This is a genomic window from Halomonas cupida (assembly GCF_900142755.1).
Lineage (GTDB): Bacteria > Pseudomonadota > Gammaproteobacteria > Pseudomonadales > Halomonadaceae > Halomonas > Halomonas cupida.
In genome coordinates, this window is sequence record NZ_FRCA01000001.1 from 693281 (window position 1) to 750951 (window position 57671).

General features: G+C 60.8%; 53 protein-coding genes (1 of these 53 cut by a window edge). 26 read left to right on the plus strand and 27 right to left on the minus strand.

What is annotated here, in order from left to right:
- The 7 genes from BUE38_RS23070 to nanR form a co-directional block, all read left to right on the plus strand.
- On the plus strand, positions 1-243 hold a 243-nt coding region (locus BUE38_RS23070), incomplete at its 5' end, for a hypothetical protein (protein WP_200802123.1).
- Positions 244-411: 168 nt separating this feature from the next.
- On the plus strand, positions 412-1410 hold the full coding sequence (locus BUE38_RS02995) for a sialic acid TRAP transporter substrate-binding protein SiaP (RefSeq protein ID WP_073433511.1): 999 nt from the start codon (positions 412-414) through the stop codon (positions 1408-1410).
- 108 nt (positions 1411-1518) lie between these two features.
- The gene (locus BUE38_RS03000) at positions 1519-2067 is read left to right on the plus strand and encodes a TRAP transporter small permease (protein ID WP_073433512.1); all 549 of its coding nucleotides are present in this window, start codon (positions 1519-1521) and stop codon (positions 2065-2067) included.
- A 16-nt stretch (positions 2068-2083) separates the two neighbouring features.
- A complete protein-coding gene (locus BUE38_RS03005; protein WP_084541675.1) occupies positions 2084-3463 on the plus strand; it encodes a TRAP transporter large permease in 1380 nt (459 codons plus the stop codon).
- 269 nt (positions 3464-3732) lie between these two features.
- A complete protein-coding gene (locus BUE38_RS22830; RefSeq protein WP_159438839.1) occupies positions 3733-3891 on the plus strand; it encodes a hypothetical protein in 159 nt (52 codons plus the stop codon).
- 2 nt (positions 3892-3893) lie between these two features.
- Complete coding sequence (locus BUE38_RS03010) at positions 3894-4970, plus strand: Ldh family oxidoreductase (protein WP_073433513.1); 1077 nt, start codon at positions 3894-3896, stop codon at positions 4968-4970.
- Positions 4971-5123: 153 nt separating this feature from the next.
- Positions 5124-5843, plus strand: coding sequence for a transcriptional regulator NanR (gene nanR / locus BUE38_RS03015; RefSeq protein WP_073433514.1), 720 nt, complete (start codon positions 5124-5126; stop codon positions 5841-5843).
- Between the two features lie 72 nt (positions 5844-5915).
- Here the strand turns inward: nanR and BUE38_RS03020 are convergent, their stop codons facing one another.
- From BUE38_RS03020 to BUE38_RS03060, 9 genes are all read right to left on the minus strand, one after another.
- Complete coding sequence (locus tag BUE38_RS03020; protein WP_234986743.1) at positions 5916-7562, minus strand: UxaA family hydrolase; 1647 nt, start codon at positions 7560-7562, stop codon at positions 5916-5918.
- Between the two features lie 133 nt (positions 7563-7695).
- Entirely contained in the window at positions 7696-8547 is an 852-nt protein-coding gene (locus BUE38_RS03025; RefSeq protein WP_073433515.1) for a fumarylacetoacetate hydrolase family protein, read from the minus strand.
- 52 nt (positions 8548-8599) lie between these two features.
- Positions 8600-9349 carry an SDR family oxidoreductase gene (locus BUE38_RS03030; RefSeq protein ID WP_073433516.1) on the minus strand — a complete coding sequence of 250 codons (750 nt, stop codon included), beginning with the start codon at positions 9347-9349 and terminating at the stop codon, positions 8600-8602.
- A 161-nt stretch (positions 9350-9510) separates the two neighbouring features.
- Positions 9511-10716: a fumarylacetoacetate hydrolase family protein gene (locus tag BUE38_RS03035; protein WP_073433517.1), complete on the minus strand. Its 1206-nt coding sequence runs from the start codon at positions 10714-10716 to the stop codon at positions 9511-9513.
- Between the two features lie 91 nt (positions 10717-10807).
- The gene (locus BUE38_RS03040) at positions 10808-12232 is read right to left on the minus strand and encodes an FAD-binding oxidoreductase (protein WP_073433518.1); all 1425 of its coding nucleotides are present in this window, start codon (positions 12230-12232) and stop codon (positions 10808-10810) included.
- A 63-nt stretch (positions 12233-12295) separates the two neighbouring features.
- Positions 12296-13552: a TRAP transporter large permease gene (locus BUE38_RS03045; protein ID WP_143166169.1), complete on the minus strand. Its 1257-nt coding sequence runs from the start codon at positions 13550-13552 to the stop codon at positions 12296-12298.
- A complete protein-coding gene (locus BUE38_RS03050; RefSeq protein WP_073433519.1) occupies positions 13549-14082 on the minus strand; it encodes a TRAP transporter small permease in 534 nt (177 codons plus the stop codon). The genes BUE38_RS03045 and BUE38_RS03050 overlap by 4 nt, the downstream gene beginning before the upstream one ends.
- Before the next feature lie 92 nt (positions 14083-14174).
- Positions 14175-15257, minus strand: a complete 1083-nt coding sequence (locus BUE38_RS03055) for a TRAP transporter substrate-binding protein (RefSeq protein ID WP_084541676.1) — start codon at positions 15255-15257, stop codon at positions 14175-14177.
- A 97-nt stretch (positions 15258-15354) separates the two neighbouring features.
- Positions 15355-16659 (minus strand): L-fuconate dehydratase, encoded by a 1305-nt coding sequence (locus BUE38_RS03060; protein ID WP_073433520.1) that lies wholly within the window; start codon positions 16657-16659, stop codon positions 15355-15357.
- A 381-nt stretch (positions 16660-17040) separates the two neighbouring features.
- On the opposite strand from BUE38_RS03060, the gene BUE38_RS03065 reads away from it, so the two are divergent.
- The 5 genes from BUE38_RS03065 to BUE38_RS22840 all read left to right on the plus strand — a co-directional run bounded on the left by BUE38_RS03065 (position 17041) and on the right by BUE38_RS22840 (position 21586).
- A complete protein-coding gene (locus tag BUE38_RS03065) occupies positions 17041-17970 on the plus strand; it encodes a LysR family transcriptional regulator (protein WP_073433521.1) in 930 nt (309 codons plus the stop codon).
- Between the two features lie 73 nt (positions 17971-18043).
- Complete coding sequence (locus BUE38_RS22835; protein WP_159438840.1) at positions 18044-18634, plus strand: anti-virulence regulator CigR family protein; 591 nt, start codon at positions 18044-18046, stop codon at positions 18632-18634.
- Positions 18635-18791: 157 nt separating this feature from the next.
- Entirely contained in the window at positions 18792-19286 is a 495-nt protein-coding gene (locus BUE38_RS03075) for a hypothetical protein (RefSeq protein WP_073433522.1), read from the plus strand.
- Positions 19287-19531: 245 nt separating this feature from the next.
- On the plus strand, positions 19532-21373 hold the full coding sequence (locus tag BUE38_RS03080) for a gamma-glutamyltransferase family protein (RefSeq protein ID WP_073433523.1): 1842 nt from the start codon (positions 19532-19534) through the stop codon (positions 21371-21373).
- 39 nt (positions 21374-21412) lie between these two features.
- A complete protein-coding gene (locus BUE38_RS22840) occupies positions 21413-21586 on the plus strand; it encodes a hypothetical protein (RefSeq protein WP_159438841.1) in 174 nt (57 codons plus the stop codon).
- A 64-nt stretch (positions 21587-21650) separates the two neighbouring features.
- Here BUE38_RS22840 and BUE38_RS03085 read toward each other — a convergent pair whose 3' ends face one another.
- From BUE38_RS03085 to BUE38_RS03100, 4 genes are all read right to left on the minus strand, one after another.
- Positions 21651-23528 carry a glycerophosphodiester phosphodiesterase family protein gene (locus BUE38_RS03085; protein WP_084541679.1) on the minus strand — a complete coding sequence of 626 codons (1878 nt, stop codon included), beginning with the start codon at positions 23526-23528 and terminating at the stop codon, positions 21651-21653.
- 110 nt (positions 23529-23638) lie between these two features.
- Positions 23639-24121 (minus strand): ribonuclease E activity regulator RraA, encoded by a 483-nt coding sequence (rraA, locus tag BUE38_RS03090; protein ID WP_143166170.1) that lies wholly within the window; start codon positions 24119-24121, stop codon positions 23639-23641.
- 156 nt (positions 24122-24277) lie between these two features.
- Positions 24278-25180 carry a GTP cyclohydrolase FolE2 gene (gene folE2, locus BUE38_RS03095; RefSeq protein ID WP_073433776.1) on the minus strand — a complete coding sequence of 301 codons (903 nt, stop codon included), beginning with the start codon at positions 25178-25180 and terminating at the stop codon, positions 24278-24280.
- Between the two features lie 233 nt (positions 25181-25413).
- Positions 25414-26487, minus strand: a complete 1074-nt coding sequence (locus BUE38_RS03100; protein ID WP_073433526.1) for an NAD(P)-dependent alcohol dehydrogenase — start codon at positions 26485-26487, stop codon at positions 25414-25416.
- 198 nt (positions 26488-26685) lie between these two features.
- Between BUE38_RS03100 and BUE38_RS03105 the strand changes: the two genes are divergently transcribed.
- Entirely contained in the window at positions 26686-27648 is a 963-nt protein-coding gene (locus BUE38_RS03105) for an AraC family transcriptional regulator (protein WP_234986745.1), read from the plus strand.
- Here BUE38_RS03105 and BUE38_RS22310 read toward each other — a convergent pair.
- Positions 27596-27847, minus strand: coding sequence for a hypothetical protein (locus BUE38_RS22310; protein WP_143166171.1), 252 nt, complete (start codon positions 27845-27847; stop codon positions 27596-27598). The two genes, BUE38_RS03105 and BUE38_RS22310, sit on opposite strands and share 53 nt — an antisense overlap.
- Positions 27848-27916: 69 nt before the next feature.
- Here BUE38_RS22310 and BUE38_RS03110 point away from each other — a divergent pair, with 69 nt between their 5' ends.
- Positions 27917-28504 (plus strand): YdeI/OmpD-associated family protein, encoded by a 588-nt coding sequence (locus tag BUE38_RS03110; RefSeq protein ID WP_073433527.1) that lies wholly within the window; start codon positions 27917-27919, stop codon positions 28502-28504.
- Positions 28505-28719: 215 nt separating this feature from the next.
- Here BUE38_RS03110 and acnB read toward each other — a convergent pair whose 3' ends face one another.
- Positions 28720-31323 (minus strand): bifunctional aconitate hydratase 2/2-methylisocitrate dehydratase, encoded by a 2604-nt coding sequence (gene acnB / locus BUE38_RS03115; protein ID WP_073433528.1) that lies wholly within the window; start codon positions 31321-31323, stop codon positions 28720-28722.
- A 265-nt stretch (positions 31324-31588) separates the two neighbouring features.
- Here acnB and BUE38_RS03120 point away from each other — a divergent pair, with 265 nt between their 5' ends.
- From BUE38_RS03120 to BUE38_RS03130, 3 genes are read left to right on the plus strand one after another with little or no spacing between them, the layout of a single operon-like run.
- Entirely contained in the window at positions 31589-32059 is a 471-nt protein-coding gene (locus BUE38_RS03120) for a DUF1289 domain-containing protein (RefSeq protein ID WP_073433529.1), read from the plus strand.
- A 15-nt stretch (positions 32060-32074) separates the two neighbouring features.
- Complete coding sequence (miaE, locus tag BUE38_RS03125; protein WP_073433530.1) at positions 32075-32707, plus strand: MiaE family protein; 633 nt, start codon at positions 32075-32077, stop codon at positions 32705-32707.
- A gap of 32 nt (positions 32708-32739) precedes the next feature.
- A complete protein-coding gene (locus tag BUE38_RS03130; RefSeq protein WP_073433531.1) occupies positions 32740-36654 on the plus strand; it encodes an ATP-binding protein in 3915 nt (1304 codons plus the stop codon).
- A 78-nt stretch (positions 36655-36732) separates the two neighbouring features.
- On the opposite strand, the gene BUE38_RS03135 is transcribed toward BUE38_RS03130, so the two are convergent.
- The 4 genes from BUE38_RS03135 to queC are packed head-to-tail and all read right to left on the minus strand — an operon-like array spanning position 36733 to position 39209.
- Positions 36733-36999 carry a YkgJ family cysteine cluster protein gene (locus BUE38_RS03135; RefSeq protein ID WP_073433532.1) on the minus strand — a complete coding sequence of 89 codons (267 nt, stop codon included), beginning with the start codon at positions 36997-36999 and terminating at the stop codon, positions 36733-36735.
- Positions 36996-37856, minus strand: coding sequence for a 6-carboxytetrahydropterin synthase (locus BUE38_RS03140; RefSeq protein ID WP_073433533.1), 861 nt, complete (start codon positions 37854-37856; stop codon positions 36996-36998). The genes BUE38_RS03135 and BUE38_RS03140 overlap by 4 nt, the downstream gene beginning before the upstream one ends.
- Positions 37856-38521, minus strand: coding sequence for a 7-carboxy-7-deazaguanine synthase (gene queE / locus BUE38_RS03145; RefSeq protein WP_073433534.1), 666 nt, complete (start codon positions 38519-38521; stop codon positions 37856-37858). The genes BUE38_RS03140 and queE overlap by 1 nt, the downstream gene beginning before the upstream one ends.
- Complete coding sequence (gene queC, locus BUE38_RS03150) at positions 38514-39209, minus strand: 7-cyano-7-deazaguanine synthase QueC (RefSeq protein ID WP_073433535.1); 696 nt, start codon at positions 39207-39209, stop codon at positions 38514-38516. The genes queE and queC overlap by 8 nt, the downstream gene beginning before the upstream one ends.
- A 33-nt stretch (positions 39210-39242) precedes the next feature.
- On the opposite strand from queC, the gene BUE38_RS22845 reads away from it, so the two are divergent.
- The 3 genes from BUE38_RS22845 to BUE38_RS03160 all read left to right on the plus strand — a co-directional run bounded on the left by BUE38_RS22845 (position 39243) and on the right by BUE38_RS03160 (position 41391).
- Positions 39243-39419, plus strand: coding sequence for a hypothetical protein (locus tag BUE38_RS22845; RefSeq protein ID WP_159438842.1), 177 nt, complete (start codon positions 39243-39245; stop codon positions 39417-39419).
- 21 nt (positions 39420-39440) lie between these two features.
- Positions 39441-40820 carry a prephenate-dependent tRNA uridine(34) hydroxylase TrhP gene (gene trhP / locus BUE38_RS03155; RefSeq protein WP_073433536.1) on the plus strand — a complete coding sequence of 460 codons (1380 nt, stop codon included), beginning with the start codon at positions 39441-39443 and terminating at the stop codon, positions 40818-40820.
- Positions 40821-40968: 148 nt separating this feature from the next.
- The gene (locus BUE38_RS03160) at positions 40969-41391 is read left to right on the plus strand and encodes an SRPBCC family protein (RefSeq protein WP_073433537.1); all 423 of its coding nucleotides are present in this window, start codon (positions 40969-40971) and stop codon (positions 41389-41391) included.
- A gap of 140 nt (positions 41392-41531) precedes the next feature.
- Here BUE38_RS03160 and BUE38_RS03165 read toward each other — a convergent pair whose 3' ends face one another.
- The 8 genes from BUE38_RS03165 to BUE38_RS03200 form a co-directional block, all read right to left on the minus strand.
- Positions 41532-41768 (minus strand): DUF2789 domain-containing protein, encoded by a 237-nt coding sequence (locus BUE38_RS03165; RefSeq protein WP_073433538.1) that lies wholly within the window; start codon positions 41766-41768, stop codon positions 41532-41534.
- A 77-nt stretch (positions 41769-41845) separates the two neighbouring features.
- On the minus strand, positions 41846-42892 hold the full coding sequence (locus tag BUE38_RS03170; RefSeq protein ID WP_307725388.1) for an asparaginase: 1047 nt from the start codon (positions 42890-42892) through the stop codon (positions 41846-41848).
- A 63-nt stretch (positions 42893-42955) separates the two neighbouring features.
- A complete protein-coding gene (locus BUE38_RS03175) occupies positions 42956-44191 on the minus strand; it encodes a CynX/NimT family MFS transporter (RefSeq protein WP_073433779.1) in 1236 nt (411 codons plus the stop codon).
- 67 nt (positions 44192-44258) lie between these two features.
- Positions 44259-44759 (minus strand): hypothetical protein, encoded by a 501-nt coding sequence (locus tag BUE38_RS03180; RefSeq protein ID WP_073433539.1) that lies wholly within the window; start codon positions 44757-44759, stop codon positions 44259-44261.
- A gap of 111 nt (positions 44760-44870) precedes the next feature.
- Positions 44871-46277 carry a DEAD/DEAH box helicase gene (locus BUE38_RS03185; RefSeq protein ID WP_073433540.1) on the minus strand — a complete coding sequence of 469 codons (1407 nt, stop codon included), beginning with the start codon at positions 46275-46277 and terminating at the stop codon, positions 44871-44873.
- Positions 46278-46628: 351 nt separating this feature from the next.
- The gene (locus BUE38_RS03190) at positions 46629-47249 is read right to left on the minus strand and encodes a PqiC family protein (RefSeq protein ID WP_073433541.1); all 621 of its coding nucleotides are present in this window, start codon (positions 47247-47249) and stop codon (positions 46629-46631) included.
- Positions 47246-48937 carry an intermembrane transport protein PqiB gene (pqiB, locus tag BUE38_RS03195; RefSeq protein WP_073433542.1) on the minus strand — a complete coding sequence of 564 codons (1692 nt, stop codon included), beginning with the start codon at positions 48935-48937 and terminating at the stop codon, positions 47246-47248. Before pqiB ends, BUE38_RS03190 begins: the two co-directional genes overlap by 4 nt.
- A complete protein-coding gene (locus BUE38_RS03200) occupies positions 48934-50262 on the minus strand; it encodes a PqiA/YebS family transporter subunit (RefSeq protein ID WP_073433780.1) in 1329 nt (442 codons plus the stop codon). Before BUE38_RS03200 ends, pqiB begins: the two co-directional genes overlap by 4 nt.
- 156 nt (positions 50263-50418) lie before the next feature.
- On the opposite strand from BUE38_RS03200, the gene BUE38_RS03205 reads away from it, so the two are divergent.
- The 6 genes from BUE38_RS03205 to BUE38_RS03230 all read left to right on the plus strand — a co-directional run.
- The gene (locus BUE38_RS03205) at positions 50419-51420 is read left to right on the plus strand and encodes a calcium/sodium antiporter (protein ID WP_073433543.1); all 1002 of its coding nucleotides are present in this window, start codon (positions 50419-50421) and stop codon (positions 51418-51420) included.
- 244 nt (positions 51421-51664) lie between these two features.
- The gene (locus tag BUE38_RS03210; protein WP_073433544.1) at positions 51665-53071 is read left to right on the plus strand and encodes a cytochrome ubiquinol oxidase subunit I; all 1407 of its coding nucleotides are present in this window, start codon (positions 51665-51667) and stop codon (positions 53069-53071) included.
- A gap of 4 nt (positions 53072-53075) precedes the next feature.
- Positions 53076-54074, plus strand: coding sequence for a cytochrome d ubiquinol oxidase subunit II (cydB, locus tag BUE38_RS03215; protein ID WP_073433545.1), 999 nt, complete (start codon positions 53076-53078; stop codon positions 54072-54074).
- Positions 54055-55749, plus strand: a complete 1695-nt coding sequence (gene cydD, locus BUE38_RS03220) for a thiol reductant ABC exporter subunit CydD (protein WP_234986746.1) — start codon at positions 54055-54057, stop codon at positions 55747-55749. Before cydB ends, cydD begins: the two co-directional genes overlap by 20 nt.
- Positions 55734-57482 (plus strand): thiol reductant ABC exporter subunit CydC, encoded by a 1749-nt coding sequence (gene cydC, locus BUE38_RS03225; protein ID WP_073433546.1) that lies wholly within the window; start codon positions 55734-55736, stop codon positions 57480-57482. Before cydD ends, cydC begins: the two co-directional genes overlap by 16 nt.
- Positions 57483-57527: 45 nt before the next feature.
- On the plus strand, positions 57528-57671 hold the start of the coding sequence (locus BUE38_RS03230) for an adenosine deaminase (protein WP_073433547.1). It continues 876 nt past the right edge of the window; only the first 144 of its 1020 coding nucleotides appear in the window; it begins with the start codon at positions 57528-57530; its stop codon lies beyond the right edge, outside the window.

Consider the following 57671-nt stretch of genomic DNA (forward strand, 5'->3'; position numbering starts at 1 on the left):
CGCCACACCAGCAGATCCGCGCATCTGTGCCAGTGTGGTGCGGACGACAATCAAATCGATCAGGATGAGCTATTTGATTGCCATGTTAATAGCTCGGTATCACCGGCATTTCGTTCTCTCGGGCCTGGGTGCTGGCCCAGTTTTCATGACCGGGTTTTCATGACCCCGCTCGCCTCCTCGAATACCTTGCCTCGACGAAAGTCTCGCGGTTTGTGCCTTGTCAGTATCCAGACCGCCAACTAGATTCCCTTGTGATGGTATGACACGTATACAGTCATCATGGTCGTTTCGGTAATCACCCCGGCGGTAATACGGGAGCAGGGTGCTTGTGTCAGGAGTGCTTGTGCCAGGAGTGTTTGTGTCAGGAGAACCCAGACCCGCGCCGCATATGACCTTCAGGAGAACAACAACATGAGTACGTCCCCTCGACTCCTTTCCTCAGCCTTCACCCAGCGCTGCTTGATCGCTGCGCTGGCCAGTCTTGGACTCGCTGCTCCGGCCGCCGCCGAGACACTCACTTTTGCTCACGTCTATGAGACTTCCGAGCCCTACCATCAATGGGCACTATGGGCGGCGGATGAGATCGAGACGCGTACCGATGGCCGCTATAGCATTGAGGTACATCCGGCGTCGTCACTGGGCAAGGAAGCGGACATCAACGAAGGACTCAGCCTCGGTACCGTGGACCTGATCTACACCGGCAATCAGTTCGCCGGGCGTTCCTACGGCCCGATAGGCATTGCTGGTGCTCCCTATATGTTCCGTGATTTCGATCACTGGAAGGCTTATGCCGAAAGTGACCTGTTCGAGGAAATTGCCCAGGGCTACGAGGACGCTACCGGTAATGTGCCGCTGGCCATGAACTACTACGGACAGCGCCATGTCACCTCGAACGAGGCGGTCAATACACCGGCCGATATGCAGGATCTGAAGATTCGTGTACCCAACGCGCCGATGTACATGATGTTCCCGGAAGCGGTCGACGCCAATCCTACGCCGATTGCCTTCGCCGAGACCTACCTGGCCCTGCAGCAGGGCGTCGTCGATGCCCAGGAGAATCCATTGCCGACGATCAAGGCCAAGGCGTTCTACGAGGTCCAGGACTATATCAACCTCACCGGCCATATCACTGACTCGCTGATTACCATTGCCAGTGGTTCGTTGTGGAGCCGCCTGTCCGACGAGGACAAGCAGGTGTTCCGCGACGTCTATACCGAGGCCGGGGCCAACATCACCAGCGACATTCAACAGCAGGAGCAGGAGTTGGTGGCGTGGTTTGAGGAGCAGGGCGTTACCGTCAATGAAGTGGATCCCGCTCCGTTCCGGGAAGCCGTGGTGCCATTCCACAATGGCGACGCCGCGACCTGGGATCAGGAAACCTACGATCGTGTGCAGGCGCTCGGCCAGTAAGTCGTCGCCCATCACCCCGGTTGCCGGCTCACAACGCGGTCGGCAGCCACTCCCTGAGGCTCCCGTGGATGTCATGTCAGCGGGTTGTTGATCTGCGAGGAGGTGGCAATGGACGACAGAGAGGTCGCCCGAGAGTCCACGGGTATCGTGTTGCCGGAGGATGATGATCGAATCCAACCCGGCGACTATGTGATCGAGGACTACGTCACACTGGTTGTGTTCTGGTTGCTTGCACTGGATGTCTTTCTGCAGTTCTTCAGCCGCTATGTGCTGGGTAACTCCATTGCCTGGACCGAGGAAATGGCCCGATACCTATTGATCGCGGTTGGCTTTCTCGGCGGAGCCATGGCAGCGCGCAAGGGCTCCCACATTGCCGTGGAATTCTTCTACCGCTATCTGTCTGACCCGGTTGCCCGTGTGATGGCGGCAGTGGTCGATGTGATTCGCATTGGCTTTCTGGCGGTCATGGTGTGGATCACCTGGCAGTTGGCCCAGCGCACCAACTCGATGATGGTGTCGGTCGATCTACCCAAGAGCCTGATCTATTACGTGGTGATGGTGGGGTTTGTACTGATGTTGCTGCGTTCGCTGCAACTCGCCTGGCGTCATTATCGAGAAGGGCGCAGTGAACTGATGTTCCAGCAGGATGATGACTGAGCCGGGGAACCCCGATATGAAGGAAATGATGATCACCAACAGCCACGGGTCGCGCGTTGCACCCGTGATTGCCTTGCTGGCTCTGGTCGGCTGTGTGGCGCTGGCTGTCGCTGGCTACTATCTGTCACTGCTGTTCGTACTGTTGTTTACCCTGTTGCTGGTCGGTGTGCCGATTGCCATCAGCCTGGCCGGCTCCTGTCTGGTGTATGTCACCTTGACCGGCAGGGTGCCTGATGTGGTGGTGGTGCATCGCATGATCAACGGCATCGACAGTTTCCCACTGCTGGCCATTCCGTTCTTCATCCTCGCCGGTAACCTGATGAACAACGGCGGCATCACCACACGAATTTTTGATTTCGCCAAGGCGCTGATGGGCTGGATGCGTGGCGGCCTGGGACATGTCAATGTGGGCGCGAGCATTGTGTTCTCCGGCATGTCGGGCGCAGCGGTGGCCGACGCGGGAGGACTGGGAACCATCGAGATCAAGGCAATGCGCGATGCCGGCTATGATCAGGAGTTCTCGGTCGGCATCACGGCGGCTTCCTCGACCATCGGCCCGATCATCCCGCCGAGTCTGCCGATGGTGATCTATGGCGTCATGGCATCGGTATCCGTGGGACAACTGTTCGTGGCTGGCCTCGTTCCCGGACTGCTGATGGGGTTGACGCTGATGGTGATGATCTTTCTGCTTGCACGCCGTCGCGGCTACCAGCGTGATGCCAGGTTCTCGATCAAGGCCATTGGAACGACCTTTTCGCGCGCTTTCCTATCGTTGCTGACCCCGGTGCTGATTGTCGGGGGCATTATCAGTGGCGCCTTTACCCCAACAGAGGCGGCGATTGCTGCGGTGGTCTATGCCCTGGTATTGGGTGGCCTCGTCTATCGGACCCTGACCTGGCGTCGGCTGCTCAAGGTCAGTATGGAGACCATCGAAACTACCGCCATCATCCTGTTCATCGTGGCGGGAGCCTCGATCTTTGCCTGGATCCTGACCAGCAACCAGGTGGCCCAGCATGTCATGGCACTGCTCGGGCCCTTCCAGGATAACCCGGTGGCGGTGCTGTTGATCATCAACCTGGTGTTGATCATCGTCGGCTGCTTCATGGAGACCATCGCTGCGATCACCATTCTGGTGCCGGTGCTATTGCCGGTGGCCGTGGCATCCGGTGTCGACCCGGTACATTTCGGGGTGATCATGGTGCTGAACCTGATGATCGGGCTGCTGACACCGCCAGTGGGCATGGTGCTCTATGTGCTGTCGCGAGTCTCCGGAATCTCCTTCGAGCACTGCATGCGCGGGACCTTCCCGTTCCTCATACCCCTGTTGATTGCCTTGATGCTGGTGACCTTTGTCCCTGCCATCTCGATGTGGCTGCCGACTCTGATATATCGATGATGGGCTACGAGCCACGAGCCACGAGCCACGAGCCACGAGCCACGAGCCACGAGCCACGAGCCACGAGCTGGCCCCTATTCGTTCCTGGCGAACGGGGGCACTTCCCACGTCCATGTGGGTTGGCTATTCGTGTTCCCGACACGAACACGCACTTCCCACGTCCATGTGGGTTGCGTGCAGCGAGGGGATGATAGGAAAAGCGATGGACAACACCGCCTGTTCGAGGCCGGTCATTCGATATTAACCCGGCATGCTTTCATGTCGGGTTAATGGCGGCACAGGGACGTGCCGCCGTCGGCCATCAGGCCGACGCGAGACCGCACCACACCAGCAGATCCGCGCATCTGCGCCAGTGTGGTGCGGACGACAATCAAATCGATCAGGAGGAGCTATTTGATTGTCATGTCAATAAGAGAGGAAGGGATTGACCATGCACAGGGACGACATCTGTTGTCGGGTTGACGAGGCGGATCTGAGGCGCTTTATCGGCCAGAGCCTGGCCCGCTGTGGCGCCGATACGCCGACCAGCGACGCGGTGGTCAGGGCGCTGGTGACGGCATCATTGATGGGGGTCGATAGCCACGGACTGCGCCTTCTGCCGCACTACATCAAGGAACTGCAGGGAGGGCGCGTGTGTGGCGCTCCCCAGTTGCGGATGGAGCAACGCCTGCCTGCGGTGGCGGTGCTTGATGCCGGGCATGGTCTGGGACATCTGGCTGGCTATCGTGCCGTCGAGAAGGCCGTGGAAATGGCACGTCAGGTGGGTGTCGGGGCGGTCTCGGTAGGTAACTCCTCGCATTTCGGGGCTGCGGGCTGTTACGCGATGACTGCAGCGGAGCAGGGCATGCTGGGCTTGGCCCTGTGCAACTCCGACCCCTTCGTGTTGCTGCATGGTAGTCGTCAGGCCTTCCATGGCACCAACCCGATAGCCTTCGCCGCTCCGGTCGACGGGGAGGATCCCTGGTTGCTCGATATGGCTACCAGCGCCGTTCCCTGGAATCGTGTGCAGCAGTATTCTGCCATCGGTCGTGAACTGCCTGCTGATATTGCCGCCACTGAGGATGGTATCACCACCACCCATGCGGCTGACGTCAGGGCACTGCTGCCGCTCGGAGGTGCCGGTTTTGGCTTCAAGGGCGCGGGGTTGGCCGGCATGGTCGAGATCCTCTGCTCGACTCTGGCCAACATGATGCATGGTTTCCATCTGTTGCCCATGACCGGCCCCGATATGTCGACCCCGCGTGGGGTGGGGCATTTCTTTCTGGTGATGAATCCAGAAGCCTTCATCGAGCGAGATACCTTCCAACAGCGCATCAAAGCCTATCGAGACGATCTACGTGCCATGCGCGGCGTCGATGATCGGCCAGTAATGGCGCCGGGGGACCGTGAGTGGCAGTGCCGTGAACAGCGCCGGCGCAAGGGCATACCGCTGGATCATGCTCAGCGTGATGCCTACCGTGAACTGTCCCTCCAACTCGATATCCCGTCACTCGCTGAGCATGCCTGAGCCCTGGTCTCGATCCTGTGCCGCTTCGTGGCTCAAGGCTGTGAGACAGGCAGTACAGCGGTCTCCGTGTGCAGTACCATATGGCATTCGACCCGAAGGTAAGGGGAGTTGGATGAGAGGTGAGGGGAACGGGATGAAAGGAGAATCGCGTCGATGAGCAGATATCGGGTAGAGCGCAAGACACTCTCCGAACAGGTGGCCGAGCAACTGGAAGCGGAAATTCTGGAAGGACGGCTCAGTGAAGACGACCAACTGCCGTCAGAGCGGGAATTGATGGAGCAATTCGGTGTGGGTCGCCCGGCGGTGCGGGAAGCGCTGTTCTACCTGCAGAAGCTCGGTCTGATCGCCATCAACAGTGGTACTCGTGCGCGGGTGATTCGTCCTACGGCGGACGCCGTGATGGCCAGACTGTCGGGGGTTACCCGTCAACTGCTCTCGCAGCCGCGGGGACAGCAGTATTTCCAGGAAGCCCGTGCGCTGTTCGAGGTATCTCTGGCGCGTCATGCTGCTTCCCATGCCACGGATGAAGATATTGCCCGATTGCGTGCCGCGCTGGAGCATCAGCGCTCGGTGATCGGTGATGAGGCGGCCTTCAAGCGCGCCGACAACGACTTCCATGGTGTGCTCGCCGCCATTGGCTGCAACCCCATCTATGATGCTATCCACCAGGCGCTGTCGGAATGGCTCGACGATCGCCGGGCGCAGGCATTGCAGCAGGAAGGGGAAGACCAGGCGGCACTTGAGGCCCACACCGAGATAGTCGAGGCCATTGCCTCACGCCATCCGGACGATGCCGAAGCGGCCATGCGCCGCCACCTGGATCGGCACTACGGCACCTACATGCAGTTGAAGCAGCGACTCGGCAAGCATTGATGGTTGGCAAGCGCTGATGGGAGTGTGCAGTTCGGCACTGGGTCCCTCGATACCGAACTGCATGATGGCGGGCTAGAGCGATACGCCGCGCTTCCAGGGGATAAAGTCGTGCTGGGCCAGCGACACGGCTCTGGTGGTGTAGCGACCGGAGGCTGCGTCCAGACACTGCTGCAGCAGCTTGTCGGCGAGTTCGTCGATGCTCGCCTCCCCACGGATCACCTCACCGGTATCGAAATCGATGATATCAGCCATGCGGCGGGCCAGGTCCGAGTTGCTCGAGACCTTGAGTACGGGCACCACAGGGTTGCCAGTCGGGGTACCGAGCCCTGTGGTGAAAATCACCAGGTTGGCCCCGGACCCCGCTAGCGCCGTGGTCGACTCGACGTCACTGCCGGGCGTGCACAACAGGCTCAGCCCCGGACGTGTGGCGGGCTCGGTGTAGTCGAGCACTTCGACCACCGGGCTTCCCCCTCCCTTGCGGGCCGCACCGGCGGACTTCATGGCATCGGTGATCAGTCCATCACGGACATTGCCTGGAGAAGGGTTCATGGAGAAGTCGGCACCGACTGCTGCTGCGTGCCGCTGGTAGGCTTCCATCAGGTCGGCGAAGCGCTGCGCGGTGGCGTCGTCCACACAGCGTGCTCGCAGTTCATGCTCGACGCCACAGAGCTCCGGAAACTCGCTGAGTATGCCGCTGCCGCCCAGTGCCACCAGTCGGTCGATGGTGGCGCCGACCACCGGATTGGCCGAGAGTCCCGAAAAGCCATCCGACCCGCCGCATTCCACACCGATCCGCAGCTTTGACAGCGGAGCCGGGCGTCGCTCGACCTTATTGGCTTCGTGTAGGCCATCGAAAATGGTCGTCAGCGCTTCGCGAATAAGGGCGTCCTCGCTGGCACTGGCCTGTTGCTCGAGATAGTGCACCGGGCGCAGTCCCTCAGGATCACGTTCCTTCATTGCCTGCTTGAGCATGGCGATCTGTGCCTTCTGGCACCCGAGGCTCAGAACCGTGGCACCGGCCACATTGGGATGAGTGATGTAACCGGCCAGCAGGCGGCATAGTGCCAGTGCATCATCATCGGTGGTGCCGCACCCCTGGTGATGGGTCAGGAAGCGCACGCCATCGACATTGGCAAAGGGTGAACTCAGCGGAGGGGAACCCTCATCGCCACTCTCACCGCGCAGCATGGCCCTGGCCATGCGCTTGTAGTCGCGATAGGGGTCATCGCCCAGGGCCTCGGCCACGCTCTGCCGCAATACTTCGATATTACGGTTCTCGCAGAACACCAGCGGCACCACCAGCCAGATATTGGCGGTACCCACCTGGCCGTCCGGCCGATGAAACCCGTCGAAAGTAGCGTCGGCAAAGCTACTGATATCGGGTGCCAGCCAGTGTTCTCGACGAACCACGTCTCCGCTGGAATCGGTGGAATGGGCCAGATTGTCGGTACGGATGGCACCGCCCGCGGAAATCGCCCGGGTGGCGCGTCCCACGGTAACGCCATACATGGTGACGGTATCGCCGACTTGCAGGTCGCACAGCGCAAACTTGTGCTTCTGGCGAATCGGTTCCACCAGACGAACGCTGGTATCGCCATCCTCGATCAGCGTGCCGGCGGCGAGGTCACGTAGCGCTACGCGAACATTGTCGCTGGCGTGCACCAGCAGACTGGGCCGCCCAACGGTATCGGTGGCCAGTGGTGGGGTAGTGGTTGCCACGGTCATGGCCTCCTCAATCAATCTGTTGTTCTTGAGCGGTCGATGTTCTCGACCGCGGGTAATTTGAATGATGGTCGCTGGGCCATGGTCGGCTGTTGTGCCCATGTTGAAGCACATGGCTCAAGCGTGTGGTTCAGGCGTCGGATTCGGCAAAGACCTGTTGGGTCTGAGTGCCGAGCCCCTCGATGCTCAACTGCATGGTCTGGCCAGCGCGCAGATAGACTGGCGGCTTCTGTCCCAGGCCGACCCCCGGAGGCGTACCGGTGGAGATGATGTCGCCGGGTTGCAGGCTCATGAAGCGGCTGAGATAGCTGATCAGGAAAGGCACCTGATAGACCATGGTGCGGGTGGAACCATCCTGATAGCGCTTGCCGTCCACATCCAGCCACATACCGAGGTTCTGCGGGTCGCCAATCTCGTCGGGGGTCACCAGCCAGGGGCCGATGGGGCCAAAGGTATCGCAGCCCTTGCCCTTATCCCAGGTGCCGCTGCGTTCCAGTTGGAACTCCCGCTCGGAGATGTCATTGACCACGCAGTAGCCGGCCACGTGCTCGAGGGCGTCGGCTTCATCGATATAGCGGCCTGCCTTGCCGATGACCACGCCGAGTTCGACTTCCCAGTCGGTCTTGCTGGAGCCGCGGGGAATCACGACATTGTCGTTGGGGCCACAGATGGCGCTGGTCCACTTGTTGAAGACGACCGGCTCAGGAGGGACCTCAGAACCGCTTTCCGCTGCATGGTCGGCGTAGTTCAGACCGATGCAGATGAACTTGCCGACCCGTCCAACACAGGGGCCGATGCGAGTTGAATCGCTGATCTTCGGGAGGCGCGATAGATCCAGACCGGTGAGATGCTTGCGGCTCGCCGCGGACAGGTGATCGCCGGCAATGTCATCGATGACTCCGGAAAGGTCGCGAATGACGCCATCGGCATCGAGAATGGCCGGGGTTTCCTCGCCGGGGAGGCCAACACGCAATAGTTTCATGGTGAATCCTTGTCCTTGTGCTTGTGTTTATGAAAGCCGGGAGAGGGAGGCATCAGGCCAGCCAACCGCCATCGATGATCTGAGCGGTTCCCGTGGTATAAGCCGATTCGTCACTAGCAAGGTAGGTGGCGAGTGCCGCAATCTCCGCCACCGTACCCAGCCGTCCCATGGGTTGGCGATCCAGAAATGCCTGACGAACCTCATCCTCGTTGCTGCCCTGCGCCCTTGCCTGGTCATGGATACGCTGGCGCAGCGATGGCGAGTCCACCGTTCCGGGGCAGATGGCATTGCAGCGCACGCCACGGGTCACATAGTCGGCGGCGATGGAGCGGGTAAGCCCCAGTACCGCCGCCTTGCTGGTACCGTAGGCGAAACGGTTGGGCACGCCCTTGAGGCTGGATGCCACCGAGGCCATGTTGATGATGCTACCCTGGCCGGCGTCGAGCATGCCGGGCAGGAAGGCCGAGATGGTATGAAACATCGAGCCGACATTGATGGCCATGGAACGCTCGAAGGCATCCGCATCACACTCCAGCAGAGTGCCGCTGTGGACATATCCGGCACAATTGAACAGCACATCGAGGTTGGGCAGACGAGCAGCCAGCTCCCGGATGGCAGCGGGGTCGGTGACATCGAGACGTTGACACTCGATGCCATCCACCGTGCTCAGGGTTTGCAGCTTGTCGGCATCGATGTCCGTCGCAATGACCCGCGCTCCTTCCGCCGCAAACCGAGTGGCTGTGGCCTGTCCAATGCCCTGGCCGGCAGCGGTGACCAGGGCGATCTTGTGGTTGAGGCGCATGGACAATCCTCGCGATAGTCGAAGCGTTGGCCAGACCGGTTGTCAGGTCGCCGCCTGGATCAACTGGTATGACAGCATGAAAGCATGATGCTTCAGCGAGTATGGCTCAGCTCCTCGTGGCTCGCCAATCCGGTATCCAGTCTGCTTCCAGCGGTGCTCCCTCAGCCTTGCGTACCTCTCTGATGGGCCAACCAGGCACGGATACCGTATTGCCAGGGTGGCAGTTGATCACTGCGGCCCACCGGGTTCGACAAGCTGCCCAGCGTCGGTGTCGAGATGGTCACCATGTCATCGAGATGATGGGTGAAGCCCTGACCAGGGCCGTTGCGATCCTGGATCGGCGAGAACATGGTGCCGAGGAACAACATGAAGCCATCCGGGTACTGGTGGTGACGACCGATGGTCTGGCTGACCAGGTCCAGGGGGTCTCGGCTGATCTCACGCATGTCACTGCTGTCATCAAGCAGGAAGCCGTCCTGCTGGCCTTCGATACGCAGGCTGACCAGCGCCTGGCGAATATCATCCATGGAGAAGTGCGCATCGAACAAACGGATGAAGGGGCCGATGGAACAGGAAGCATTGTTGTCCTTGGCCTTGCCGAGCAGCAGAGCGCTGCGCCCTTCGACATCGCGCAGATTGACATCATTGCCGAGGGTTGCTCCCTTGACCTGACCCCGGGAATCCACGGCCAGCACCACTTCCGGCTCGGGGTTGTTCCACTGCGAGGCCGGATGAAGGCCGACGCTGGCACCGAAACCTACCGCCGAGAACGGCTGTGCCTTGGTGAATACCTCGGCATCCTGTCCGATACCGACTTCCATGTACTGGGACCAGGCACCGCGTGCCTGAAGCTCCGCCTTCAGCGCCATGGCCGCGTCGGAGCCGGGCTTGATACGAGACAGGTCGCTGCCGATGATGGCATTCAGCTCATCACGCAGACTGGCAGCTCGAGAGGGATCTCCGCCGGCCTGTTCCTCGATGACCCGCTCCAGCAGGCTGACGGCAAAGGTCACCCCACAGGCCTTGATGGCCTGTACGTCACAGGGAGCCAGCAGGTAGGGGCTGACCTGAGGGCGGGCCAGGGAGTTGGCGACGAGTTCATCAACGGAACACAGGGCCTCACCCTGAGCGTCGCGCACCAGTTGCGCGGCATCGTCACGCTCGAGCAGGTCGGCCATTACGCTGACATGGGCACTGAGGTCGATGACCTTGTCCGCGCGCAGGGCAACAATGGCCGGGCCGCGCTGGTCATCGCGCCATACACGTCCTACCAGCAGGGCGTGTTCGGCATCCTGGGGAAGAATATTGGGGATCAAGGCAAGTCTCCTGGGGGTAAGATTGTTGTCATCACAGACGGGTGTGGTCATGACAGGCGGTTGTTGTCGTGATGAAAACTGTCTTCATCAAGAACTATCTTCATCAAGAACTATCTTCATCAAGAACAAGGGCCACATCGGATCAACGGCCATCCGAACGTGGCAGAATGCGTCCGGCACTGAGGTTTCCTCGTGGGTCCAGCAGGCGTTTCAGGCCGCGCATGATGTCATATTCCGGCGCCGACAGGCTGGCAAGAAAGGCGCTCTGCTTGATGCGGCCAATGCCGTGCTCGGCGCTGATGCTGCCGTCGAACTCTGTGACAAGCTCGAACAGTTGCTCCTCGATATCGTGGAGCAGGGCAAGCTTGTCGTCGTCATCCAGCCCAGTGGGCGGAAGAACATTGAAATGCAGGTTACCGTCACCGACATGACCATAGGCGATCACTTCGGCATCCGGCGACAGCTCGGCCACCAGCCGCTCGGCCTGGTGATGAAAGGTGTCCAGTGCCGAGATGGGAAGGGCGATATCGGTGCGCAGGTGCACTCCGCGTCGCTGCTGGCCCTCGAGCATGGCCTCCCGGAACTGCCACAACTGGGCCGCCTGAGCCTCGCTACTGGCCAGTACACCGTCGCCGAGTAGTTGTCGTTCCATCCCCTGACTGAACAGCGTCTCGATCATGGCATCCAGATCCAGCTCGCCGCTGGCCGCAACCTCGAGCAGCACGTAGACCGGATGGGGCTCATCCAGCGGATCCCTGAGCGTGGGGGCCGCTTCCAGCGCCAGTTCGATGCAGCGACGCGGAATCAGCTCGAACGCGGTCAGCAGGTCACAGCAACTGCGTCGCGCCAGACCATAGAGTTGCATCACCGCCCGCACATCGGGGCAACCGATCAGTGCCACCCTTGAGTTGGCAGGTTGCGGGCAGAGCTTGAGGACGGCTCCGGTGACGATACCGAGGGTTCCCTCGGCACCGATGAACAACTGTTTGAGGTCGTAGCCGGTGTTGTTCTTGTGCAGCGGACGCATGTCACTGAGGATTCGGCCATCCGGCAGTACCACCTCGAGGCCGAGCACCAGCTGGCGTGTCATGCCGTAGCGCAGCACATTCAGGCCACCGGCATTGGTCGAGATATTGCCTCCGATCTGACAACTGCCCTGAGCGCCAAGCGCGAGGGGAAAGAAGCAGTCCTCGGCCAGAGCGGCATCCTTGACCTCCTGCAATACGCAACCGGCGTCGACGCTGATGGTGAAGTTGATCGCATCCAGCGCACGAATCCGGTTGAGGCGCTCCAGACTCAACACCAGTTCCGGTGTATGGCGGTCCGGCAATGCCCCCTCCACCAGGCCGCTACCGCCGCCCTGGGGTACCACCGGAATATCATGCTGATGGCAGTAGCGCATGACATCGGCGACGTCGTCGACGCTGGCCGGGCGGGCAACGGCGAGAGGTTCGGCGCCACGAGCACCGGCCCAGTCCAGGCAGTAGCGCTCGGTATCGTTGGCGTTGCTCAACACGCCGTTGGGGCCAAGGGACTGTTGAAGAAAGGTAATCAGCTCATCGCGCATGGGGCCTCCATCATGTTCGGTGACTGGTGAAATGACGGCGTTGGTAGAAATGGAAACACCGTGCTAGCGGAACCACAGCACCAGGCCGGGGAACACCAGAAACAACGCCAGCAGTGCCAGCAGTGTGAAATAGAACGGCAACAGACTCTTCACCAGGCTCTCCATGCCCACCTTGCCGACACCGCAGCCGACGTAGAGCACGGTGCCGACGGGCGGTGTGATCAAGCCGATGCCGAGCACGAAGGACATCAGCACGCCGAAGTACACCGGGTCGATGCCGAGCTTGACCACCACCGGGGTCATCAAGGGGGCAAGAATGACCATCGCTGGAGTCAGGTCCATGAAGAAACCGACGATCAGCAGAAAGGCCGAGAGCAGCAGTAACAGCAGCAGTTTGTTCTCGGTGATCGCCGACAGGCTGACTACCAGTTGTTGAGGGATCATGTTGGCCGTCAGTAGCCACGCCAACACGCTGGCGAAAGCCAGCAGTAGCATCACCACACCTGTCAGGCGGCCGGTGGCGATGCACAGCTCGAACAGGCGCTTGAGGGTCAGGCTGCGATATACCAGCAGTGAGACGATGATGGCATAGAGCAGAGCGATGGCGGCGCTTTCGGTGGGAGTGAACACGCCGGTCAGGATGCCACCGACAATGATCACTGGCAGCAGCAGGGCAAGCAGCGCGTCCTTGAGTGCGGCACCCAACTCAGGCAGTGAGAACGGTTGGCCGCGCCCGGTCTTGCGGGACTGGACATAGGTGGTGATGGCAAGACCCAGGGTGATCAACACTCCCGGCACGATGCCGGCGAGGAACAGCTGCGAGATCGAGGTGTTGGTGACGACGCCGAACAGGATCATGGGAATCGATGGCGGAATGATGATACCCACCACTGATGCGGCCACGACGATCGCAGTGGCCATCGATGCCGTGTAGCGGTGTTGTTTCATGGGCTCGATCATCATACTGCCCACGGCTGAGGCATCTGCCACGGCGGAGCCACTGATGCCGCCAAAGAACATCGAGGTCATCACCGCGACCTGGCCGAGACCACCGGCGACAAAGCCCACCAGGGCACTGGCCAGGCGTACCAGCCGGGTGGCGATTCCGCCTTCGCTCATGACCTCACCCACCAGGATGAACAGTGGAATCGCCAACAGCGGAAACGAGTCGAGTCCATTCACTGCCTGATCAACGATCGGCGACAGCGAATAGCCGGAATGAAAGAAAATGAACAGACTGATGGCGCCAAGTCCGAAGGAAATCGGCATGCCGATGGCGATACAGATCGCCAGGCCGATGAGGATGCTCCACAGAATCATGGCTCTTCCTCTCTGGATGGCGTTTCGGGCGTGTTGTTCTTGACCCGGTCCTTTTTGAACAAGGCGATCAGCGCCAGGCTGTTGGCAATCAGTGTCAGTACCGCCATGACCGGCATGGCGCTGTACAGCCAGGTTCTGGGAATGCCGAGCATTGGTGTGGCGCTGGTGTAGCCGGAAATCAGCTCCTTGAAGCCGAGTAGAATGCACACGCACACGCCATAGATGATGGCGATGGCGAGCAGGTTGAGTAGGCGGCGCAGTCCGGTAGGGGCCAGGTCCTTGAAGTAGGTGACGGCAACGTGCTGGCGTTCGAGGCTACCGAGGCCGGCTCCCAACAGCACCAGCCAGATGAACAGTACCCGTGACATTTCCTCGGCCCAGGAATAGGACGTGTTGAGTACGAAGCGGCCGAAGACATTGGCACATACACAGAACACCACTCCCACTACCAGCAGGCCGACGGCTATGCGTAGCGTGGTGATCAGCCCCGCCAGCCACCCGGGTGTCTGACTTGACGTTTGAGTCGTCATCGAGCATCTCCACAGGGTTAACGACACAAGGTCTGGATGAGCACCACACCGGGTCTGGCCCGATGTGGTGAACAACGTGGTGAGTCAACAGATCACTGAGCGGAGGTGGCGCGAATCGAATCGATCAATTCGCCGCCCACCTGGTCGCGCCAATTGTCATAGACCGGCGCCAGCGATTCCTGGAAGGTGGTGACCTGCTCCGGGGTGAGTTCGGTGATCTGCATGCCCTCGTCGATCAGCTCCTGCTTGATCTGATCGTTCAGGCTGCGGCTGACTTCGCGTTCGTAGTCCCCCATCTGCTGGGCGGCTTCAACCAGCATCTGCTGGTAGCTTTCCGGGAGCTTGTTCCAGAAGCGCTCGGACACCAGGGTGATGAACGGCGTGTAGACATGGTTGGTCTCGCTGGCATAGCCCTGGACTTCATTGAAGCGAGACGATTGGATAGTGATCCATGGGTTCTCCTGACCATCGACGACACCCTGCTCCAGTGCAGTGAACAACTCGGCGAATGACATCGGGGTAGGGTTGGCGCCCAGCGTCCGCCAGATATCCAGATGGATCGGGTTCTGCATGGTGCGAACCTTGAGGCCATCCAGGTCGTCCGGGGAGTCCACCGCGGCCTGGCTGTTGGTCAATTGGCGATAACCATTCTCGGCCCAGCCGATGGCCACCAGACCGTTGCTGCTGGCGATGCCCAGCATGCTGTCACCGATCTCACCGTCGAGCACCTCATCGGCAACCTCGGGGGTCGGGAACAGGAACGGTAGGTCAAAGACCGCGAACTGCGGGAACATATTCACCAACGGAGAGGTCGAGGGCGCAGTCATCTCCAGAGTGCCGGACTGCAGTGCACTGACGGCCTGCAGGTCATCGCCAAGCTGTGCGCTGTGGAACAGCTCGACCTGGATGTGTCCGTCGCTGCGTGCCTCGACGATATCCTCGAAGTATTCCAGTCCACGATATTGGGCACCCGATTGCGTGGTGCCAATGCTGAACTTGATGGTGTAATCATTGCCATCTCCTTCAACAACGTCGCCTGTCACTTCGGGAATCGGCGGCATCTCGGCTGCGGCCTGGGCCGTGGAGAGGGTGGCCAGCGTCAGCGCCAGAGCGCCGATCGAGGCGGTAATGATGCGCAGGGGGAAGCTCGGAGTGGCGTACCTTGTGATTGTCATTGTCGGTCTCCTTTTTGACAGGCTCTGAAGGCAGGCCTGCGGGATAGACGAGGCGCCGCGTCCGGCGCCTCGCGTGTTGCTTTATGGCTTGATTGCCTTATTGCCATTCCTTACCGGTGGGGTAGGTGTGGTCATCCAGTGAAGCGGCCTTCATGGTGATGCTGTAGCCGGGCGCCTCGGGTACCAGGTAGTGTCCCTGGCGAATGCGCACCGGGTCGACGAAATGGTTGTGGAGATGGTCGACGTACTCGAGCAGGCGTCCTTCGAGGGAGCCGGATACCGCGATGTAGTCGAACATCGAGATATGCTGGGTGTATTCGCACAGACCGACACCGCCACCGTGGGGACAGACCGGAATATCGAACTTGGCTGCCAGCAGCAGCACCATGATGACTTCGTTGAGTCCTCCGAGACGCGCCGAGTCGAGCTGGCAGTAGTCGATCGCGCCGGCCTGCATGAACTGCTTGAACATCACTCGGTTGTGGCAATGCTCACCGGTGGCGACGCCGATACCGGAATCAAACAGCCGGTTGCGAATCTCGGCGTGGCCGAGAATATCATCGGGGCTGGTGGGCTCCTCGATCCAGTGTGGATTGAATTCGGCCAGACTGCGCATATTGGCGACGGTCTCATCGACTTCCCACACCTGGTTGGCATCCATCATCAGGGTGCGCTGCTCACCGATTTCCTCGCGGATAATGGCGGCACGACGCCGGTCTTCCTCGAGGTTGCCTCCGACTTTCTGCTTGAAGTGCTCCCAGCCCTCAGCGAGTGCCTCGCGGCACAGGCGACGCACCTTGTCTTCGTCATAACCCAGCCAGCCGGCGGAGGTGGTGTAGGCAGGGTAGCCGTTGGTACGCATCTCGGTTTCGCGAGCTTCCTTGCCGGGTGCCATGCGCTTGAGCATGGCAATGGCTTCCTCGGGCGTCAGGGCGTCGGTGACGAAACGGAAGTCCAGGCAATTGACCAGTTGTTCGGGGGACATGTCGACCAGCAGTTTCCACACCGGCTTGCCTTCCTGCTTGGCCCACAGATCCCAGACAGCGTTGATCATGGCCGAGGCGGCGAGATGGATCACACCCTTCTCCGGACCAAGCCAGCGCAGTTGGCTGTCACCGCTGGTCATTTCGCGCCAGAACTGGCCCATGTTGGCGGTGATATCCTCGAGACGGCGTCCCTCCAGGCGCGAGGCCATGGCGTTGATCGCCGACACGCAGATATCGTTGCCACGGCCGATGGTGAAGGTCAGGCCGTGGCCTTCGATATCGTCATTTCGGTCAGTGTGGAGAATCACGTAAGCTGCTGAGTAGTCAGGCGCCTCGTTCATCGCATCCGACCCGTCCAGGTGACGAGAGGTGGGGAATCGGATGTCGCGTGCTTCAACTCGAGTGATAGTGGTCATCTCTGTACCTGGAGCCTCGTTGTCATTGATGTCGTTTGTTGTTGATGTCACTTCCGGCTGGTCGCCGCCACCGCACTGATGATGAACGAGCCGGAGCCTGCGGTTCAGGCAGTCGAAGAGAGAGGTCGACAGCCCGGGAATGTCGTGTTCTGCGTATGGCCCGAGTCTATGTAGAGGAGCGAAAGCCGCGCCAATGGTATTTCTTGTTGGGCCGATAACCTCTGGTTATCATCATCCCCTGCGGATGGCAGCCGTGCGGTATCGAGTGGCTTCGGACCACAAACAGCGCTCCGTATTGCAAGGTGCTCTGTAGCAACAGGCGCGTTATCGACAGAGCGCTTCCATCGAGAACGGCGTTCAATCGGGTGAAGAGAGACAGGCATGCGTCAGGAATTCGGACTGCATATCAAGAGCTGGTTGCGGGTGCGACATATGCTGTTGCTGGTCGCCCTGGAACAGAGTGGCAACATGCACAACGCGGCGCGTCAGCTGAATATCAGCCAACCCGCCGCGAGCAAGATGCTCAAGGATATTGAGGGTTTTCTCGGTACCACACTGTTCAGCCGTGATCCCGGCCACATGGAGCCCAGTGATGCCGGGCAGCGGGTATTGCAGTACTGCCGCCGGGTACTCAATGACACGGACCGCTTGATCGAGGATCTGGCGTCGATGCGTGAAGGTGGTTTCGGCAAGCTTTCGCTGGGCACGGTGCCCGGTGCGGCGCCAGTGATGCTGCCGAGAGCCATCCAGGCACTCAAGCAGCGCCGCCCCCGGCTGGCCGTCAGTCTGTTCGAGAATTCCAGTGATCGCCTGCTGGTGGACCTCGAATACCATCTACTCGATGTGGTGATCGGTCGCTTTACCGACCCCGCGCAGCGACACCTGTTCGATTTCCAGCCGCTCAACGAGGAGCCGGTATCGGTGGTGGCCCGGCTGAATCATCCCTTGAGCCGGACGCCACCTGAGCTTGCGGAACTGGTTCGCTGGCCCTGGGTGTTGCACCCCATGAGCAGCCCCATGCGTGGGTTGTTCGAAACGGCGTTGGCCGAAGCCGGTGTGCCCTCGCCACGCAATGTGGTGGAGACCACCTCGACTCAGGCCACGCTGCAATTGGTCGCTTCTTCCGATACCCTCTCGATCCTGCCCAGCTCGATTCTCAGAACCACCTTTTCGGATGGCCGTTTCTCCATACTGCCACTGGATATCGGTGCTCCCCTTGGCCATTACGGGGCGATGACCCGCAAGGGGGAAGCCCTTTCCGAGGTGGTGGAGGAGTTCATTGATCTGCTGCGTGCTTCCGAACCGCGGTGATATATGCGACCTGGATCAGCGGTGACCTTTTTTGGGGTATGCTGACGGTGAGTACGTTCAGCAAGGAGGTCCCATGTCCGTACATGACAAACGGAAACATTTCGATGGGCGCCCCATGGCGTGGAAGCCTGCGGTACTGGTGCTTGCACTGGCCATGTTCAGTGGCTCGGCGGTGGCCGGCAATGGCAATGGGCAGGGCCACGGTAATGGCCAGGGTCAGGGCCAGGGCCAGGGCCAGGGCCAGGGCCAGGGCCAGGGCCAGGGCAATGGACCCGAGCGCGTTCAATCCCAGGGGCATGGCGGTGGTAATCCGCACCATAACGATGATCGTCGTGACCATGATCGCGACAGTCATGACCATGGCTCACAGAGGCATGACGGGGACATCGACATCAACCTGGTACATGGCGATATTCGCGATGTCTTCCACGATCACCGCGACTGGATCGATGGGCCCGGGGAGTCGTTGCCGCCGGGAATTCGCCAGAACCTTGCCCGTGGCAAGCCATTGCCGCCGGGAATTGCCAAGCGTGTCGATAGCCGCTTCCGGGATGTTCTGCCTCATTACGATGGCTATGAATGGTGGGTTGCGGGGACGACCGCCATTCTGGTGAACGCCACCAACAACATCATCGAGGATGTGGTTGAGGACATCTTCTACTGAGATGCGGTCTCGGCGATTGGTTGCGGGTGTCGATGGTGATACCTGACGCCGGGGCCATGATATTTCTCATGCAGGGCGCACAGTTGGCACATTCAGGGCTCCCCAATGGCCGCTGGAATTGGCACTATGTAGCCAATACCACTGTTGGGGAGTATTGATGGCCTGGATGTTGGTCATGGGCAGCGTCATGCTGTCCGTCGTTGTTTGCCTTGGATGGGCCGGCTGGGCACTGGGACGCTGGTGCCTGGGACGCTTGAGTTCGTCTTCTGCGCCACCGAAGAAGCCCACGTCTCATCGGACCCCGACACCCAGCAAGCGTCAACCGACGGCTCGTCGCAAGACGAGTTCAACGCGCAGCAGCACGTCGCGCTCGACAGCTGGCAAGGCTGACGCCGAGCCTTCTCCACCCTGGGGGCTGACCCGCCTGTTGGCGTCCTGTCGTGCTGCGCTGCCATTGGGATTGCTCGTGCTGTTCCTGTTCGGTGGTGCTCGCCTGGCCGAGGTGGGTATGCAGTCGAGCAGCCAGAGTGTGCCGGATGGCTATCACAAGGTGGTTGCGGTGCTGGGCTGGACGGCGTCCTTGACCCTGTTGCTGGCGGTATTGTCGTTGCTGGCCAGTTGGCGCATCGCCTGGTACGAAGCGCGCCAGTAGCTACTGTGCTTGCTGGTGGGTCTTTTCCCTCCTTGCTTCTCTCTCCCTTGCAGGGTGATCTATGCTGATGTGATCGCAGGCGCTTCAGTGGAAGCGAGGTGCCTGAGGCCTGATATGACCAACAACACAAGCGGCACAACAACAGTTGGCACAACAGGAATTGGCAGAACAAAGTGGTACAACAACAGCAACCGCTCATCACGCTGGGTATCTGCCTGACGATGCCTGGCGCACAAGGAGACGTGATGAAGTCCGTAACGCCTATTCGATATCTGTTCTCGGCCCGCGCCATCCAGCAGGGAGCTTTACTGTTGGGTTGCCTTGCTCTGGGTGCCTCCAGTGCTCTGGCCGCCGACTTCCAATACACCAGACCGGCGATTTCTCCAGAGGGAGGCTCCGGTTTCGAAGAGAAGCCGGGCTGGTCAACGACCAGTTTTGCTGTGGCGGCAGCCAATCCTCTGGCCACGGACGCCGGCTACCAGGTGTTGAAGGCCGGCGGCTCGGCCATTGATGCCGCCATTGCCGTCCAGATGGTACTGACACTGGTGGAACCCCAGTCCAGTGGCATTGGAGGAGGCGCCTTCCTGATGCTGTATGACGGCGACCAGGTGCATGCCTATGACGGGCGAGAAATGGCTCCTGGTGCGGTTGATGAGACGCTGCTCCTCGATGCCGATGGTCAGCCGCTGGATTTCATGACTGCCGTGGAGAGTGGGCGATCGGTGGGCGTGCCCGGTACTGTCCGCATGCTCGAGATGGCCCATGAAGCGCATGGCAAGCTACCCTGGAAGGACCTGTTCGAGCCAGCCATTCGACTGGCGACCGAAGGGTTCGCGGTGAGTCCCAGGCTGCATCAGAGCATTGCCTCGACCCCGTCGCTGGCTGAGGATTCGATTGCTGCGGAGTTCTATTTCGATGCTGATGGGCAACCGTTGGCGGAAGGCACGATGCTGAAGAACCCGGCTCTGGCCGAGATTCTGACCCGAATCAGCGAGGACGGCAGTTCTGCGCTCCACACCGGAGATATCGCCAGCGAACTGGTCGCCCGGGTACAGCAACATCCGGAAATGCCCGGCGAGCTGAGTCTCGAGGACCTTGCCGGCTACACCGCTGTGGAGCGAGAGCCACTCTGCAACGATTGGCTGGAATACGAAGTCTGTGGTTTTCCGCCGCCGTCGTCTGGACATCTGACGGTGATGCAGATCCTTGGCATGATGGCCGAACGTCCCCCTATCGAGACTGCCATCCATGAGGGCATACCGACAGTAGAATGGCTGCATCCCTTCCTCGAGGCATCGCGGCTGGCCTTTGCCGATCGGGGGCGTTATATCGGCGACCCCGATTTTGTCGAGGCCCCGGGAGGTAACTGGAACAGCATGCTTGATCCTGGTTATCTGGCCAGTCGGGCCGAGTTGATCGGTGACAGGAGCATGGGGAGCGGAGGTGCGGAGCCCGGTAATCCCGGCCCCTTGATGACCAGTTGGGCCAGTCAGCCTGAGCAACCGGAACATGGCACCAGTCACATCAGCATTGTCGATGCCGAGGGACAGGCCATTGCCATGACCACTACCATCGAGCAGGGGTTCGGCTCAAGGATCATGGCCAACGGTGGAACCGGGCTGGCGGGTGGCTACTTGCTCAACAACGAATTGACGGACTTCTCCTTTGCGCCGACCGACGACGAAGGCACACCGATTGCCAATCGAGTTCAGCCGGGCAAGCGGCCGCGTTCGAGCATGAGCCCGACGCTGATCTTCGATGGTGAAAGCGGCGACCTGGTGGCCAGTCTTGGGTCGCCTGGCGGGGCCGCGATCATCCACTACACCGCCCAGGCCATGGACGGCATGCTCAATCGCGACCTGAATGCTCAGGAAGCCCTGAATCTACCCCATGCCATTACCCTTGGAGACACCGTCTATCTGGAGGAGGAGCGCTTCCCTGAAGCGACCTTCCGCGATCTGCAGGGACTTGGTCATGAGGTTGAGCCTCGCGAGTTGACCAGTGGCCTGCAGGCATTGCGAGTGACCGAGGACGGCTTCTTTGGCGGGGCCGACCCGCGGCGTGAAGGCATAGTGCTGGGAGATTAGTACTGGGCGATTATTAACCCGGCATGCCTTCATGTTGGGTTGATTGCGGCACAGGGACGTGCCGCCGTCGGCCATCAGGCCTACGCGAGACCGCACCACACCAGCAGATCCGCGCATCTGCGCCAGTGTGGTGCGGACGACAATCAAATCGATCAGGATGAGCTATTTGATTGCCATGTTAATAGTACTGGGCGAATAGTGATGGATGATTGAGCCTCACTGCATGAATGACGGGCGCCGCCTTTCGGGGCGGCGTTCTTGTTTATGCTCGAGACGGTCAGCTGTCGGCCAGCCAATGGCGCAGCTTGAGCAGCAACAAGGCACCGTCACCCAATTGTCGCCTTTCATCCAGCAATGCTGTCAGATGATCTGGACGGTCGGTGATGATGCCATCCACGCCGATATCGAGCAGTCGCGCCATTTGCCCTGGCTGGTTGACGGTCCAGGCAAGGAGTTGGTAACCCGACTGGTGAGCGCGCTCGACTTCCCGGTGATCGATCTGGCTGTGACGTAGCCCGAGGGCGTCGAAACGGTCGCGGGGCAGGGCACTCGGTAGCGACCATTCAGCCAGTAGAATTGACCTGGCCTCGGGGGCGGATCTGTCGATCTCGACCAGTTGTCGGTAGGACAGGGTGGCCAGCCAGGTATCCTCGAAGATGCGAGGATTGCCGCATTGCTCCCGAGCCATGAGATCCGCGGCTTGGGCACGGCAGTCGATACGCCAGTCGCGTTCCCGTCGAAGCTCGCCCATCACCGCGTCCAGCAGTCGTCTTTCATCTCCTCGATCGGGCTTCAGCTCGATAATCAGGCTGGCACGTCCGCGCGCTGTGGCCAGCGCCTGTTGCAGGCTGGCAATGGGCTCTCCGGCGAAGGCATGGCTGAAACCACTGCCGACATCCAGCTGGGCCAGAGTCGTCCAGTCGAGGTCGGCAATGCGCCGCTGGTCGCCGATCAAACGGTTCAGGCTGGCGTCGTGGCTGAGCACCACCACACCATCAGCGGACAGCCGCACGTCGATCTCCACCAGGTCGGCGCCTTCATCCAGTGCCTGGCGTATGGCGGCGATGCTGTTCTCGGGGGCGCTCCAGGAGCTGCCTCGATGGGCAATGATCTGGACTTCGTCTCGCAGCTCCTGACGATCAATGAACAATATCGCCTGAGACAGCGCGAATACGATGACTCCTACCTCCACGGCCCAGGCAAGACGTCCCGGGTGGGCATCGGCGGGTGGTGAGGTGGGTCGGGGCTGTCGATGTGCTCGGCGCAGATACAGGCAGGTAGCCAGTAGCGCGTTGACGGCTGTGGCGGCAAAGGCCACCGCCAGGGTTACCAGAGTCACCAGACTGATCACGACCAGCATGACGGTGATGACCAGCTCGTTGTTGTCCGGCAGTTGAGTCAGCAGCGGTCCCAGTAATGCACTCAATGCCATGGAGGCCAGTGATGGCAACAGCAGAATCACGCCGAGAGCGGAGAACACCGCTGCTGCCATAGGCGGTAGATCATGATGTGTCAGCAACATGCTGCGTTTGAGCGCTGCGATGGGGCGCAACTGCTCGAGAACGACGCAGGGCATGGCCAGCCACCAGCGCACCAGCAGGCGGCCGGCGATGATCAGCCAGGTACCGACGAGAGGGAGGCAGGTGGCAATGAAATACCAGAACGCGGGAGGCCGCATTCGGCGGACATAATAAGGGTCCAGATCGCCGAGGATTGCCTGGTGCAGTTGTGTGACAAGGAAGAGGGTGAGGGTCAGCATGGCCAGATGGCAAGCCACCTGAATCATCGACAACAGGATCAGCCACGGTAGCCGATGAACGGCCAGCCACAGCGAGACCAACGCCTGACGGGCATGGTGGCCATGGGGCATCAGCGCGATCAGTATCATGCAGGCCTGCTGAAGATACAGCAGAGTGAGAATCAGGCAGAAGGCACCATAGGCCCATAGCAGGCCACCGGGGGACAGTAGTAGCTCCAGCGCATCGGAGGACGTGATCAGCGGCTGCCCGACCTGTGAGAGCCAGCCCGTCAGCGCCCAGGCCATGGCGGGGATCAACAGGCCCGAGGCTAGCAGCGTGAACAGTAGGTGTCCTGCCAGCAAGGGGCGAAGGTGGTCGCGCAGACTGGTAAGTACATCTCTGGTCAGAGAATTCATACGATGGAACATGGGGCTAGACTGGCACCCGAACGCTGTTCGGTAAAGTAGTGAGCGGCGAGCGCGCTGGGCCCAGGTTGTAACGCCGGCGCTTGCCGCTCGTGGCTGACCTACAGCTTCAGCTTCTCCTCGGCGACCAGGATGCCGTTGTTGTCGGCATAAACCCACTGGCCGGGGGTGAAGGTGACTCCGGCGAAGGTGACCGGGATATCGCGAATCCCTTCGCCACGCTTCTCGCTTCTACGTGGGTGCGCGCCGAGTGCCTGGATACCCAGGTCGGTTTCGGCGAGGACGTCGATATCCCTCACGCAGCCGTACATCACTACGCCGGCCCAGCCGTTTCCGGCAGCCTGTTCAGCCAGCATATCGCCGAGCATCGCGCAGCGGGTGGAGCCGCCGGCGTCCACGATCAGTACGGCTCCTTCACCGGGCTCAGTGACCGCCTCCTTGACCAGGGAGTTGTCCTCGAAGCATTTCACCGTACGTACCGGTCCGAAGAAGGCCTCGATACCGCCGAAGTTGATGAATACCGGGTCGCATACTGCGATTTCGGGGTAGGCGTCACAGATGTCGGGAGTTGCAATGCTGGTCATGATCAGCTTCCTGGCAGACTGGAGAGGGCCGGCACGAGCCTCGAGGGTGTCGAGGCTCTGTGTCGGAGCCGTTCATCTTCGTAGACCAGTATCGGCTGGCTGGCTCTCAGGGTAAAGCATGTCGGTCGAGGCCCGATGAGACGCTGGACGATCAGGTCAGCGAGATGCCGACGGCCAATCCGATTGACTGCAGGCTACGGCATCATGGGCATGCAGACTTTCACCATGTACGACTCGCACGCGAAATCCCTCGACCAGTGGGTGTCGCTGCAGTGTGCGATGCAGGCGTCGTGCGGCATCTTCGCAGAACATCAGGTTCTGGCCATTGGCCAGCGCAAAGGCCTGTTCGTCCACGCGTTTGACTGCTGTCTGCAGTGCAGTGCCCAGGGCTTTCTCTGCGCTGTCGATCAATGACGGCAGGGGGAGTGGTTCGGCATCACCCGACAGGCGCACGGATATGTGGGCCTGGCTGCGCTGGCTATGGGGTGTTGCCAGAATGCCCTGTTCACTACCCAACCAGGCGCGCACGCTTTCGTGGCTCAGAGGGATATCGACGAAATCCTCATCGAAGGCTTGCTGGATCAGTTGGCGGGCCAGAGCCGCCGAGCAGGGGCAGGTCGACGAGTAGCCGACGGTGACGCCGAGTACCGCCTCGAAGCCCCGGCTGTCCTGGCGGCAGCGCAGCGAGAAGGGGTAGGCCTTCCAGCCTGATAGAGGGCTGAGCAGCGCAGGGCGGTTGAGCAACGCCTCGCCACCAAGGTCGAGAAAGGCCGTGTTGGAGAGTCCTGCATGGCTGGCAAGGAAGGTATCCAGCACCTCGGATACCATGGATAACGTCAGTTCGTGATTTTCCAGCTCCGACAGGGCCAGATAGAGACGTGACATATGCACACCGCGCGCCTCAGGGGTGTCCAGACTCACCCCGGCTGAAGCACGACCGACAATGCTGCGCCCGGCGACGTGCAGGGGAAGGGCGATCTGCTCCATTCCCACCCAGTCCAGTGCGGTATCGATCAAGGGGCTTCCGGACGCGATATCGGGCAGTGACAGTTGTGACATGGTATTCCCGTCGATGATGGTGAAGGCATGGTATGGTACGTAATAACATAACATTAAGTCCATCATGACGGTGAACAGGGAAGTGCGGGAACATCCGGATGGATGAATTTTCGGCAAGGAGTAATCAGAAGGTGGGGATCAGAAGACAGCAGGGATGAGGTGAAAGAAGCGTGGCTCGAAAGCCACGCTTCAAAGGTTCAACTCTGGGGTTCAACTCTGGCGGGCCATGGCGATCAGCTGTTGTCCTTCAGTGATGCCATGTCGATGACGAACCGGTACTTGACGTCGCCCTTTTCCATGCGCTGCCAGGCGTCATTGATCTGATCAATGTTGATCAGCTCGACATCGCAACTGATGTCGTGTTCGGCGCAGAAGTCGAGGACTTCCTGGGTTTCCGGCATGCCGCCGATCAGTGAGCCGGCCAGTACTCGACGCTTGAAGACGAGGTTGAAGCCCTCGATGGCCGGTTCAATCGGATCGAGCAGCCCCACCAGAATGTGAGTGCCGTCGTATTTCAAGGCCTTGAGATAGGGGTTGATGTCGTGTTGTACCGGTACCGTATCGAGCATGAAGTCGAACTGTTCGGTGACGGCTTCCATCTGCGCTTCATCGGTGGACACCACAACATGGTCGGCGCCCTGACGCTTCGCCTCGGCTACCTTGGATTCGGAGCGGGTGAACAGGGTGACTTCCGCACCCAGTGCCCTGGCCAGTTTAACGCCGATATGGCCGAGTCCGCCCATGCCGATCACGCCGACCTTGTGGCCTGCCTGGACGCCGTAGTGCTTGAGTGGTGACCAGGTGGTGATACCCGCACACAGCAGAGGTGCAGCGGACTTCAGGTCGATACCATCAGGCATTCGAACCACGAAGCGCTCGCTGACAACCACCTTGTCGGAATACCCCCCCTGGGTCAGCGTGCCGCTGTGTCTGTCTGGGCTGCCATAGGTCATGGTGAAGCCTTCCTGGCAGAACTGTTCCAGTCCGTCGTTGCAGGCCTGGCAGTGGCGGCAGGAATCGACCATACAGCCAACACCGACCAGATCACCTGGCTTGTACTGCGTGACGTTGTTGCCCACGGCAGTGACTCGGCCGACGATCTCGTGGCCAGGTACAACTGGGTAGGAAGCCATTCCCCAGTCATCTCGAGCGAAGTGCAGATCGCTGTGGCAGACACCGCAGTAGAGGATATCGATCGAGACATCATCGGGGCGCGGCGCGCGGCGCTCGAAATTCCACAGTTCCAGTGGCGTGGTGGATGAGTGGGCGGCATAGCCGCGGGTGGATGTTCCAGTCGCTTGTGTCATGTACATGACTCCCGGTTGATGAGGGAAACGGTGGAACATTCTGGTCGAGAGGCGTGATTTCGGCCATGCCCTTTCCTGCGCAATGCGTGCTTGATCCTATGGTGTTTGTCAGGAGCATGCTTATTTCTGGCCATAATCATGCACAATACGCTGACGGCCCCTGTCCGGGCAGTCTGAGTAAAGTACCGGGAGGCATGCATGGACGAAGAGACATCGCTGTTGTCGCGCTCGACACCCGTGTCACATCAGGTGACGCATGGCTCGGTTGTTGCCGCGGATAGTGCCATGGAAGGCCGTCGTCAGCATGTGGAGACTCGGCTGGCCGACACGCTCATGCCATTGGTCAAGGAGGAAGGGTTTTCGGCGACTGCTGTTGAAGGGGTCAAGTTGATTGCTTCCCGATGCAGCTATCCGCGAACTCCCCTGATCTATGAACCGGGAATCTTCGTCATGGCGCAGGGGGACAAGATCGGCTATCTGGGGGACAGAGTCATCCACTATGGACCCGGCAATTATCTGGTTCAGGCGATGCCGCTACCCTTCGAGTGCGAGACGCTGGCGACACCCGACGCGCCCCTGTTGGGGCTGTCCATTGCCGTGGACCCACTCACCCTGAGCGAGCTGGTACACCTGGTTCCCGAGTCGACCAGTCTGGGCCAGGCGGCCCCTGAACCCATGGCATCGGTTGTTCTCGATGCTCCCATGGCGGAGGTGGTTCAGCGGCTTGCGAGTTGTCTGCACGACGATGCCGCCTGTCGTGCGCTGGGGGCCGGCAGGGTGAGGGAAGTCCTCTACGCCGTGCTGATGGGGCCGCAGGGTGAATCGCTGCGCCAACTGGTCCAGAGGCAGGGCCACTACGCACGCATTGCCGAGTCACTGGGCTATCTTCATCGGCATCTTGCTGATGCCTTGACGGTGGAAATGCTGGCGGAACGTGCCAGCATGAGCCCCTCGCACTTTCATCATCACTTCAAGCGCACTACCCAGTTGTCACCGGTGCAGTATATCAAGCGGCTACGCCTGCTGAGGGCAAGGGTGCTGCTCGGCCAGCAGCGAATCAATGTCGCCAGAGCGGCAGCAGAAGTCGGCTACCGCAGCACCTCTCAGTTCAGTCGCGAATACAAACGCTATTTCGGTGTGAGTCCCTCACTGGAACATTGATTCGAGAAACCGGGACTCTCAGGGGCCGAGGTGTGCGGCCGTCGACAACAGCCCTGCTATTAACATGGCAATCAAATAGCTCATCCTGATCGATTTGATTGTCGTCCGCACCCCACTGGTGCAGATGCGTGGATCTGCTGGTGTGGTGCGGTCTCGCGTCGGCCTGATGGCCGGCGGCGGCACGTCCCTGTGCCGCCATTAACCCAACATGAAAGCATGCCGGGTTAATACCATGAACGTGCAGATCCAATCGGGCATGGAGTTGACAATGAGTGATGCAGACATCCGGGTCGAGGCCTTCTTCCGCGAGGCCACCCAGTGGCGTGAAGAATTGGCGATGTTGCGCAGCATTCTGCTGGAGAGCTCGCTGGAGGAGGACTTCAAATGGTATTCCCCGTGCTACACCCATGATGGGGGCAACCTCGTGGCCATCTGGGGGTTGAAGGACAGTTGTGCGCTGGCGTTCTTCAAGGGGGTGTTGCTCGAGGATCCCGAGGCAATTCTGGTAGCGCCCGGTGAGAATTCACGTTCGATGCGCCTGATCCGGTTCACCAGTATCGACGAGATCACCCAGCGTCGCTCCATTGTGCTGGATTATGTCCAGCGGGCCATCGAGGCGGAGCGCTCTGGCCTGAAGGTGGAGTTCCGTAACGATGATCTGGACTATCCGGAGGAGCTGCTGGCGCGCTTCGAGGTCGATCCCCGGCTGCAGGAGGCCTTCGAGGCATTGACGCCAGGCCGTCGGCGCGGCTATATCCTGCATTTTTCCAATGCGAAGCAGTCTGCGACCCGAGTGGCGAGAATCGAGAAGTGTGCGGTGAGGATTGTCGAAGGCAAGGGGCTACATGATCGCTGAGGCTTGATGACAATGCAGCATAGCTCGCGACCCACAAGGATGTGGGAAGTGCGTTTGTTCGTCTGGAACGAACATAGCTAGCTCGTAGCTCAAAAGAAAAGCGCCCCGGGAGGGGCGCTTCTGTCATCGGCTCGGGCCGCGAGGGCCTTTCGATGTTGCGAGCATCGGAGTCGAAATCAGGTGGCTTATGCAACCAGATTCAGGTGCAGCCTGATTCAGGCTTCCTGAGCCACCGGAATCACGTTCGAGGCAGTCTTCTGATACTGCTCGATCTCGTGGAAGTTCATGTAGCGATAGATTTCGCCAGCCATGGCATCGAATTCTCCCATGTAACGACGATACTCGTCTACTGTCGGCAGACGACCTTCCACTGCAGCAACGGCGGCCAGCTCTGCCGAGGCGAGGTAGACGTCGGCCCCGTCGCCGAGACGGTTGGGGAAGTTACGTGTGGAGGTGGAGACCACGGTGCTCTTCGCTGCAACACGGGCCTGGTTACCCATGCACAGTGAGCAGCCGGGCATTTCCATGCGTGCTCCAGCACGGCCATAGATCCCGTAGTAGCCTTCCTCGGTCAGCTGGTGCTGATCCATGCGTGTTGGCGGCGCCAGCCACAGGCGAGTCTTGAGACTGCCGGCGGGGATCTTCTCGAGCAACTTACCAGCGGCACGGAAGTGACCGATGTTGGTCATGCAGGAGCCGATGAACACCTCGTCGATGGTCTCGCCGGCCACTTCGGACAGCAGGCGGGCATCGTCAGGGTCATTGGGGGCGCAGAGCACTGGCTCCTTGACTTCGTTGAGGTCGATCTCGATGACTTCCGCATACTCGGCATCGGCATCGGCACGCATCAGCGACGGGTTGGCCAGCCACTCTTCCATGGCGAGGATGCGGCGCTCGATGGTGCGCTTGTCGCCGTAGCCGTTGGCAATCATCCACTTCAGCAGCGTGATGTTGGACTTGAGGTACTCGCTCACCGACTCCTCGGAGAGGGTGATGGTACAACCGGCCGCGGAGCGCTCGGCGCTGGCGTCGGACAGTTCGAACGCCTGCTCGGCGGTCAGATCCTCAAGGCCCTCGATTTCGAGAATACGACCGGAGAAGGCGTTCTTCTTGCCGGACTTCTCGACGGTCAGCAGGCCCTGCTGGATGGCGTAGTAGGGGATGGCGTGTACCAGGTCACGCAGAGTGACACCCGGCTGACGCTTGCCCTTGAAGCGAACCAGGATGGACTCAGGCATGTCCAGCGGCATGACGCCGGTAGCTGCAGCGAAGGCCACCAGGCCGGATCCGGCCGGGAAGGAAATGCCCATCGGGAAACGGGTGTGAGAGTCACCACCGGTACCCACGGTGTCCGGCAGCAACATGCGGTTCAACCAGGAGTGGATGATACCGTCGCCCGGGCGCAGGGAAACACCGCCGCGGTTCATGATGAAGTCGGGCAGGGTGTGGTGGGTTTCCACGTCAACCGGCTTGGGATAGGCGCTGGTGTGGCAGAAGGATTGCATGACCAGGTCGGCCTGGAAGCCGAGGCAGGCGAGGTCCTTGAGCTCGTCACGGGTCATCGGACCGGTCGTGTCCTGGGAACCGACGGTGGTCATCTTCGGCTCGCAGTACATGTTCGGGCGCACGCCTTCCATGCCACAGGCCTTGCCGACCATCTTCTGTGCCAGGGTAAAGCCCTTGCCAGTGTCCTTCGGCTGTTCCGGCTTGCGGAACACGTCGGACGCCTCCAGGTTCAGTGCCTCGCGCGCCTTTTCGGTCAGGCCGCGACCGATGATCAGCGGAATACGACCGCCAGCACGGACTTCGTCGAGAATGACCTGAGTCTTGAGTTCGAAGGTGGAGATCACTTCGTCAGTGTCGTGACGGCAGACCTTGCCTTCATAGGGGTAGACGTCGATGACGTCGCCCATGTCCATCTTGTCGACATCCATCTCGACGGGCAGGGCGCCGGCGTCTTCCATGGTGTTGAAGAAGATCGGCGCGATCTTGCTGCCGAAGCAGAAGCCACCGGCACGCTTGTTGGGGACATTGGGAATGTCGTCGCCGAAGTACCACAGCACCGAGTTGGTGGCGGACTTGCGCGAGGAGCCAGTACCGACCACGTCGCCCACGTAGGCGACCGGGAAGCCCTTGGCCTTGACCGCTTCGATTTGGGCCAGCGGACCTTTGGTGCCGGGGACTTCCGGCTCGATGCCTTCGCGCTCGTTCTTGAGCATGGCGTTGGCATGCAGCGGGATGTCGGGACGTGACCAGGCATCAGGTGCCGGCGACAGGTCGTCGGTGTTGGTCTCACCGGGGACCTTGAAGACGGCCAGGGTGATCTTGTCGGCGAGGGCAGGCTTTGCCAGGAACCACTCTGCGTCGGCCCAGGACTGAACGACGTCTTTTGCCACTTCGTTACCGGCCTTGGCACGCTCGGCAACATCGTGAAAGGCATCGAACATCAGCAGGGTGTGCTTGAGCTGCTCACCCGCTTCTTTGGCCAGTTCGGAGTCGTCGAGCAATTCGACCAATGTGGCGATGTTGTAGCCGCCCTGCATGGTGCCCAGCAGTTTAACAGCGTGGATCTTGTCGATCAGTGGGGACTGCGCCTCGCCCTTGGTAATGGCGGTGAGGAAGCCGGCCTTGACGTAGGCCGCCTCATCGACACCCGGCGGCACACGATTGGTCAGCAGGTCCAGAATGGCTTCTTCCTCGCCAGCCGGTGGCGCCTTGAGCAGTTCAATCAGCTCGGCGGTCTGCTCGGCATTCAGGGGCTTGGGGGGGACGCCTTCCTGGGCACGCTCTTCGACATGTTGGCGATAGGCTTCAAGCACGTGGTGGCCCTCATTGGTTATTGGTGGTCACGGGTGCGGCGCTGCAGAGATGAGTCGTCGGCCGCCGCGACAGTCACCGGTGTCAACGGTGGCGAAATTCTAAACTAGATTGTAGACAATGTTAAGCAAGGGGGAGTTAAGCCATGCTGAAAGACCGATGAAAGGCATCTTTTAATCGGCTTGTGATCTACATCAAGAGTGGTAGGGGTGCCTCTCACTCTGGTAGCAGGTACCATGGCTGCGTTACTGCATTCGGGAGAGGACGATGTCGCAACGCATCGTATCGCCGTGTGTCGGCCTGTGTTCCACAACCGTGGGAGACAGTGTCTGCCGCGGCTGTCAGCGCCATGATGTCGAGATACTTGACTGGATGACAATGTCGGCGGACGAGCGTGAAAGGCGAATACGGGAGCTCGATGCAATACGCGTCGAGGTGGCCGCGGCCTTTGTTCGTGTCGTCGATGAGCAGTGTCTGGAGGAGCAATTGAGGCGACATCGCATCCGCTTTCGTGACACTCAGCCGTCGCTGTCGCGTGTGGTGGAGTTGTTGCGAGTCGGGCGTGATCGCATTCATGACCTCTCGCGTTACGGCATTGCGCTGCACGCGTCCGCACCTGACGATCCGAAGGATCTCTATGTGGCCCTGAGCCGAGCTCTGGCGGAAGCTGCCCTGAAGCGACGCCACCATGACTCGGCCTCGGATGGCTCCGCTCGATTCGAAAAAGTTCTTGTGTAAGGAAGATGGTGCGCTATGACCGCCAGGCAAGATGTCGGTACCGATGTACTGGTGCCAGCCGAGTTGCTCGACTTCCTGCCCTGCGCCACTCCGGCGGCCTGGGTGGATTGGGCACTCGACAATGAGGAGTTGCTGCTGATCGATCACGCGCAGTGCGAGAAGAAGGCAGCCTCTACAGCGATGAGTTTGATGTATCGCTATGTTGACAAGTATGAGCTACTGATACGTATGTCGCAGCTGGCGCGTGAGGAAATTCTGCATTTCGAGCAGGTGGTGAAGATCATGCGCTCTCGGGGAATCGAGTATCGTCATCTGAGTGCCTCGCGATACGCCGATGGGCTGCGCCAGCTGGTGCGTGCGGAAGACCCGGAGCGACTGGTTGATATTCTGATCGTGGGGGCTTTGATCGAAGCCCGCAGCTGTGAGCGCTTCGCTTGTCTGATCCCGCATCTCGATGATGAGCTGGCGAAGTTCTATCGTGGACTGGTCAAGTCGGAGGGGCGCCATTTTGAAGACTATCTGATGCTGGCGCGTCAGATAGCGGACAACAATATCGATGCGCGTATCGAGGAGTTCCGGTCGCGCGAGAAGGAATTGGTAACTCAGGCGGATGTTGCCTTTCGTTTTCACAGTGGTGTGCCGGCCTGATAGCCAGCTCACCGCCATGCAGGGACATCATCATGAGGGACGCCCAACAGGAAGCTTCCCAGATAACAGATCAGGATTACCTGACACTCTTCGGACAGTTTTCCCTGACACTAGGGGAAGATGTCGTTCTTCAGTTCAGCTACGACAAGGTCAAGGCATTGCTGGTACATCTGTTGCTGCATCAGCAGCCGGTGAATCGCGCGAGTCTGGCCGAGTTGCTGTGGCCCGATCAGGGGGTGTCGTCCGGGCGCACCAATCTGCGTCATGCACTGCATTGCCTGCGTCAGTCGCTGGGTGACGAAGCCGATCGTGTGCTGAGCGTATCGCGACAGACCATCGCCTTCCAGCTTCCCGACGACTGGGGGTTCGATCTCGATGACCTGAAGACGCTGCTGGAAGGTTCACCTGATATCGATAATCTCGAGCGCGTCCTGCGCTGCTATCGTGGTGACCTGGTCGAGGAGCTGCAACTGCCATCCTGTCCGGACTTCCAACGATTGCTGCTCAAGGCTCGCAACGAATGGCGACAGAAGGTCATTCGCTTCGCCGAAGAGGTGCTCAGTCAGCAGGGCAGTGTGCCAGACGACCTGTTGCATGAGTTGGTCAACCGCTTTTCGGGCTATGGCCCCTTCCATGAACGTCTGGTCAGACAACTGGCCGAGCATGGTCAGACGGCGGCGGCTCATGAGCAGTACAATGGTTTTCTGCAGATGCTGGCACTTTCCGGCCAGCAGCCGGAGCCCGGTTTTCTGCAACTGGCTGCCCACTGGTCCGATTTGCCGCAGACCGACGTGGACTCTCACTCCCCACGGGGAGCCTTCTCTCGTGCCCTGGCAGTGGATAGCGCACCGCTAGGCGAAGAGGAGGTGGAGAGCCGTCAATTGTCGGTGATGGCGATACGTCTGCGGCTCAATGCCGATCTCGGCAGTCGCGCGGAAACCCGAGCCTGTCTCTCGCTGCAGATCGAACTGATGCGGTGGCTCGAGAAGCAGTGCCACCATCTTGGAGGCTTCTGGCTGCCTGGCGCTACCGGGGGGCTGGGGCTGGCCTGTTTCGGCACCCATGGGCCGGCACACCAGCTGGCGGAACTGGTTGCGCTCTATGAGCATTGTCGTCGTCAGTTGGTGGATGAAGCTCGATGCCACTGGAATGGCGAGGGGGATTTGCCGGGCATTGAATTGGCAGCAGGCCTCAACAGTGGTCAGGTGGTCTATCTGCCATCGCGTCAGTTGGTCGATCCGCTCGGCCAGGTGACCCAGGGGGCACTCGAGCTGATGAGCGCCGCCGAAGGCAGCGAGTTGGTGATTTCCCGCCAGGCCAGCCAGCATATGCCTCCGGCATTTGATTTGCAGCCACGTCTGTATTCGCGGTTGGTGGCCAGCGATGGGCGTATCCGTCTGCGGGCTCTGGTGTTGGGCGAGAACGAGGGTGGGCGCGAAGCGACTCCTCCCAGCCTGATCGGTCGCGAGGGAGCGTTGCGGACCCTGCGTGATGCCCTTGCCCGGGCCGGTATCGGTCTGCGTCAGAGCGTACTGGTTCGTGGCCCTTCCGGGTTGGGTAAGTCGGCCCTGCTGGTAGGCTTCCGTCACCTTGAGCAGAGCCGTGAAACGGCGATCTGTTGGCAGCCCAATACCCGCATGTCGGCGCAGGAGCCGTATGGCGTCGCACGCCAGTTGCTGCAGTGGCACCTGCAACAGGAGGTCACTCACGAGTCGCTGAGTATGCTGGTCGACCGAGTCGGCCTCAGCCCACTCGGTGAAGAGTCCTGGCAGTGGCTCGAGGAGGCCATGGGCATCGCGGGTGCCCGTGAGATATCAGCGTTGGCACAGAGCAGCGAAGCATTGGAGCTGATCATCAGTCTTGTGCATCGGCTGGTCGATGAAGTGGCCGTCAAGTGCCCGCTGGTGCTGATGATCGATGATCTGCAGTGGGTCGATGAGCCTTCCCTGAAGGTCCTTGCCGGCCTGCAGGCGCGACTGCCGATCAACAGTCCTTTCCTGCTGGTTGCCAGTCATCACGGGCGCGAAGCCCTGCCGACCCGGCTGCACTGGGACCAGCAGATCACCCTGGGGCGACTGGATGCCATGCAGTCGTCACGGCTGCTGTCGGAGTTGGCGCGGCGCTATCGTCTGCATCTCTCACCGCGACTGCGCGGACAGATCATAGAGCGCTGTGATGGTGTTCCGTTGTACCTTCAGGAAATCTGCCGGCGCCTGGACATGGATCGCCGTGAAGGTCGCGCGGTACATTTCGAGGAATTGCCCCATGGCCTGTTGGGTCTGCTCAGCAGCCGTATCGACCAACTCGATGGCGACCGTGATGTCGCTCATATCGCTGCGGTACTCGGGCGATTGTTCCGCTTCGATTTCCTCGCCGAGTGCAGTGGCTGGGAGCCTGATCGCTTAGGCCACGCGCTGGAAGCCATGCGCCGCCTGGAGATCATCGAGCCGGCAGAAGGCGAGGGCAGGAGTCGTGAATATCAGTTCACCCATCAGTTGCTGCATGAAGCAGCCTACCTGTCCTGTCCGCGTGACGTGCGCATCGACATCCACAGCAAGGTGGTGCATCTGATCGAGGAGCAGCACCCGGCCTGGATCAGTCGACATCCCGGCGATTTTGCCATGCACCTGCGACGCAGTGGTCATTACGCCCGTGGCGCGCGCTACTTTGAACTGGCAGCGCGGGAAGCGCTCAAGGTCAGCGCCAATCGCACGGCCCTGAAGATGGCCGACTTCGGCCTTGCTGCCCTGCGCCAGGTGGAAGACCACCACGATCGTGAAATCAGCCTGCTTACCGTACGCGGTCAGGCAGCCTTTGCCCTTGAGGGGCACGGGTCGCCGTTGGCGCATGAGAGCTTCGTGCGTGCTCAGGAACTGTTGCAGGTCTGTGATGCCCAGTTGGCGGATGAGGAAGATCTTGAGCAGGCGTTCCTGGTCAAGTGGGGGTTGTGGGTCGGATGCAGCCAACGCCATGCCCATGCCGATGCCTTCATGCTTGCCTCGCGGTTGGGTGACCTGGCGATGCGGCTCGACGATTCTCGCTATCAGCGCCTCGCCGATTATGCCGGTGCCAGTTGTGAATACTGGGCTGGCCGGATACCCCAGGCCTACGACCACCTCGAGGAGCTTGACCCGCTCAACAACGCCATGATGATCGAATGGTTGCCGTTCTCGGATCATCCTCAGGTGGCCGCCGTTTGTTTCCATGGTTGGGCGTTGTGCCTGCGTGGCGACTATCAGCGGGCCGAGAAGCAGATGGAAGCGGCTATTCGCCTTGCCGAGCAGATCAATCATCCCGGTAGTCTGGCGATGGCGCTGATGTATGCCGCCGCTCTCTATCGACAGTTGGGGCATGTCCATGAAGCGGCGAATCGTGCCCAGCGTACCTTCGACCTGACGGGATCCTCGCACCTGCATCTGTGGCAGGTGTCATCGCGAGCGGTGCTTGGCTGGCAGCAGGCACTTGCCGGGAATCGAGAAGGGTTGGCACAGCTCGATGTTGCGCGGGACGAGTTGGCCGAGATCACCGGTGGTGATCCCTATCAGAGGCCCAACCTGTGGTATGTCGACGCCTGCGTCGCGCTGGGAGAGCTGGAGCGTGCCGAGGACTACCTGGATCAATGTCTGCTGCTGGCCCGGGAGCGCAATAGTCTGTTCGTGCCGGAGTTGTCGATGCGCCTCGCCGACGTTCGTCATCAGTTGGGGCGCGGTATCGACACGGTGCGCAGTCTGGCCACTCAGGCACGGGAGGAAGCCTGTAATGACGGCAACATCCACCAGCAGCTATGCGCCCTGGAGTTGTGGTTGACGCAGGTCGATCCTGACGACAGTGAGGCCCGCGAGCAGTTCCGTCAGTTGCAGGCCCGGGTATCGCTCAGTGATGCTCCGGTGCTGGTACGCTGGCGTAATCTGCTTGATCGTCGGGTCTCGCAGGCTTCCAGTGTCTGAGCTCGGGCTCGGGCTCGGGCTCGGGAACCTGGCAACGTGAGCAACGTGAACGTAAGGGGCCGAGGAACTGGAGCCCGCTCAGGTAAGCTGCTCCAGTTCCTCTATGCGTTGCAGGGCCTCGCTGCGTGAGCTGCCACACAGATCGGCATCGAAGTTGAAGGCCAGGCACACCCGAGGTCTGCGGGGATCGCCAAACAGGCGGCACAGGTTGTTGTCATCGAGCTGTACGCAGCGCGTACCGGCGGGCTTGCCCTGGGGCATGCCCGGTATCGGTGAGCTGATCGATGGTGCAATGCAACAGGCTCCGCAGCCTGCACGGCAACCGGAGTGTGGTGTGTCTGTCATGCGTCCCCGGCCAGTTCCTCGGGCGTTGCAGAGTGGCTGGCCCCCTTGTCGATTCCCTCATAGGCATAGAGCTGCGTTGCCACACCTGTGGCGCGAGTAATCTCGTGGGTCAACCAGATGGCGATGTTTTCCACTGTGGTGGCGGTGGCCAGCACACGGCAACGTTCGCGGGGCAGTGTCAGTACGAATTGCCCCTGGGCTGAGCGATAACTCGTTGTCAGTGTCTGCTGACGGGCCTGATCGGCAAGGATGTCCTCGGCGCTTACCAGATAGGTATTGTCCAGCCAACTGGCGTAGTGGCTCTCGAGATGCGGCTGACGTTCGCCATGCTGATGGATCTCCAGTCGCGAGCGATGACCATGGGCGATGCGCTGGCAATTGCCGCCATGGTGCTTGAGTCCATGGCTGTAGCTGTAGCTCGCGCCGTCGATGATCTCCTCACGCAGGCGCAGCACAATACGTTCCACCTGTTCGGGGAAGCGGCGACCGAGGCTCTGGGACAGATGCTCGGCCAGGTTGTCCGTGTCAATGCGCTCGCAGGGCAGCAGTGTGAAGGCCTGGCGAGGGCCACGCACTTCCATGGCGTAGGGAGTGCGTGTGCGGATGCGCATGCCTTCCGGACAATCACTGATATCGATGCCGGGTGCCTTGGCCGGTATCAACAGGGTGTGATCGGCGCCCCCGTCGATACGCGACTTGATCCAGGGTTTGACCTCGCCGAAATCGAACAACATCCCGTGCTCGCCGAGCTCTCCGAACAGTTCGGCATCAAGATGCCAACTGGCACCGACCAGGCCTCTTTCCGGACACCAGAGTGACACATCGAGGTGGGTCAGTTGGTTGACGAACAACGGCATTATGCAATCCCCGCGATCTTGTGGGTCTGTAGCGAGAAGCGCCACAATGGATGCGTCATGCAGTAATCCAGGGTGGCCTGAAGCGGATTGTCGTGCCGCGGCTGGGAGGAAGGGGCCATATGGCTGACGTCCATGGGTTGCAGCAGGAAGTGGTCAAAATCGAGGTCGGCAAAGTGCTCTGGTGAGACTCCCTGTTGTGGGTAGACCAGTTTGAGCTCATGGCCGCTTGTCTGGGTCAGCGGAGTGTTGCCCTTGGGACTGACACAGATCCAGTCGATGCCGGCTGGTGCGGTCAGGGTTCCATTGGTTTCCACGGCGACCTCGAAGCCGCGCTGATGCATGGCCTCGATCAGTGCCTCGTCGAGTTGCAGCAGGGGTTCTCCCCCCGTAAAGACCACATAGGGTGTGGCTCCCTGAGCACCCGCGGCGAAGGGCCACAGCCCTGCGATATGTTCCGCCAGACCGGCAGCATTCGCAAAGCGTCCACCACCTTCGCCATCGGTACCGACGAAGTCGGTATCGCAGAAGCGGCACTGTGCCCGCTCCCGGTCCTGCTCACGACCGGACCATAGATTGCAGCCGCTGAAGCGGCAGAACACACTGGCACGCCCCGCCTGCATGCCTTCGCCCTGCAGGGTATAGAAGGCTTCCTTTATGCTATACATGCTGGGTATCCGCACTGGTGTCTGCATAGGCCAGCGGGTCTGTCACTCCATGGGCAGCAAAGGCAGCCAGCCTTTCGCGGCAACTGCCGCAGCGACCGCAGGCCAGTTCCCGCCCTTCATAACAGGTCCAGGTCTCGCCATAGTCGAGCCCCATGGCCAGACCATCGGCCAGAATCTCGCTCTTGCTGGCGCGCAGATAGGGTGCGTGTATCTCCACCGGTGAGAAGTTGGCGATGGCGGCGACGTCATTCATCGCTTCGACGAAGGCCGGGCGGCAATCGGGGTAGAGCACGTGATCGCCACCATGGGCACCATAGGCCACCCGTGATGCCCCGACATTGACCGCCTTGGCGATCGCCAGGGACAGCAGGATCATGTTGCGATTGGGGACTACGGTGGCGGTAAGGTTGTCCTCGGCGTAGTCGCCATCCGGCATCGCGCGGGATGCATCGGTCAGCGCAGAATTGTCGATCAGGCCATGAATGGCGGTGATATCGACGACCTGGTGCTCGATGCCGAGGCGGTTGCAGACGTCACGCGCGACATCGAGCTCGCGAGAGTGGCGCTGGCCATAGTGAAAGGACAGCGCGTGCACATTGGGCGTTTCGCGCAGCACACGATGGAGAACGGTGTAGGAGTCCATGCCGCCGGAATAGACGACGACGGTGGCAGGATTGGAATCGATCATGAGGGGTACTCGAAATCGGAGAATTTGGGGGTCGTGGCGCTTCTTGTGCAAGGTTTCCTGCATAAGGCGCTGGTGACCTGCCGGGGTCCGGTCCGGCTGCGCAAGGGTACCGAATCGGCGCGTAGCTGGCTAGAGGAGATGATCGAGATTGGGCTGAGCTGGATCAATGCCGTCGGCGTGGCGTTGTGGCAGATTGCCGGGCTGCCCTGATGTCATGACTGGTATCTCTACATGCAAGCTCCGGAACTGCTGTCGCCCGCCGGCACCTTCAAGAACATGACCTATGCCTTCGCCTATGGGGCTGATGCGGTCTATGCCGGACAGCCTCGCTACTCGCTGCGGGTGCGCAATAATGACTTCGGCATCGATAACCTGCATCGTGGCATCGCCTATGCGCACCAACGTGGCAAACAGTTCTACGTGGCGTCGAACATTGCGCCTCACAACAGCAAGCTCAAGACCTATCTGCGCGATATGGAGCCGGTCATCGAGGCTGGCCCCGATGCCCTGATCATGTCCGACCCGGGACTGATCATGATGGTCCGCGAACGCTGGCCGGAACAGGTCATCCACCTCTCGGTGCAAGCTAATGTGGTCAATTACGCGGCAGCACGTTTCTGGCAGCAGCAGGGCATCAAACGCATCATCCTGTCGCGGGAGTTGTCGCTGGAAGAGATTGCCGAAATCCGCCAGCAGTGCCCGGAACTCGAGATCGAGACCTTTGTTCATGGCGCTCTGTGTATCGCCTACTCGGGACGCTGCCTGCTGTCCGGGTATTTCAATCATCGTGATCCCAATCAGGGAACCTGCACCAACGCCTGTCGCTGGCAATACGATGTTCATGCCGCGAAGACCGACGCCAGTGGCGACTTGATTGCCTCATCGAGTGCTACGGTCAGCGGTGACTGGTCGCCCGGTGAAGGTGCCGGGACTGCCGGTGGCAGGGAAGGGCAGCAGTCGCTGGCGGCGTTGATCGAGGATCGCTCGCGACCGGGAGAGCTGATGCCGGTGCACGAGGATGAGCATGGCACCTACATCATGAACTCCCGAGACCTGCGTGCCGTACAGCATGTGCCACGTCTTGCAGCCATGGGGGTCAGCTCATTGAAGATCGAGGGGCGTACCAAGTCCCACTACTACGTGGCACGCACCGCTCAGGTCTATCGTCGGGCAATCGATGACGTCATGGCCGGGCGCGATTTCGATATGGGGCTGATGGATGAGTTGGAGAACCTGGCCAACCGCGGATACACGGAAGGCTTCTATCGTCGCCATGTTCACGATGAATACCAGAACTACGAGCGTGGTCACTCCATTGGAATACACCAGCAGTTCGTCGGTGAGGTGACTGATCTGGACAGTGCGCGGGGGCTGCTGGAGATCGAGGTGCGCAACCGTTTCGCCGTGGGTGATGGCGTCGAGCTGATGACACCTGCCGGTAACCGGCGTTTTACCATCAAGCAGCTGGAGAATCGCCATGGTGAGTCGATTCAGGTGGCCCCGGGATCTGGTCACGTGGTGCGACTGGCCCTTGATGAAGAGTTCCTGAACAACGAAACCATGGATGCCGAGATGATGCGGTTCGCCCTGCTGATGCGCGACCTGGGCTAAAGGCTTGAGGGGCCGGGAAGGCCGACTCCCTTTACTTTGCGCCTGTGAAACCTGATCATCCAGCTGGTTGCTGATCAATACGGTCGTTGACCAGCATTCACCCGGTGCTCCATCGGGACTCGTCATTCACGTCAGGTCAGGAGATTGCATGACGACCGTCGAACACAGCGCGATTCTGCCCGCCTCACCAGAGCAGGTGTTTGATCTGCTCGAGAGGGTCGAGGATTTCGCCGACTACTCGGATCTGATTACTGCCATCGAAGCCCAGGGGAATGAGCATTATCGGTGGTACGTGCATGCCATTGGTGTCGACTGGACGTTCGACGTCAAGGTCACGGAGAAGACCAGACCGAGGGTGCTGGCGTGGGAGTCGGTGGACGGTGTCAGTAATCAGGGGCGTTATGAGCTGGAAGCGGTGCCCGAAGGCACCAGGGTCAAGCTCACGCTCGAGTACGAGATTCGCAACCGCCTTGTTGCCAGCGCCGTCAAGCGCGCTGCCCAGCCTCTGGTCGGCAAGGTCAGCAGTCAGATCCTGCGTCGGGTCGAAGACCGGCTTGAGGGGAAATATTAGCGATGAGCTGTAAGCTATAAGCTGTAAGTTAAAAGAAAACCCCAGAGATTCGATGATTGCCCAGCAATTGTAGGCAGTTCAACCTTGGGGTTTCGTCTATTCGCGATTGGCCCAGCATGTTGCTTACCGCTTACCGCTTCTCAAGCCTTCCTCAATGACACATCAAGGTGATCGACGACCTCGGCCCAGTCGGCGTCTTCCTGCACGGCTTCTCGTAGAAACTCGGCCTGGCCCTCGTTCCAGCAAGGGGCGTTGGGGAGTTCCATATCGGCAGGCAGTGGCGAGTGACGCTCGATGAAGCGTTTGATCGAGGCAGCATCGGACGCGAGTCCGAGCTGCTCGAAGAGCTCACTGAAGGCGTGGTCGTGATGTTCCATTCTGGTCTCCTCGGGTCCGGTCCTCCAACCGAGCATATACCGCAATCAAGAATCCTGCCCGAACAGCGCTTCGATAATCAGCCTCGCTCTCCGACCAGGCTGGCACGGAAGCGTTGCAGGCGATCGGCGTATTCCAATGGTTGAGCTACCAGATGCAGCAGCTTGGTCCAGGCGGCCTCCGGTGTCATATCGTCACCGGACATCACGCCAGCATCGTTGAGCAGTTGTCCTGCAGCATAGTGGCCGATCTTGATGGTGCCGTAGGGGCACTGACTGATAGCCACCACTAGTTTGCCCTGGCCGACTGCTCGGCCGAGTACCGCGGCCAGTTCGATGTCTTCCGGGATGTTGCCGCCACCCCAGACTTCAATCAGGGCAGCTGCTACCTGCGGATCGTCGAGCCACTGCGCCACCCGGTGGGCGTTGATACCTGGCCATAGCGCGATGCGCACCACTCTCTCCTCGAGGCCAGTGTAATCCGGCAGCTCGAAACGTGGAGCACCGCGTTGGCGGGACTCGAGTCCGCGGCTTTCGAACAGCACGACATCATCCCCCTTGCGTTCGCCGAGAAGGGCGAAATTGGGGCTGGTGAAGGCCTGGCGATCCGTGGTGTGCCACTTTCGTGCCCTGCTGCCACGCAATAGCTGCCCATCCATGCATAGCACCACTTCCTGCAGGGTTGGCATGGCGGCGAAGCGCATCGCCGTCTCGATGTTGTAGAGGGCATCGCTGTCGGTAGCTTCGAGAGGTTGCATGGAGCCGGTGATGATGACCGGGCGATCAACTCCCTGGAGCTGGAAGGCGAGGCTGGATGCCGTCCAGGCCATGGTGTCCGTGCCGTGCAGTACCAGGATACCGGCGTAGTCGCGATGGCAGGCGGCAATCTCGCCAGCGAGATGTGACCAGTCTTCAGGGCGAGCGCTGCTGGAGTCGATCAACTGGTCTGTCTGGCGCCATTCGAACGGTCGCAACAGCGCCTGCCGCTGGGGTGGCAGCGTCGCCAGGGCCCACCGTACCCGTGCCTCCATGTCATCACCTGGCGCGAGTCCGTTGTCGGTCTCGACCATGCCGATGGTGCCACCGGTATACAGGATCAGCAGAGGTGCTTCGTCGGTCATGAGCATGAGGTGATTCGGTCCATCAGCGTTGAGATTGCGGGTTGCAGGTATCGATTGCCGCGCCGAGCCTTACCGGCGCGGCGCTTTCAGAGTGGTTAGACTGCCGTCTTCAGCGAAGGCCAGTTGGCGAGATCGACCGGCAAACCAGGCGCAGACCGCTGCGACGGCGGCAATGGCCATCAGCAGCCAGGTCACGGCGGCGATGCCGACCTGCATTTCCAGCATGATGCCAACGCCGAGCGGGCCCAGTGAGGCCAGTGCATAACCGCCGCCCTGGGCAAGCCCGGACAGACGGCCCGCCAGTCGAGAGTCCGAGGTGCGCAGTACGATCAAGGTCAGCGCCAGGCTGAAGCTGCCGCCCTGGCCCAGCCCGAGCAGAGTGACGCCCAGCCACTTGAGGCTGGTATCACCCATCAGCAACAGCCACAGGCCTGCCACCGAGCAACCCAGTACCAGCAGCAGGGCGGGACGCTGGTCGCGGCCGAGACGAGCCAACCAGGGCGCGCCCAATGCCGAGATCAATTGAATCAACACCGACAGGCCCATCAACCAACCGGCCTCGGCCTCGCCATAACCGCGATTGACCAGCAGCGTCGGCAGCCAGCCGAAGACGATATAGGCCAGCGATGACTGTGAGCCCATCAGCAGGGTGACCTGCCAGGCGAGTGGTTTGCGCAGCAGGCCGACAGTCGCACCGGTGCCGGTCTGGCCAGGCTGGTGCTTGAGCGGAGGAGTGCGTGGCATGGCCACTTCCCAGGCGATCAATGCAGCAAACGCCAGCAGAGACCAGGCGGCGAGGCTGTGACTCCAGTCGCCCAGCCACTCGGCGAGTGGAATCGACAACGCGGCTCCCAGGGCTCCACCGAGGCACAGCGCCATGGTGTAGACGCCGGTCATGATGTCCGCGCCATGAGGCAGCTCCCGCTTGACCAGTGCCGGTAGCAGGGAGCCAGCTACGCCGATACCGGCGCCAACCAGCAGAGTGCCGATGAACAGGGCGGCGGGGGCGGGCCACCAGCGCACCAGCAGGCCGGTGGCGATGATCACCAGGGCGATGCTCAGCGCACGTTCCGGTCCATACTGACGTGACAGGCGCGGGGCCATGGGAGCGAACACACCCAGACACAGCACTGGTAGGGTGGTCAAGGCACCGATGGCCAGTGGCGTGAGACTGGTGTCCTGTTGAATGCGATGCAGCAGCGGGGCCAGTGAGGATAGTGCCGGTCTCAGATTGAGGCCGACGAGTATCATCAACAGCAGGAAGCGCCAGGGGAGCTTCGAGAACGCCTGTTTCGAGAACGTCATGATTGTCATCTACCGGGACAGGCCGGTGCTTGGCACCTGGCCTGCCCTTTCATTGCGGTGCGGGTGATTAGTTGAGGTGTTGGCGGAGGTCGCCCCGTGCCTGGTCCGAGAAGGTCAGGAACTGCACTTGACGGTCGCCGTCCACACGATCGACGCGTACGGCTGTGGCCATGCCTTTATCAACCAGTAGCTGGTCGTAGATCTCGAGGGTCACCTTTTCTGCCGGTGTCTTGCCCGGCTCGAGCTGTCCATTGGCCAGACGGAAGGTTTCCAGCAGTGTGGCGCGAACTCGAGTGGAGCCGCCTTCGGAGAGCACTCGGCGCACGAACAGCCAGCCTTCGCAGGCGAGTGCAGCGTCGTCATGGCTGCGCAAATACAGGGTGCGATAGAAAGCGCCTTCCTCCGCTCCCTTCTCGGCCATGGAGCGGTAGGCTTCGGTCATGCGCGTTGCCGAGACGCGAGCCTCGTCAAGCTTGCGGCGGGCAGCGCGGTGCTCTGTGTCCAGTTGCGCCTGACGCTGAAAGGCACGCCAGCGACGATATTCGTTGATCATCTCTTGAGAAGCCATGCTGCTGTCCTCATCGATATGGAGTAATGATTCCCGGCGGTGGCACTTCCCTGTGCCTCGTTCGATCCGGTATTTCGTTCTATCGGATCAAGTCATGCCTGTTGGCTCAGGTTACGCCTGGCGTGAACTCGAACCGCTGCGACGCCGGCGACGACGAGGAGCAGTGGCATCGCTGTTGCCGCCGTTGCCCCGATTGCTGTCGTTGGCACGGTTGCCGCGGTTATCACTGTTGCCCCGGTTTTCACTCTTGCGAGAGGCACCATCTGCAGCGCGACCACCTTGGGAGCGGCCGCCACCACCTTGTGAACGCGCACCGCCCTGGGAACGCCCACGCCCACCGCCACCACGGCCTCGGCCATTTTCGATGGGCTCGGGGCGCGCATTCGGGTCAGGCTCAAAGCCGGGCTCGATGCGTTTGTCCAGGTCACGCTTGATCAGTCGCTCGATATTCTTGAGCAGGCCATGTTCGTCGACGCAGACCAGTGATACCGCCTGGCCTTCCTTGCCGGCACGGCCGGTACGACCAATGCGGTGGACGTAATCCTCGGCAACGTTGGGCAGCTCGAAGTTGACCACGTGAGGCAGTTGATCGATGTCCAGCCCGCGCGCGGCGATATCGGTGGCCACCAGAACCTGCAGTTGCCCGGATTTGAAGGCGTCCAGCGCCCGGGTACGTGCCGATTGGCTCTTGTTGCCATGAATTGCCATGGCCGGAATGTCATGCTTGCCGAGGTGCTCGGCGAGACGGTTGGCGCCATGCTTGGTGCGGGTGAACACCAGCACCTGGTACCACTGCTGCGAGCTGATCAGGTGCGACAGCAGTTCGCGCTTGCGTTCGCGATCGACGCGATACACCGCTTGGTCGACCTTCTCGGCGGTGGTGTTGCGGCGCGCCACTTCCACCTTCGCGGGGTTGTCGAGCAGGCCTTCGGCAAGCTTCTGGATATCGTTGGAGAAGGTTGCCGAGAACAGCAGGTTCTGGCGTTTCTCCGGCAGCAACTTGAGAACGCGACGAATGTCATGGATGAAGCCCATGTCGAGCATTCGATCGGCTTCATCGAGCACCAGAATCTCGATGCGGCTGAGGTCGACGTGGCGCTGCTGATGCAGATCGAGCAGGCGTCCAGGGGTGGCAACGAGAATGTCGAGGCCGGGGCGCAGGGCATCGACCTGCGGCTGCTGGCCCACACCGCCGAAGATGACATGGCTGGTAAGGGCAAGGTGTTGGCCGTACTCGCGTACGCTCTCGCCGACCTGGGCGGCAAGCTCGCGAGTGGGTGTCAGTACCAGGGCGCGAACCTGGCGAGCACGCGGGCGCTGGCCGCCGCTCAGGCGTTGCAGCATGGGAAGAGTAAAGCCCGCCGTCTTGCCAGTACCGGTCTGGGCACTGGCCAGCAGATCGCGTCCTTCAAGGACGAGGGGAATCGCCTGGCGCTGGATGGGGGTGGGGGTTTGGTAACCTTGTGCCTCGATGGCACTAAGCAATTCGGCACGCAGGCCGAGATCGGAAAAACTCATGCAAGCTCCAGCTCGCACGCACTCGCTAGACGTCATGGAGTGACGTCGGTCCCGGGCAAGGCGTGAGGAAAGATCGATGACCGCTGCGGCTGGGGGACCCCCGAAAATCCGCAGCGTGCATGATGACAGATTTGCGTGCTCGGCGCAGCACGGGAAAACGTCAGTAAAGGTGGAACCAGCTCCCGGCAGACAATCGCACTTCCCACGTCCATGTGGGTCGGCTACTCGTGTTCCCGACACGAACACGCACTTCCCACGTCCATGTGGGTCGGTTATGTCTTGCCTCGGCAAACCGGTTCCGCCCAGTGCGGTGTGTCGATCATGTGGTGTATCGATCGAGTGGTGTATCGATCACCGCACTGCGGTGCGGAAGCCGTCCGCGATATCGTCGGCCACCTGGTCCCAACTGCGCCCCAGTGCCCGAACCAGCGCGGGGTAGCCGTCGGCATCCAGAACGACAGCCGCCTGGAAGGGGGCGTGGCGCCGCACACTGCCATCACCATTGCGCAGTAACCACTGGCCCGAGGCAACCGCAGAGCCGTCGTTACGTCCCTGGAACTGATCCACGGTGAGTTCAAGGGTCAGGGCATCGCGACGGCTGTTACCCTGGCTGAGTAGCACCTGACTGTCAGGCAGACGACGAGCCAGGCGGTCGCGCATGCCGCGTTCGAGCTGCTGGCGGAGTGGTGCGGCCCACAGATTGGTGGTGGCCTCGTTGAGAGTGATGTCATCCAACTGAAGGATGATCCCTTCCTTGTCGAGGTGGCTAGCCAGCTGTGGCTGAGCAATCAGCAGGGTACTGTCGCCGGCAGCCGGAAGAGCTGCGTCGGCGCTCCCGGCATCGGCCGGCAGCACATAGCGAGTGGTTTCGACACCGCTGCTGGCACACCCTGCCAGCAACAGGACGGCGACCGCCAGGCCTGCCCGGAAGGCAGGCCTGATGACAGAGCGAGGTTTCCTTACAGGCCTCATGGCGTGCTCCTTGCTTCAGGGGCGCGCGGAATCGGATCCGCGCCGTCAATGCTCTCGAACAGCAGCGAACGCGGATCATTGCTGATCTTCTGCGCCGCCGGCTGCAGGTCGCGAACCAGGGTCTCGACCTCATCCAGCGTCCGAGTCAGGTCCTGATAGGCGGCCGAGTTCGGGCCCAGGCCTTCCAGAGTATGGCGCAGCTCCTCCAGGGTCTGGTTGAGATTCTGCGGCAATCCACGGGTCTCGGGGTTGTCCAGCAGAGTGTTCATGCTTTCCACCAACTGGCGGGCCTGTTCCAGCATGCCCTCGGCGACCTGCAGGTTGCGATCAAGCCCTGTCAGGATGGGTTCAACCTCAAGTTTGTTGAGCTTGTCCAGAAGTGCGGTGATCTGGTTCTGGATCTGTGCCAGCCCTGAGGATGCCGTCGGGAACACCGGACGGTCGGCGAAGATCTCGGGGTTGTATTCGCCTTCCAGCTCAGAGTCAATCTTCAGGTCAACGAACAGTGCGCCGGTGAGCAGGCTGCCGCTCTTGAGGTTAGCGCGAAGTCCTTCGTCGAACAGCCGATCGAAGCGATCACGCCACTCCCGCAGATCGAGGGCATTGGCATCCAGACCAAGCCGCTGTGGCTCGATTCGGATCAACACCGGAATGGCGAGTTTTTCTCTGGTGTCGGCCTGAGGCGTACCGAAATTCCAGGGCACTGCGGCCACGGTGCCCAGGCGTACCCCACGGAATTCCACAGGAGCGCCACGGCTGAGGCCGCGGACGGTGTCCTCGATCATCAGCACGTATTCGAGATAACGGTTGAAGGTCCCCTGGCGCGCGGACTCTTCGTCGGCATACAGCTCGAAGGTGGCATTCTCCTCGGCCTCGGCACCGGCAGGTATATCTTCCGGAACGCCGAAGGTCACGCCGCCACCGAGCAGGGCATTGATAGACTCGACCTTGACGCGAAAACCTTCCGAGCCGAGCTGGATATCCACGCCGCTGGCGGTCCAGAAGCGGGTGTTCTCGGTGACCAGGCTGTCGTAGGGGCTTTCGATAAACACCTTGTGGTGCATGGTCTGTGTATCGACATCGAAGTTGGCTTCCTCGACACGGCCAACATTGACTCCCTGGAAGGTCACCGTATCGCCGACTCCCAGAGAGTTGCCGATCTGGCTGATCAGGTTGAGACGCAGACCTTCGGCGCCCGGCGGGGCAACAGGGGGTTGGTCATTGACTGCAAAATCCCGCTCTTCGATTTCACTCTGGCCCGGTTCCAGCTGGATATAGGCGCCGGAAAGCACCGTGCCCAGACCGCTGATACCTTCTCGATCGATGCGCGGCTTGACCACCCAGAAGTGGCTGTCTTCGACCAGCATCGGTGTGGCTTCGGGCTCCATGCGCGCACTGATCTCGACTTCGCTGAGATCATCGCTCAGGCGCACCTCATTGACCCGTCCTACCTCGACGTTGCGCGTCTTGATCAGGGTCTTTCCGGCCTCGATGCCTTCGGCGCTGGGTAGGTGCAGGGTAATCTCGGGACCACGGCTGGAATAGTTGTCATAGACCAGCCAGGCACCGATCACCAGTGCCACGAAGGGCACGATCCAGACCGGTGAAACCCGTTTCTGGGGCGAGGGCGAGGCTCGATGAGTATCTTCCTGAGACGGAGGCTGAGGAGATGATTCGCCTTCACTCATGGTGTGCTTCCTTGTTCATCAACGGGGGCAACGGTGTCGTCGCGTTGCGGTGATCGGGACTCGCTGCCATCCCACAGGATGCGTGGGTCAAAACTCATGGCGGCCAACATGGTGACCACTACGACTCCGGCGAAGGGCAGGGCAGCGGCGCCTGGTGTTACTGACATCAGGGCCCCGGCATGAATCAGGGCACTGAGAATGGCGACCACGAATACATCGACCATCGACCATCGTCCGATCAGCTCGGTGAGACGATATAGTCTGGTGCGGGTCAATGCGCGCATGTCTGCTGCCCGAGGCGCGACCAGGCACAACCAGACCAGTGCCAGTATCTTGCCGATCGGCACGATGACGCTGGCGACGAAGATGATGATGGCCACCGGCCAACTGCCGTGACTGGCCAGATAGATGACCCCACCAATGATGGTATTGGGGCTCTCGCTGCCCAGTGTTGTGGTGTACATGATCGGATAGATGTTGGCGGGGATATACAACACGGCCGCCGTGGCAAGTAGTGCCCAGCAACGTTGAACACTGGCAGGCCGCCTGGTATGCAGTCGTTCGCCACAGCGTTCGCAGATTCCCTTGCCATTGGCATTGAGTCGACCGATGAGGCCGCACACCGAACAGCCGGTAAGATTCTGGGGAGCAGCGGTCTCGCCGGTACGGGTGCCTTCCGGTGCCAGAGGTTCGCCACTCAGGGAAAACCATAGCCAGTCGGTATCCAGTGACAGGGTAGTGGCGAGCAGCAGCAGGGCATAGGCAATGAAGGCCCAGAAGCCGATGCCGATGGTGATGTCGGCAAGTCCAGCGATCTTGATCAGACTGACCATGGTGCCGACGATGAAGACGTCGGCCATCAGCCAGGGCGCAATATGGGATAGCGAGCGGGCGATGCCGTGGCTCCAGGGCAGACGTCGGGGCAGCATCAGGCTGCATTGCAGCCAGACCACGGCCACCAGATACAGCGCTGGCAACACGAACACCGCCAACATGACGACCAGTGCGACAACGGGCTGGCCATAGACCACCAGTTCGGTCGCCGACTGGGTGACTTCGATCTCGTTGCCGATGCCCCGGGTACTGAAGCTGATGAAAGGGAACAGCAGAGCGAGTAGCAATGCGATCAGAGCCCCCAGTGCCAGACTCATACTACGCTGGGCAGGGTAGGAGTGGCGTTTGACTAAAGGGTGGCCACAACGCACGCAATCTGCCTGCTCACGAGGTTTGAGCGGTGGCAGAGCCATGACCCAATCGCACTCATGACAGGCACGCAGGCGCCTGCGGGTGGTGAGCTGAGTCTCCGGCGCAGGGTGATGCGTTATCTGGGGTTTTCTGAGCCGGTCAAGACGACCGCTGACCTTGCTGGGCACTTTGGGAACGATCCTCCAAGGCTCTGATTCGACGAAGGGAAGTTTGGCACGTTGACGCAGGCGACACCATAGATAACCATGCAGCCAGTCTATCCTGGAGGAGCTTGTATGTTGTATCCCGCGCTGGCGGTAATCGGCGGTCTCATTCTACTGGTATGGAGCGCTGAGCGCTTTGTTGGCGGTGCTGCTGCGACATCGGCACGGCTCGGCCTGTCTCCCTTGCTGATCGGTATGCTGGTGATCGGCTTCGGGACCTCGGCCCCCGAACTGACGGTGTCGGCGCTGGCGGCAGCCCAGGGAAACCCGGGTCTGGCGCTGGGTAATGCCTATGGCTCCAATATTGCCAATATCGGCTTGATCCTGGGGCTTGTTGCATTGGTCTCTCCGCTGGTGGTGCACACTTCCGTCATTCGTCGTGAACTTCCGGTGCTTGGAGTCGCCACTGTGGTATCCGCACTGATGATGCTCGGTGGTGTACTGGAGCGTTGGGAAGGGGGGCTGCTGTTACTGGGGTTGGCAGCGTTCATGGCGTTCAGCATCGTCAGTAGTATTCGTTCTCCGAAACCTGCGGAGGAGGATGCACTGGCAGGTGACACCCTGTCCGAGATCGATGCGCAGGGCATGACACTGAAGCAGGGCATTCTGTGGACGGTGGTTGGCCTGGTGCTATTGGTGGTGAGTTCGCGGATTCTGGTCTGGGGAGCCGTGGATATCGCTCAGGCGCTGGGGGTTTCGGACCTGATCATTGGTCTGACTGTGGTGGCGGTCGGAACATCGCTGCCGGAACTGGCATCATCGCTGAGTGCCCTGCGGCGCAATGAGCATGATCTGGTACTGGGCAATGTCGTGGGCTCCAACCTTTTCAATACGCTGGGGGTCGTCGGCCTGGCATCCCTCATCTCGCCTATTGATGTAGGTCATGAAGTGTTATTCCGGGACTGGACCATGATGACGGCAATGACCGTGTTGATGGCGGTTTTCGCGCTGGGTTGGAAGGGACGCCAGGGGCGAATCAATCGGCTGGAAGGCGCGGCATTGCTGGCAATGTTCATTGGCTACACCACTTACATGGTGTCGCTGGTGGTCACTCAGGGAGCCTCTGCAACCTGACTTTCAAGGGGTGCGACAGAACGCCCTGCGACAATTCTGCCATGCGACAGTGTTGCGAGAGCCTTCTATCATGCTGAATGTGACCCGGAGCGGCATAGTCGTGTAACGCTTCGCCATGTCTCGCCAGGCAGGGCGGCGGCAGCGAAGCGATGTCGACCGGGCTCCAAAGTGCGGCGGACGCTGACCTGACAGGGTGTGGTCAGGCGGCTTCCGTCTGTTCTTCTCAGCAGCGAGGAGTCTCATCATGGAACTGGATCCCGTGCTCCTGTCACGCATACAGTTCGCCTTTGTCGTATCCTTTCATGCCATCTTCCCGGTGTTCACCATCGGTCTGGCATCCTATGTCGCACTGCTTCATGGCCTGTTCTACAAGACCGGCAATCCCGCCTGGGAGCGTCTGGCATCCTTCTGGATAAAGGTCTTTGCCGTGGTATTCGGCATGGGGGTGGTCTCGGGTATCGTCATGGCATTCCAGTTCGGTACCAACTGGAGCAACTTCAGTCAGGCAGCGTCCAACTTCATTGGTCCGATGCTCAGCTATGAGGTGGTGACCGCGTTCTTCCTGGAGGCTGGTTTTCTCGGCGTCTTGTTGTTCGGTCGTGGCAAGGTGCCGGAGGGCGTACACCTGTTCGCTGCCATCATGGTGGCAGTGGGAACCTTCATTTCGGCATTCTGGATTCTGTCCACCAATAGCTGGATGCAGACACCTGCTGGTGTCGAGCTCGTTGATGGACGTTTCCACGTCACGAGTTGGGCTGAGGCGATGTTCTCGGCATCCTTCCCGTATCGCTTTACGCATATGGCGCTGGCATCGTTCCTGACCGGTGGTTTTGTGGTGGCGGGGGTGAGTGCCTGGTACCTGCTGATCGGTCGCGATGTCGAAGCCAACCGCAAGGCGCTGTCCATGTGCATGTGGCTGTTGCTGGTGTTGGCGCCGTTGCAGGCCTTTGTCGGCGACGCCCACGGGCTGAACACCCTGGAGCATCAACCGACCAAGGTGGCGGCCATGGAGGCCAACTGGGAAACTCGCAGCAATGTGCCGCTATTGTTGTTCGCCTGGCCCGACAAGGAAGCCCAGGAGAATCGCTTCGAGATCGGTGTCCCGAGTCTTGCCAGTCTGATCCTGACCCATGATACCGATGGCGTGGTGCCGGGCCTCAAGGAAGTCGCCCCCGAGGAACAACCCCCAGTGTGGCTGGTGTTCTGGTCCTTCCGTGCCATGGTCGGCATGGGAGTACTGATGATTCTGGTGGCTCTGGTGGGCCTGTGGTATCGCCGTGGCGGTCGACTCTACACCAATCGCTGCTTCCTGCAGGTGTTGCGCTTGATGTCGGTCACGCCCTTCATTGCGGTACTGGGTGGCTGGTTCGTCACCGAGGCCGGGCGTGCTCCCTGGCTGGTCTACGGCATCATGAACCAGGCTGAGGCCGTGACACCGTCGCTGTCTGGCTGGATGGTGCTGGCCACACTGATCGGCTACTTCGCGGTCTACGTTGTGGTGTTCCTGACCGGTGGCTATTACCTGACCCGCGTGGTGCGCGAAGGCATGCTGGCTGAGGCTCCGCATGATGAGGTCGAGCGTCCGACGCGCCCGCTCTCTGCTGCGCATACCAGCCTCGAGGCCGATGGCGGCCGCACCTTCAGGAGTTGAGACAATGGAACTGATCAACCTCACGATGCTATGGGCGGTGATCATCGGCTTTGGCGTCATCATGTACGTCATCATGGACGGTTTCGATCTGGGAGTGGGGATCCTGTTTCCCTTCGCTCCGGACGAGGAATCCCGTGATGTGATGATGAACTCTGTGGCACCGGTCTGGGATGGCAACGAGACCTGGCTGATCCTCGGTGGTGCCGGCCTGCTCGCTGCCTTCCCGTTGGTCTACACCATCATCCTGCCGGCGCTGTATCTCGGCGTGTTTCTGATGCTGGCTGGACTGATCTTCCGTGGCATTGCCTTCGAGTTTCGCTTCAAGGCGAATCGTAATCGTCACTGGTGGAACCGTGCCTTCTATCTGGGCTCGATGCTGGCAACCTTCTGCCAGGGCGTTGTAGTGGGGGCCTACATCCAGGGCTTCCATGTCGAGAACAACGTCTATGCGGGTGGGCCTTTTGATTGGCTGTCGCCGTTCACCGTGTTCACCGGCCTGGTCATGGTCGCCGGTTATGCACTGCTGGGCGCGACCTGGACCATCCTCAAGAGTGAAGGGCGTACGCAGGAGTGGGCCTATCGCATCACGCCGAAGCTGTTGATTGCGGTGCTGGTCGGTTTTGGTGTGATCAGCCTGTGGACGCCGTTCATTGACGAATACGTCCGTGAGCGCTGGTTTGGCCACCTGACCCTGTTCTGGGTGCTGCCGGTGCTGGCACTGTTGTGTGCCTGGCAGATCTGGCGTGCCGTCGCCAATCGCAGTGAAGGTCAGCCTTTCGTCGCGACCCTGGGGTTATTCATCTTCACCTACCTTGGGCTGATCGCCAGCAAGTGGCCCTATCTGGTTCCGCCGGACATCACCATCTGGGATGCGGCTTCCGCACCGGAATCTCAGCTCTTTCTGATGCTTGGCGTGCTGTTCGTCATTCCTGTGGTGCTGGGTTATACCGCCTGGTCCTACTGGGTGTTCCGCGGCAAGGTGCGTGGAGGCGGCTATCACTGACAGAGCAACCAGTGGCGGCTCGCCAGCGCGCCGCTGGTTGTCTCGACGGACCGCCGAGCAGAGCCATTGGCTGAATCTTGCGGTGCTCTGCGGTGGTCTGGCTGGCCTCGCCACTGTGGGTCAACTGGTGCTGCTGGCAGGTCTCATCGACGTCGTCATCCGGAAGGATGGCGGCGTCGCTGCCGTCTGGCCCTGGTTGATGGGCATACTGCTGCTGTTGGGGGTGAGAGCCCTGCTGAGCATTGCGCAGGAGCTGGCCGCACAGAGGGGCAGTCAGCGCTTGCGTCAGCGGGTGCGCCGCGAAGTGCTGGATCATCTGGCCGCCCTCGGCCCGGTACGGCTGACCCAGTACCACACGGCGTCACTGGCTCATCAGTGGGTGGAGCAGGTCGAGGCATTGGATGGCTATGCGGCACGTTTCTGGGTGCAGATGCGCCTGGTGGCGCTGGTACCGTTGGTCATCCTGGTGCTGGTGGCCTGGCAGGACTGGCTGGCGGCGATTCTGTTGGCACTTACCGCGCCGCTCATTCCACTTTTCATGGCGTTGGTGGGGATGGGCGCCGAAGCCCTCAATCGTGAACAGTTCGTGGCGGTGGCACGTCTCTCCGCGCACTTTGTCGACCGTGTGCGCGGTATCACTACCCTGCGACTGTTCGGTGCCGGGCCTCGGGCGACTGTCGAGGTGGTCGCGGCGGCGGATGATTACCGCCGTCGTAGCCTGCGCACCCTGAGGCTGGCATTTCTTTCTTCAGCGGTACTGGAATTCTTCTCGTCGGTGGCGATTGCCGTGGTGGCGATCTACATCGGCTTCGGGCTGTTGGGGGATATACCGTTTGGTCCGGCACAGGACCTGACCCTGTTCAGCGGTCTGCTGATCCTGTTGCTGGCACCTGAGTTCTTCCAGCCGCTGCGCACGCTCTCCCTGTTCTACCATGATCGGGCCTCGGCGCTGGCCGCCTCCGATGGGCTGTGCGAGCTGCTGGCCGAGACGCCGGATGAACGTCGACATGTGCCGGACCGGCTCGTTGATGACGCCCACCTATTGCTGTCCCTGCAGGGCGTCACTCTTGATCACAGCGGACGTGGCCGAGTATTGGGGCCGATCGATCTGGTTATCCCGCGAGGTGATGTGCTGGCCATCAGTGGGCCTTCCGGATCCGGAAAATCGAGCCTGTTGCAGGTGCTGGCGGGTTTTGTCGGTGCCGGCGAGGGGCGGCGCCTGGTGGCGCACGACCTGGCTTTTGCGTGGATGGACCAACGGCCATTACTGATACATGGCAGTCTGGCCGACAACCTGGCGCTGACCGCGCCGGATGCCGATGATTGCCGGATGATGGCCGCCCTGGAGCGGGCCGGGCTCGGTGCTCTGGTTCGCGCATTGCCCGAAGGGCTGGAGACCTCGATCGGCGAGGGGGGGCGAGGGCTGTCCGGTGGCCAGGCACAGCGGCTGGCGCTGGCCCGAATCTTCCTCAGCAACGCTCCGCTGGTGCTACTGGATGAGCCCACGGCCAGTCTCGATGCTGTGACCGAAGGCATTCTGATTGAAGGTTTCAGGGAGCTCGCTGCCGAGGGGCGCACTCTGGTCATTGCCACCCATCATCCTGCCTTGATGGCGATGGGCAATCGGCAGTTGATAATGGATGCGGGCAGGGAGGTGACATGCGCGAATCAGTGACTTTGGTCCATATCCGCACTCAGTTAGGCCCCTGGCTGGACCTGCACATGCAGCGCCGCGGACGCCTGCTGGTGGGCATGCTGTTGATGCTGCTGACGGCTCTCTCGGCGCTGGGGCTGCTGGCCGTATCGGGTTGGTTCATTACCGCTTCAGCACTGACCGGAGCCGTGCTGGCCATGGGCGGTACGGCGATGCTCGATGTCTACACGCCCGGTGGTGCTATTCGCCTGTTTGCAGTCAGCCGGACGGTGTCGCGTTATATCGAGCGTCTCTACAACCATGACACCATCCTTCGGCTGCTGGCTGATCTGCGTGGCCGCCTGTTCGATGCGCTGGTGCGCATGGACGGAGAGCGGTTGAGTGGTCGCCGTGCCAGCGACTGGCTCAATCGTCTCACCGCCGACATCGATACCCTGGACGCGCTCTATCTACGCCTGCTGGCGCCGCCGCTGGTTGCCCTGTTGCTGTCGATAGCGCTGGTGGCGCTGGTGGGATTCTGGGTGCCCGAGGCAGCGTTATGGCTGGGGCTGGCATTGGGGGTGAGCTGGTGCTGGTTGACACTGGGACAGGCTCGCCTGGGCCTGACGGCCAGTCGGCGTCGCGTTCAGACCCTTGAGGAGCTGCGCTCGGCGACGATGGAGACTCTGCGTGGTCTGGCTGAACTGGAAGCCTATGAGGCTCTGGTTCGGCGTCGTGAGCAGCTCGAGGGGATTGAGCAGCGTCTGCTGCGTGACCAGTGGCGCCTGAGCATCGTCGCGGGTATCGGCAATGCGCTGGCCGCCACTGCCATCGGCCTCTGTTGGGTGATGGTGCTGGTGTTTGCCATCCCGGCATTTCAGGCCGGGGCGGTATCCGCGCCAGTGATGGTCATGTTGCCATTGGCGGCGATGGCGCTGAGCGAGGGGCTGACACCGCTACCGGCGGCCTTTACCCAGTTCGGGGCGAGCCTGGCGGCGGCGGAGCGGCTCAATCAGATCGATGAGTGTCGTTCGGATGAGGGACACATCAGTGACCTGCCCAACGGGCCATTGGCGTTGTCGGTGGAGGCGGTGGCACACCGCTATCCCGGTGCGATGTTTCAGGCGCTGGAGGAGGTCAGTCTGACGCTTGAGCCGGGGCAGCGAGTGGCCGTCAGTGGGCCGTCGGGTGCTGGCAAATCCACGCTGCTGGCCTTGATCAGCGGCCAGATGGCCGTGCAACAGGGCCGTATTCTCCTTGCCGGACACGATATTGCCTCGCTGTCACCGCAGTGTTTGAGCAGCGCCGTGGGATGCCTGACCCAGCAGGTTGACCTTTTCGATGCCAGAATTGCCGACAATCTCTGGATTGCTGATCCGGAAGCCAGTGAACAGCGCCTCTGGCAGGCTCTCGAAGCTGTCGATCTCGCCGACTGGGCAGCGTCACTGGAGGAGGGACTCGCTACCCGTCTGGGGGAAGGTGGTCGCCAGCTGTCCGGCGGGCAGGCGCGACGCATGGCGCTGGCTCGTCTGTGGCTGAGCGACCCCGGCCTGGTGGTGCTTGACGAACCCTTCGCCGGTCTGGATGCCGATACCGCCGAGCGTGTCCGTCATGGCCTGGAAGACTGGCTGGCCGGGCGCAGTGTCGTCTATCTCGTCCATGAACATGACCCGAGCCGGCCGAAACCCGGTATGCAGGGCGTTACGCTCGGGCTCGAGTTGGGGTTGCAGGACCCTTTGGCGTGGCACGACGAGGCGGAATCCGTCACCATGTGAGCCATGCTGTCCATCAGGACTGAGGCTTTTCAAGGGAGTGGTGACATGTCCAACAACCGTCAGGCCGGGGTCGACGATTTCCTCACCCGGCTTCCCAAGGTAGAGCTGCATCTGCATATCGAGGGAACGCTGGAACCGGAGCTGATGTTTGCGCTGGCCGAACGCAATGGAGTGGAGCTGCCTTATGCA

Coding starts and splice junctions, on each gene's coding strand:
- BUE38_RS02995 (WP_073433511.1), top strand. CDS start 412: ATGAGTACGTCCCCTCGACTCCTTTCCTCAGCCTTCACCCAGCGCTGC.
- BUE38_RS03000 (WP_073433512.1), top strand. CDS start 1,519: ATGGACGACAGAGAGGTCGCCCGAGAGTCCACGGGTATCGTGTTGCCG.
- BUE38_RS03005 (WP_084541675.1), top strand. CDS start 2,084: ATGAAGGAAATGATGATCACCAACAGCCACGGGTCGCGCGTTGCACCC.
- BUE38_RS22830 (WP_159438839.1), top strand. CDS start 3,733: ATGGCGGCACAGGGACGTGCCGCCGTCGGCCATCAGGCCGACGCGAGA.
- BUE38_RS03010 (WP_073433513.1), top strand. CDS start 3,894: ATGCACAGGGACGACATCTGTTGTCGGGTTGACGAGGCGGATCTGAGG.
- nanR (WP_073433514.1), top strand. CDS start 5,124: ATGAGCAGATATCGGGTAGAGCGCAAGACACTCTCCGAACAGGTGGCC.
- BUE38_RS03025 (WP_073433515.1), bottom strand. CDS start 8,547: ATGAAACTATTGCGTGTTGGCCTCCCCGGCGAGGAAACCCCGGCCATT.
- BUE38_RS03030 (WP_073433516.1), bottom strand. CDS start 9,349: ATGCGCCTCAACCACAAGATCGCCCTGGTCACCGCTGCCGGCCAGGGC.
- BUE38_RS03035 (WP_073433517.1), bottom strand. CDS start 10,716: ATGACCACACCCGTCTGTGATGACAACAATCTTACCCCCAGGAGACTT.
- BUE38_RS03040 (WP_073433518.1), bottom strand. CDS start 12,232: ATGCGCGATGAGCTGATTACCTTTCTTCAACAGTCCCTTGGCCCCAAC.
- BUE38_RS03045 (WP_143166169.1), bottom strand. CDS start 13,552: ATGATTCTGTGGAGCATCCTCATCGGCCTGGCGATCTGTATCGCCATC.
- BUE38_RS03050 (WP_073433519.1), bottom strand. CDS start 14,082: ATGACGACTCAAACGTCAAGTCAGACACCCGGGTGGCTGGCGGGGCTG.
- BUE38_RS03055 (WP_084541676.1), bottom strand. CDS start 15,257: ATGACAATCACAAGGTACGCCACTCCGAGCTTCCCCCTGCGCATCATT.
- BUE38_RS03060 (WP_073433520.1), bottom strand. CDS start 16,659: ATGACCACTATCACTCGAGTTGAAGCACGCGACATCCGATTCCCCACC.
- BUE38_RS03065 (WP_073433521.1), top strand. CDS start 17,041: ATGCGTCAGGAATTCGGACTGCATATCAAGAGCTGGTTGCGGGTGCGA.
- BUE38_RS22835 (WP_159438840.1), top strand. CDS start 18,044: ATGTCCGTACATGACAAACGGAAACATTTCGATGGGCGCCCCATGGCG.
- BUE38_RS03075 (WP_073433522.1), top strand. CDS start 18,792: ATGGCCTGGATGTTGGTCATGGGCAGCGTCATGCTGTCCGTCGTTGTT.
- BUE38_RS03080 (WP_073433523.1), top strand. CDS start 19,532: ATGAAGTCCGTAACGCCTATTCGATATCTGTTCTCGGCCCGCGCCATC.
- BUE38_RS03085 (WP_084541679.1), bottom strand. CDS start 23,528: ATGAATTCTCTGACCAGAGATGTACTTACCAGTCTGCGCGACCACCTT.
- rraA (WP_143166170.1), bottom strand. CDS start 24,121: ATGACCAGCATTGCAACTCCCGACATCTGTGACGCCTACCCCGAAATC.
- folE2 (WP_073433776.1), bottom strand. CDS start 25,180: ATGTCACAACTGTCACTGCCCGATATCGCGTCCGGAAGCCCCTTGATC.
- BUE38_RS03100 (WP_073433526.1), bottom strand. CDS start 26,487: ATGACACAAGCGACTGGAACATCCACCCGCGGCTATGCCGCCCACTCA.
- BUE38_RS03105 (WP_234986745.1), top strand. CDS start 26,686: ATGGACGAAGAGACATCGCTGTTGTCGCGCTCGACACCCGTGTCACAT.
- BUE38_RS22310 (WP_143166171.1), bottom strand. CDS start 27,847: ATGGCGGCACAGGGACGTGCCGCCGCCGGCCATCAGGCCGACGCGAGA.
- BUE38_RS03110 (WP_073433527.1), top strand. CDS start 27,917: ATGAGTGATGCAGACATCCGGGTCGAGGCCTTCTTCCGCGAGGCCACC.
- BUE38_RS03120 (WP_073433529.1), top strand. CDS start 31,589: ATGTCGCAACGCATCGTATCGCCGTGTGTCGGCCTGTGTTCCACAACC.
- miaE (WP_073433530.1), top strand. CDS start 32,075: ATGACCGCCAGGCAAGATGTCGGTACCGATGTACTGGTGCCAGCCGAG.
- BUE38_RS03130 (WP_073433531.1), top strand. CDS start 32,740: ATGAGGGACGCCCAACAGGAAGCTTCCCAGATAACAGATCAGGATTAC.
- BUE38_RS03135 (WP_073433532.1), bottom strand. CDS start 36,999: ATGACAGACACACCACACTCCGGTTGCCGTGCAGGCTGCGGAGCCTGT.
- BUE38_RS03140 (WP_073433533.1), bottom strand. CDS start 37,856: ATGCCGTTGTTCGTCAACCAACTGACCCACCTCGATGTGTCACTCTGG.
- queE (WP_073433534.1), bottom strand. CDS start 38,521: ATGTATAGCATAAAGGAAGCCTTCTATACCCTGCAGGGCGAAGGCATG.
- queC (WP_073433535.1), bottom strand. CDS start 39,209: ATGATCGATTCCAATCCTGCCACCGTCGTCGTCTATTCCGGCGGCATG.
- trhP (WP_073433536.1), top strand. CDS start 39,441: ATGCAAGCTCCGGAACTGCTGTCGCCCGCCGGCACCTTCAAGAACATG.
- BUE38_RS03160 (WP_073433537.1), top strand. CDS start 40,969: ATGACGACCGTCGAACACAGCGCGATTCTGCCCGCCTCACCAGAGCAG.
- BUE38_RS03165 (WP_073433538.1), bottom strand. CDS start 41,768: ATGGAACATCACGACCACGCCTTCAGTGAGCTCTTCGAGCAGCTCGGA.
- BUE38_RS03170 (WP_307725388.1), bottom strand. CDS start 42,892: ATGCTCATGACCGACGAAGCACCTCTGCTGATCCTGTATACCGGTGGC.
- BUE38_RS03175 (WP_073433779.1), bottom strand. CDS start 44,191: ATGACGTTCTCGAAACAGGCGTTCTCGAAGCTCCCCTGGCGCTTCCTG.
- BUE38_RS03180 (WP_073433539.1), bottom strand. CDS start 44,759: ATGGCTTCTCAAGAGATGATCAACGAATATCGTCGCTGGCGTGCCTTT.
- BUE38_RS03185 (WP_073433540.1), bottom strand. CDS start 46,277: ATGAGTTTTTCCGATCTCGGCCTGCGTGCCGAATTGCTTAGTGCCATC.
- BUE38_RS03190 (WP_073433541.1), bottom strand. CDS start 47,249: ATGAGGCCTGTAAGGAAACCTCGCTCTGTCATCAGGCCTGCCTTCCGG.
- pqiB (WP_073433542.1), bottom strand. CDS start 48,937: ATGAGTGAAGGCGAATCATCTCCTCAGCCTCCGTCTCAGGAAGATACT.
- BUE38_RS03205 (WP_073433543.1), top strand. CDS start 50,419: ATGTTGTATCCCGCGCTGGCGGTAATCGGCGGTCTCATTCTACTGGTA.
- BUE38_RS03210 (WP_073433544.1), top strand. CDS start 51,665: ATGGAACTGGATCCCGTGCTCCTGTCACGCATACAGTTCGCCTTTGTC.
- cydB (WP_073433545.1), top strand. CDS start 53,076: ATGGAACTGATCAACCTCACGATGCTATGGGCGGTGATCATCGGCTTT.
- cydC (WP_073433546.1), top strand. CDS start 55,734: ATGCGCGAATCAGTGACTTTGGTCCATATCCGCACTCAGTTAGGCCCC.